The sequence below is a fragment of the Polaribacter sp. HA6-7 genome (genome assembly GCF_055693625.1).
In genome coordinates, this window is record NZ_CM146338.1 from 519,042 (window position 1) to 576,712 (window position 57,671).

At 29.8% G+C, this 57,671-nt stretch carries 55 protein-coding genes, 1 tRNA gene and 10 pseudogenes (2 of these 66 cut by a window edge); 40 read left to right on the top strand and 26 right to left on the bottom strand.

The window, feature by feature from the left end; all coding sequences use genetic code 11:
* Positions 1–1,070 (bottom strand): annotated as a pseudogene (locus ACZ1HD_RS02900) (sensor histidine kinase); it reaches 80 nt to the left of the window's first position.
* Positions 1,071–1,216: 146 nt separating this feature from the next.
* Between ACZ1HD_RS02900 and ACZ1HD_RS02905 the strand changes: the two are divergent.
* Entirely contained in the window at positions 1,217–2,077 is an 861-nt protein-coding gene (locus ACZ1HD_RS02905) for a flavin reductase family protein (RefSeq protein WP_340935116.1), read from the top strand.
* Between the two features lie 15 nt (positions 2,078–2,092).
* Positions 2,093–2,464 (top strand): DUF3127 domain-containing protein, encoded by a 372-nt coding sequence (locus ACZ1HD_RS02910; protein WP_077811116.1) that lies wholly within the window; start codon positions 2,093–2,095, stop codon positions 2,462–2,464.
* 60 nt (positions 2,465–2,524) lie between these two features.
* Here ACZ1HD_RS02910 and ACZ1HD_RS02915 read toward each other — a convergent pair whose 3' ends face one another.
* Together ACZ1HD_RS02915 and ACZ1HD_RS02920 are read right to left on the bottom strand one after the other, a co-directional pair.
* Positions 2,525–2,776, bottom strand: a complete 252-nt coding sequence (locus tag ACZ1HD_RS02915) for a DUF1456 family protein (protein ID WP_077811117.1) — start codon at positions 2,774–2,776, stop codon at positions 2,525–2,527.
* An 18-nt stretch (positions 2,777–2,794) separates the two neighbouring features.
* Positions 2,795–3,337 carry a short-chain dehydrogenase gene (locus tag ACZ1HD_RS02920; RefSeq protein ID WP_472688602.1) on the bottom strand — a complete coding sequence of 181 codons (543 nt, stop codon included), beginning with the start codon at positions 3,335–3,337 and terminating at the stop codon, positions 2,795–2,797.
* Positions 3,338–3,547: 210 nt separating this feature from the next.
* Here ACZ1HD_RS02920 and aat point away from each other — a divergent pair, with 210 nt between their 5' ends.
* Complete coding sequence (gene aat, locus ACZ1HD_RS02925; RefSeq protein ID WP_375240233.1) at positions 3,548–4,177, top strand: leucyl/phenylalanyl-tRNA--protein transferase; 630 nt, start codon at positions 3,548–3,550, stop codon at positions 4,175–4,177.
* Positions 4,178–4,236: 59 nt separating this feature from the next.
* Here the strand turns inward: aat and mscL are convergent, their stop codons facing one another.
* The 3 genes and pseudogenes from mscL to ACZ1HD_RS02940 all read right to left on the bottom strand — a co-directional run bounded on the left by mscL (position 4,237) and on the right by ACZ1HD_RS02940 (position 6,449).
* Positions 4,237–4,644 carry a large conductance mechanosensitive channel protein MscL gene (gene mscL, locus ACZ1HD_RS02930; protein WP_340935242.1) on the bottom strand — a complete coding sequence of 136 codons (408 nt, stop codon included), beginning with the start codon at positions 4,642–4,644 and terminating at the stop codon, positions 4,237–4,239.
* A 53-nt stretch (positions 4,645–4,697) separates the two neighbouring features.
* Positions 4,698–5,797: pseudogene (alr, locus tag ACZ1HD_RS02935) on the bottom strand (alanine racemase).
* Positions 5,798–5,812: 15 nt separating this feature from the next.
* Positions 5,813–6,449: pseudogene (locus tag ACZ1HD_RS02940) on the bottom strand (thymidine kinase).
* 100 nt (positions 6,450–6,549) lie between these two features.
* On the opposite strand from ACZ1HD_RS02940, the gene ACZ1HD_RS02945 reads away from it, so the two are divergent.
* The 3 genes from ACZ1HD_RS02945 to ACZ1HD_RS02955 all read left to right on the top strand — a co-directional run bounded on the left by ACZ1HD_RS02945 (position 6,550) and on the right by ACZ1HD_RS02955 (position 8,931).
* Positions 6,550–7,401, top strand: coding sequence for a hypothetical protein (locus ACZ1HD_RS02945; protein WP_472688603.1), 852 nt, complete (start codon positions 6,550–6,552; stop codon positions 7,399–7,401).
* A 355-nt stretch (positions 7,402–7,756) separates the two neighbouring features.
* Positions 7,757–8,389 (top strand): glycosyltransferase family 4 protein, encoded by a 633-nt coding sequence (locus ACZ1HD_RS02950; RefSeq protein WP_472688604.1) that lies wholly within the window; start codon positions 7,757–7,759, stop codon positions 8,387–8,389.
* Between the two features lie 65 nt (positions 8,390–8,454).
* A complete protein-coding gene (locus tag ACZ1HD_RS02955; RefSeq protein ID WP_340935103.1) occupies positions 8,455–8,931 on the top strand; it encodes a DUF4252 domain-containing protein in 477 nt (158 codons plus the stop codon).
* A gap of 17 nt (positions 8,932–8,948) precedes the next feature.
* On the opposite strand, the gene ACZ1HD_RS02960 is transcribed toward ACZ1HD_RS02955, so the two are convergent.
* Complete coding sequence (locus ACZ1HD_RS02960) at positions 8,949–9,296, bottom strand: arsenate reductase family protein (RefSeq protein ID WP_472688605.1); 348 nt, start codon at positions 9,294–9,296, stop codon at positions 8,949–8,951.
* A 41-nt stretch (positions 9,297–9,337) separates the two neighbouring features.
* On the opposite strand from ACZ1HD_RS02960, the gene ACZ1HD_RS02965 reads away from it, so the two are divergent.
* Both ACZ1HD_RS02965 and ACZ1HD_RS02970 read left to right on the top strand, forming a co-directional pair.
* A complete protein-coding gene (locus ACZ1HD_RS02965; RefSeq protein ID WP_472688606.1) occupies positions 9,338–9,793 on the top strand; it encodes a DinB family protein in 456 nt (151 codons plus the stop codon).
* 151 nt (positions 9,794–9,944) lie between these two features.
* Complete coding sequence (locus ACZ1HD_RS02970) at positions 9,945–11,087, top strand: trans-sulfuration enzyme family protein (protein ID WP_472688607.1); 1,143 nt, start codon at positions 9,945–9,947, stop codon at positions 11,085–11,087.
* Between the two features lie 66 nt (positions 11,088–11,153).
* Here ACZ1HD_RS02970 and ACZ1HD_RS02975 read toward each other — a convergent pair whose 3' ends face one another.
* From ACZ1HD_RS02975 to ACZ1HD_RS02990, 4 genes and pseudogenes are all read right to left on the bottom strand, one after another.
* Positions 11,154–11,768 (bottom strand): deoxynucleoside kinase, encoded by a 615-nt coding sequence (locus ACZ1HD_RS02975; protein WP_077811129.1) that lies wholly within the window; start codon positions 11,766–11,768, stop codon positions 11,154–11,156.
* A 53-nt stretch (positions 11,769–11,821) separates the two neighbouring features.
* Positions 11,822–12,500, bottom strand: a pseudogene (locus tag ACZ1HD_RS02980) (response regulator transcription factor).
* Entirely contained in the window at positions 12,493–13,254 is a 762-nt protein-coding gene (locus tag ACZ1HD_RS02985) for a sensor histidine kinase (RefSeq protein ID WP_472688608.1), read from the bottom strand. Before ACZ1HD_RS02985 ends, ACZ1HD_RS02980 begins: the two are co-directional and overlap by 8 nt.
* Before the next feature lie 382 nt (positions 13,255–13,636).
* Complete coding sequence (locus ACZ1HD_RS02990; RefSeq protein ID WP_472688609.1) at positions 13,637–14,089, bottom strand: hypothetical protein; 453 nt, start codon at positions 14,087–14,089, stop codon at positions 13,637–13,639.
* Positions 14,090–14,209: 120 nt separating this feature from the next.
* Here ACZ1HD_RS02990 and ACZ1HD_RS02995 point away from each other — a divergent pair, with 120 nt between their 5' ends.
* The 8 genes and pseudogenes from ACZ1HD_RS02995 (at position 14,210) to gldA (ending at position 20,994) form a co-directional block, all read left to right on the top strand.
* The gene (locus tag ACZ1HD_RS02995) at positions 14,210–14,566 is read left to right on the top strand and encodes a hypothetical protein (RefSeq protein WP_340935091.1); all 357 of its coding nucleotides are present in this window, start codon (positions 14,210–14,212) and stop codon (positions 14,564–14,566) included.
* Positions 14,567–14,611: 45 nt separating this feature from the next.
* Positions 14,612–15,147: pseudogene (locus ACZ1HD_RS03000) on the top strand (GLPGLI family protein); the annotation flags it as partial.
* A gap of 60 nt (positions 15,148–15,207) precedes the next feature.
* Complete coding sequence (locus ACZ1HD_RS03005; RefSeq protein ID WP_472689260.1) at positions 15,208–15,420, top strand: hypothetical protein; 213 nt, start codon at positions 15,208–15,210, stop codon at positions 15,418–15,420.
* A gap of 110 nt (positions 15,421–15,530) precedes the next feature.
* Entirely contained in the window at positions 15,531–16,400 is an 870-nt protein-coding gene (locus ACZ1HD_RS03010; protein WP_077811134.1) for a GLPGLI family protein, read from the top strand.
* Between the two features lie 22 nt (positions 16,401–16,422).
* The gene (locus ACZ1HD_RS03015; protein ID WP_472688610.1) at positions 16,423–17,598 is read left to right on the top strand and encodes a carboxypeptidase-like regulatory domain-containing protein; all 1,176 of its coding nucleotides are present in this window, start codon (positions 16,423–16,425) and stop codon (positions 17,596–17,598) included.
* A gap of 86 nt (positions 17,599–17,684) precedes the next feature.
* Positions 17,685–19,214 (top strand): outer membrane beta-barrel protein, encoded by a 1,530-nt coding sequence (locus ACZ1HD_RS03020; protein ID WP_472688611.1) that lies wholly within the window; start codon positions 17,685–17,687, stop codon positions 19,212–19,214.
* Between the two features lie 73 nt (positions 19,215–19,287).
* Positions 19,288–20,058 carry a hypothetical protein gene (locus tag ACZ1HD_RS03025; RefSeq protein ID WP_472688612.1) on the top strand — a complete coding sequence of 257 codons (771 nt, stop codon included), beginning with the start codon at positions 19,288–19,290 and terminating at the stop codon, positions 20,056–20,058.
* Between the two features lie 39 nt (positions 20,059–20,097).
* Positions 20,098–20,994: pseudogene (gene gldA, locus ACZ1HD_RS03030) on the top strand (gliding motility-associated ABC transporter ATP-binding subunit GldA).
* Here the strand turns inward: gldA and ACZ1HD_RS03035 are convergent.
* The 3 genes and pseudogenes from ACZ1HD_RS03035 to dnaE form a co-directional block, all read right to left on the bottom strand.
* Positions 20,991–21,116 (bottom strand): hypothetical protein, encoded by a 126-nt coding sequence (locus ACZ1HD_RS03035; RefSeq protein ID WP_472688613.1) that lies wholly within the window; start codon positions 21,114–21,116, stop codon positions 20,991–20,993. The pseudogene gldA and the gene ACZ1HD_RS03035 overlap by 4 nt on opposite strands.
* An 80-nt stretch (positions 21,117–21,196) precedes the next feature.
* The gene (locus tag ACZ1HD_RS03040) at positions 21,197–22,972 is read right to left on the bottom strand and encodes a D-arabinono-1,4-lactone oxidase (RefSeq protein ID WP_472688614.1); all 1,776 of its coding nucleotides are present in this window, start codon (positions 22,970–22,972) and stop codon (positions 21,197–21,199) included.
* Between the two features lie 132 nt (positions 22,973–23,104).
* A pseudogene (dnaE, locus tag ACZ1HD_RS03045) lies at positions 23,105–27,444 on the bottom strand (DNA polymerase III subunit alpha).
* Between the two features lie 286 nt (positions 27,445–27,730).
* Here dnaE and ACZ1HD_RS03050 point away from each other — a divergent pair.
* The 4 genes from ACZ1HD_RS03050 to ACZ1HD_RS03065 all read left to right on the top strand — a co-directional run bounded on the left by ACZ1HD_RS03050 (position 27,731) and on the right by ACZ1HD_RS03065 (position 33,017).
* A complete protein-coding gene (locus ACZ1HD_RS03050; protein WP_472688615.1) occupies positions 27,731–28,570 on the top strand; it encodes a carboxypeptidase-like regulatory domain-containing protein in 840 nt (279 codons plus the stop codon).
* A gap of 254 nt (positions 28,571–28,824) precedes the next feature.
* Positions 28,825–30,891 (top strand): outer membrane beta-barrel protein, encoded by a 2,067-nt coding sequence (locus tag ACZ1HD_RS03055; protein WP_472689261.1) that lies wholly within the window; start codon positions 28,825–28,827, stop codon positions 30,889–30,891.
* Positions 30,892–30,960: 69 nt separating this feature from the next.
* A complete protein-coding gene (locus ACZ1HD_RS03060; RefSeq protein WP_472688616.1) occupies positions 30,961–31,965 on the top strand; it encodes an endonuclease/exonuclease/phosphatase family protein in 1,005 nt (334 codons plus the stop codon).
* An 11-nt stretch (positions 31,966–31,976) separates the two neighbouring features.
* Entirely contained in the window at positions 31,977–33,017 is a 1,041-nt protein-coding gene (locus tag ACZ1HD_RS03065; protein WP_472688617.1) for an alkaline phosphatase D family protein, read from the top strand.
* Positions 33,018–33,056: 39 nt separating this feature from the next.
* Here the strand turns inward: ACZ1HD_RS03065 and ACZ1HD_RS03070 are convergent, their stop codons facing one another.
* The 3 genes from ACZ1HD_RS03070 to ACZ1HD_RS03080 form a co-directional block, all read right to left on the bottom strand.
* The gene (locus ACZ1HD_RS03070; RefSeq protein WP_472688618.1) at positions 33,057–33,263 is read right to left on the bottom strand and encodes a hypothetical protein; all 207 of its coding nucleotides are present in this window, start codon (positions 33,261–33,263) and stop codon (positions 33,057–33,059) included.
* A gap of 68 nt (positions 33,264–33,331) precedes the next feature.
* Positions 33,332–33,682 carry a cyclic nucleotide-binding domain-containing protein gene (locus tag ACZ1HD_RS03075; protein WP_472688619.1) on the bottom strand — a complete coding sequence of 117 codons (351 nt, stop codon included), beginning with the start codon at positions 33,680–33,682 and terminating at the stop codon, positions 33,332–33,334.
* A 162-nt stretch (positions 33,683–33,844) separates the two neighbouring features.
* Positions 33,845–34,291, bottom strand: a complete 447-nt coding sequence (locus ACZ1HD_RS03080) for a ferritin-like domain-containing protein (protein WP_077811144.1) — start codon at positions 34,289–34,291, stop codon at positions 33,845–33,847.
* A 305-nt stretch (positions 34,292–34,596) separates the two neighbouring features.
* Here ACZ1HD_RS03080 and ACZ1HD_RS03085 point away from each other — a divergent pair, with 305 nt between their 5' ends.
* From ACZ1HD_RS03085 to ACZ1HD_RS03100, 4 genes and pseudogenes are all read left to right on the top strand, one after another.
* Positions 34,597–35,130 carry a 30S ribosomal protein S16 gene (locus ACZ1HD_RS03085; RefSeq protein ID WP_077811145.1) on the top strand — a complete coding sequence of 178 codons (534 nt, stop codon included), beginning with the start codon at positions 34,597–34,599 and terminating at the stop codon, positions 35,128–35,130.
* Positions 35,131–35,149: 19 nt separating this feature from the next.
* Positions 35,150–35,674, top strand: coding sequence for a ribosome maturation factor RimM (gene rimM / locus ACZ1HD_RS03090; protein ID WP_340935067.1), 525 nt, complete (start codon positions 35,150–35,152; stop codon positions 35,672–35,674).
* A 2-nt stretch (positions 35,675–35,676) separates the two neighbouring features.
* A tRNA-Ser gene (locus ACZ1HD_RS03095) sits at positions 35,677–35,763 on the top strand.
* Between the two features lie 139 nt (positions 35,764–35,902).
* Positions 35,903–36,569 (top strand): annotated as a pseudogene (locus ACZ1HD_RS03100) (tRNA1(Val) (adenine(37)-N6)-methyltransferase).
* A 9-nt stretch (positions 36,570–36,578) separates the two neighbouring features.
* Here the strand turns inward: ACZ1HD_RS03100 and ACZ1HD_RS03105 are convergent.
* Complete coding sequence (locus tag ACZ1HD_RS03105) at positions 36,579–37,949, bottom strand: saccharopine dehydrogenase family protein (RefSeq protein WP_340935064.1); 1,371 nt, start codon at positions 37,947–37,949, stop codon at positions 36,579–36,581.
* 72 nt (positions 37,950–38,021) lie between these two features.
* Here ACZ1HD_RS03105 and ACZ1HD_RS03110 point away from each other — a divergent pair, with 72 nt between their 5' ends.
* The 5 genes from ACZ1HD_RS03110 (at position 38,022) to ACZ1HD_RS03130 (ending at position 41,213) form a co-directional block, all read left to right on the top strand.
* Positions 38,022–38,423, top strand: coding sequence for a DUF423 domain-containing protein (locus ACZ1HD_RS03110; RefSeq protein WP_472688620.1), 402 nt, complete (start codon positions 38,022–38,024; stop codon positions 38,421–38,423).
* Between the two features lie 71 nt (positions 38,424–38,494).
* The gene (gene pckA / locus ACZ1HD_RS03115; protein WP_077811147.1) at positions 38,495–40,105 is read left to right on the top strand and encodes a phosphoenolpyruvate carboxykinase (ATP); all 1,611 of its coding nucleotides are present in this window, start codon (positions 38,495–38,497) and stop codon (positions 40,103–40,105) included.
* Between the two features lie 211 nt (positions 40,106–40,316).
* The gene (locus ACZ1HD_RS03120; protein WP_079738169.1) at positions 40,317–40,649 is read left to right on the top strand and encodes a YtxH domain-containing protein; all 333 of its coding nucleotides are present in this window, start codon (positions 40,317–40,319) and stop codon (positions 40,647–40,649) included.
* A 4-nt stretch (positions 40,650–40,653) separates the two neighbouring features.
* A complete protein-coding gene (locus tag ACZ1HD_RS03125; RefSeq protein WP_472688621.1) occupies positions 40,654–41,001 on the top strand; it encodes a hypothetical protein in 348 nt (115 codons plus the stop codon).
* 11 nt (positions 41,002–41,012) lie between these two features.
* Positions 41,013–41,213: a hypothetical protein gene (locus ACZ1HD_RS03130; protein WP_472688622.1), complete on the top strand. Its 201-nt coding sequence runs from the start codon at positions 41,013–41,015 to the stop codon at positions 41,211–41,213.
* A 93-nt stretch (positions 41,214–41,306) separates the two neighbouring features.
* Here ACZ1HD_RS03130 and ACZ1HD_RS03135 read toward each other — a convergent pair whose 3' ends face one another.
* Both ACZ1HD_RS03135 and ACZ1HD_RS03140 read right to left on the bottom strand, forming a co-directional pair.
* Positions 41,307–41,621: a helix-turn-helix transcriptional regulator gene (locus tag ACZ1HD_RS03135; protein WP_472689262.1), complete on the bottom strand. Its 315-nt coding sequence runs from the start codon at positions 41,619–41,621 to the stop codon at positions 41,307–41,309.
* On the bottom strand, positions 41,576–42,337 hold the full coding sequence (locus tag ACZ1HD_RS03140; RefSeq protein WP_472688623.1) for an AraC family transcriptional regulator: 762 nt from the start codon (positions 42,335–42,337) through the stop codon (positions 41,576–41,578). Before ACZ1HD_RS03140 ends, ACZ1HD_RS03135 begins: the two co-directional genes overlap by 46 nt.
* Positions 42,338–42,614: 277 nt before the next feature.
* On the opposite strand from ACZ1HD_RS03140, the gene ACZ1HD_RS03145 reads away from it, so the two are divergent.
* The 3 genes from ACZ1HD_RS03145 (at position 42,615) to ACZ1HD_RS03155 (ending at position 43,886) form a co-directional block, all read left to right on the top strand.
* Positions 42,615–42,926 carry a hemerythrin domain-containing protein gene (locus tag ACZ1HD_RS03145; RefSeq protein WP_472688624.1) on the top strand — a complete coding sequence of 104 codons (312 nt, stop codon included), beginning with the start codon at positions 42,615–42,617 and terminating at the stop codon, positions 42,924–42,926.
* Between the two features lie 154 nt (positions 42,927–43,080).
* Complete coding sequence (locus ACZ1HD_RS03150) at positions 43,081–43,530, top strand: ferritin-like domain-containing protein (RefSeq protein ID WP_077811152.1); 450 nt, start codon at positions 43,081–43,083, stop codon at positions 43,528–43,530.
* Between the two features lie 194 nt (positions 43,531–43,724).
* A complete protein-coding gene (locus tag ACZ1HD_RS03155; RefSeq protein ID WP_077811153.1) occupies positions 43,725–43,886 on the top strand; it encodes a DUF1328 domain-containing protein in 162 nt (53 codons plus the stop codon).
* A gap of 52 nt (positions 43,887–43,938) precedes the next feature.
* Here the strand turns inward: ACZ1HD_RS03155 and ACZ1HD_RS03160 are convergent, their stop codons facing one another.
* A complete protein-coding gene (locus tag ACZ1HD_RS03160; RefSeq protein WP_472688625.1) occupies positions 43,939–44,358 on the bottom strand; it encodes a phosphatase domain-containing protein in 420 nt (139 codons plus the stop codon).
* Entirely contained in the window at positions 44,345–44,941 is a 597-nt protein-coding gene (locus ACZ1HD_RS03165; RefSeq protein WP_472688626.1) for a hypothetical protein, read from the bottom strand. The genes ACZ1HD_RS03160 and ACZ1HD_RS03165 overlap by 14 nt, the downstream gene beginning before the upstream one ends.
* Positions 44,942–45,131: 190 nt before the next feature.
* Between ACZ1HD_RS03165 and ACZ1HD_RS03170 the strand changes: the two genes are divergently transcribed.
* Positions 45,132–45,719 carry a hypothetical protein gene (locus ACZ1HD_RS03170; protein ID WP_079738176.1) on the top strand — a complete coding sequence of 196 codons (588 nt, stop codon included), beginning with the start codon at positions 45,132–45,134 and terminating at the stop codon, positions 45,717–45,719.
* Positions 45,720–45,789: 70 nt separating this feature from the next.
* Here the strand turns inward: ACZ1HD_RS03170 and ACZ1HD_RS03175 are convergent.
* From ACZ1HD_RS03175 to ACZ1HD_RS03185, 3 genes and pseudogenes are all read right to left on the bottom strand, one after another.
* Positions 45,790–48,075: pseudogene (locus tag ACZ1HD_RS03175) on the bottom strand (sodium-translocating pyrophosphatase).
* A gap of 242 nt (positions 48,076–48,317) precedes the next feature.
* The gene (locus tag ACZ1HD_RS03180) at positions 48,318–48,845 is read right to left on the bottom strand and encodes an inorganic diphosphatase (protein WP_472688627.1); all 528 of its coding nucleotides are present in this window, start codon (positions 48,843–48,845) and stop codon (positions 48,318–48,320) included.
* Between the two features lie 169 nt (positions 48,846–49,014).
* Complete coding sequence (locus ACZ1HD_RS03185) at positions 49,015–49,992, bottom strand: pyruvate dehydrogenase complex E1 component subunit beta (protein ID WP_077811158.1); 978 nt, start codon at positions 49,990–49,992, stop codon at positions 49,015–49,017.
* 301 nt (positions 49,993–50,293) lie between these two features.
* Between ACZ1HD_RS03185 and ACZ1HD_RS03190 the strand changes: the two genes are divergently transcribed.
* The 6 genes and pseudogenes from ACZ1HD_RS03190 to ACZ1HD_RS03215 all read left to right on the top strand — a co-directional run bounded on the left by ACZ1HD_RS03190 (position 50,294) and on the right by ACZ1HD_RS03215 (position 56,832).
* Entirely contained in the window at positions 50,294–51,040 is a 747-nt protein-coding gene (locus ACZ1HD_RS03190; protein ID WP_472688628.1) for a hypothetical protein, read from the top strand.
* A 306-nt stretch (positions 51,041–51,346) separates the two neighbouring features.
* Positions 51,347–52,093, top strand: a complete 747-nt coding sequence (locus ACZ1HD_RS03195) for an electron transfer flavoprotein subunit beta/FixA family protein (RefSeq protein ID WP_077811159.1) — start codon at positions 51,347–51,349, stop codon at positions 52,091–52,093.
* Between the two features lie 103 nt (positions 52,094–52,196).
* Positions 52,197–53,151, top strand: a pseudogene (locus tag ACZ1HD_RS03200) (electron transfer flavoprotein subunit alpha/FixB family protein).
* Between the two features lie 332 nt (positions 53,152–53,483).
* Complete coding sequence (locus ACZ1HD_RS03205) at positions 53,484–54,095, top strand: bifunctional nuclease family protein (protein ID WP_079738180.1); 612 nt, start codon at positions 53,484–53,486, stop codon at positions 54,093–54,095.
* Between the two features lie 15 nt (positions 54,096–54,110).
* Positions 54,111–55,868, top strand: coding sequence for a NupC/NupG family nucleoside CNT transporter (locus ACZ1HD_RS03210; RefSeq protein ID WP_472688629.1), 1,758 nt, complete (start codon positions 54,111–54,113; stop codon positions 55,866–55,868).
* Positions 55,869–56,007: 139 nt separating this feature from the next.
* Positions 56,008–56,832, top strand: a complete 825-nt coding sequence (locus tag ACZ1HD_RS03215; protein WP_472688630.1) for a thymidylate synthase — start codon at positions 56,008–56,010, stop codon at positions 56,830–56,832.
* Between the two features lie 39 nt (positions 56,833–56,871).
* Here ACZ1HD_RS03215 and ACZ1HD_RS03220 read toward each other — a convergent pair whose 3' ends face one another.
* Positions 56,872–57,168, bottom strand: a complete 297-nt coding sequence (locus ACZ1HD_RS03220; RefSeq protein WP_472688631.1) for an isoamylase early set domain-containing protein — start codon at positions 57,166–57,168, stop codon at positions 56,872–56,874.
* A 298-nt stretch (positions 57,169–57,466) separates the two neighbouring features.
* Here ACZ1HD_RS03220 and ACZ1HD_RS03225 point away from each other — a divergent pair, with 298 nt between their 5' ends.
* A protein-coding gene (locus ACZ1HD_RS03225; RefSeq protein ID WP_472688632.1) for a hypothetical protein crosses the window boundary here: on the top strand, positions 57,467–57,671 show its start. 224 nt of this gene lie beyond the right edge of the window; the window shows 205 of its 429 coding nt (coding positions 1–205); it begins with the start codon at positions 57,467–57,469; its stop codon lies beyond the right edge, outside the window.

The window sequence follows — 57,671 nt, forward strand, 5'->3', positions numbered from 1 at the left end:
AGTCTTCTACAATTCTTTTAGATAATGATAGGCCCAAACCCCAACCACGCTTTTTCGTCGTAAAACCGGGTTTAAAGATTTGTTTAAATAATTTTTTTGGCATCCCTTTACCGGTATCAGAAACAATAATTTTAACTTTTTTAGTTGTATTTTCTATTCGGATTTTTAAAGAACCTTCTCTTTGCATCGCATCGATTGCATTTTTTATGAGGTTTTCTATTACCCAACCATACAATTCGGCATTAATTTTAGTGTTTATTTCGGTATCTGAAGTGATAAACGAAAAGCTAATTTGTTTAGAGCTTCTAGATTTTAAATAGTCGAATGCATTTTTTGTAATGGTAACAATATTATCTGATTTCAACTCAGGTATAGAGCCAATTTTAGAAAACCTGTTGGCAATTATATTCAATCGATTTACGTCTTTTTCTATTTCTTCTACATATTTATCGTCTACATTTTCCATTTTTAAAATGGCAATCCAACCTAATAAAGAAGATAATGGTGTGCCAATTTGGTGCGCAGTTTCCTTGGCCATACCTGTCCATAATTTGTTAGTTTCTGCTGCTTTATTAGAGTTATAAAACAGGTAAATAACACTTAAAAATAAGATTAGAATTAAGATTAATGCTATTGGGTAATAGGTTAGTTTGTTTAGTAAATCTGAATTTCGATAATAAATATATTGCTTGTTTTTACCATTGTAACTAATTTCTATAGGCGCATTTTCTTCTTTCATTTTTAGCAGTTGCTCTTCTAGATATTTAGGGTTTAAAGATTTTAAAGAGTCTAAATTTTGAAAAGATTCGATGTTACCTTTTTCATCAACCAAAATTAACGGAATAGTCGTATTAGCAACAATAATTTTATCTCGGTAAAGTTATATCTGCGTTTAGATCTGAATTTGCCAACTGCTTTTGAGCAATCCCTAAAATTTCCATTTTTACTCTTTCATCATTTTTAAATTTCTGAAAAAATATGTAGGTATTCCATAGAATTAAAGAAACGATTATCAAAGAGATTAAAACGGCAATTCTTTTAAATAAAAGTGTATTGGTTAGAAAATTCATATAAACAAATATAAAGCTTTCAGTATATAACTCATTTCCTATTTTGATAGTATCTTTACAGTCTAAAATTTTCTTTTTTATTAAAATTGAATTGTTTTAAAGTTTTTAATAAATAAGATTTTTTTGAATTTTTAAATACTTAAGATATGCTTACAATAGACCCAAAAGAAGTTTCTACAGCAAAATTACATGGTTATTTACTAGGTGCCGTTGCCCCAAGACCAATTGCTTTTGCGAGTACAATAGATAAAGATGGAAATCCGAATTTATCTCCGTTTAGTTTTTTTAATGTCTTTGGTGCAAATCCGCCGATAATGATTTTTTCTCCTGCAAGACGAGTAAGAGATAATACTACAAAACATACTTTAGAAAATGCTTTAGAAACTAAAGAAGTAGTAATTAATATGGTTAATTACGATATTGTACAGCAGATGTCTTTAAGTTCTACTGAGTACCCAGAAGGTGTAAATGAGTTTGATAAAGCGGGCTTTACAATGCTAAAATCGGATATTGTAAAACCATTTAGAGTTGCAGAATCACCTGTGCAATTTGAATGTAAAGTTAACGACGTAATTTTTACAGGAGAAAATGGTGGGGCAGGTAATTTGGTTGTTTGTGAAGTAGTTAAAATTCATATTTCTGATGATGTTTTAGATGAAAACGGTGCAATAGATCAACATAAAATAGACTTGGTTGCAAGAGCCGGCGGAAGTTATTATTCGAGAGCAAGAGATGGTTTTTTCGAAATACCGAAACCAATTTCTACATTAGGTATTGGTGTTGATGCAATAAGTGCAGACATTAGAAATAGTACAGTTTTAACAGGTAATAATTTGGGTATGTTAGGCAACATAGAACAATTGCCTACCGAAGAAAGTGTTAATAACTTTGCGAAAGAACATCCTAAATTTATTGGGTTAGAAACCGCAAAAAAACATACATTTGCACAAGATTTTTTAAAAAAGAATGATGTAGAAAGTGCTTGGAAAGTGCTTTTAATTAAATAGTTAAGATTATATATTATGGAAGTTATTGGTAAAGTTAAGTTAATCGGAGATGTACAAACTTTTGGTGCAAATGGTTTTAGAAAAAGAGAATTAGTTGTTACAACAGATGATCAATATCCTCAAATGATTATGATTGAATTTGTACAAGATAAAGTAGATTTATTAAACAATTACGCTGTTGGGCAAGATGTAAAAGTATCTATCAATTTAAGAGGTAGAGAATGGATTAACCCACAAGGTGAAGCAAAATATTTTAACTCTATACAAGGTTGGAGAATAGAAAACTTATCTCAGTCTAACACACAAGGGCAAAACTTACCTCCAGTAGATCAGTTTCAGCCAGCATCTAACGTTTCTAACGAAGAGCCAGACGATTTACCTTTCTAGAATCTAGAAATTTAAATTAGATATAAAAAAAGAGTGCAATTATTAAATTGCACTCTTTTTTTATGTTGTTTTTGGTTTTTCTTTCTTTGGCATTGGGCCTCTAAGATGAATAACCAAACCATTTAAGAAGTTTCTTAATATTTGGTCTCCGCATTCTACATACTTCGGATGATCTTCACTTCTAAATAAAGCACCTAATTCTCCTTTAGAAACTTTAAAATCTACCAAAGCGCAGATTTCTATAATATCTGTATCACGCAATTTATGCGCAACACGTAATTTTTTTAAAATATCGTTATTTGTTAATCCCATATTGCAAAGGTACTATTTTTATGTAACTACTTTAAATATAGCCCAAGCATAAATTGCGAACCTTAAAAAACGGAATAATCCAAAAAAGACAACATTTCTAAAAGGATATTTAATCATACCTGCAGCTAAACACGCAATAGAAAAAGGCAAAGGTAAAAGTGCACCAACTAAAATTAAAAAGCCACCCCATTTTTTTGTGTTTTTAAGATTTGCTGCCATTTTAACTTCTAAATAATTCTTTACAGATTCTATTTTTAAAGTGGTTTTACCAATAAAATAAGATAACAAACCACCAAAATATGATAATGCAGCTAAAATTGATAAATTTAAAATAGGTTCGTCTGTTTTCTTTGTCCAAGCAATAAATATTTCTGGCGGAATTAAACCTAAAACAGTTTCAGAAATAAAAAATGTTATTAAAATACCAACTCTAGAAAAAGTTTCTGTAATTGTTTCTAAACCATTATTAATATCGTAAACGTATTTATTAAATAAAAATAGCCCTAAAACTACAAGTACAATTGGTAAGAAAGCTTTTTTTACACTTTCCCAAACAAACATATAAAAGCCTGTTCTACCATAATAGTTATGTAGCCTTTTACCTATAAATGCGGTTTTTTTCTTTCTCTTTTTTTCTTTTTTTCCAAGAAGACAATTGTTTAATTAATTTGCAAAAATAGTAACAAATTCTAAATAAATAAGAATAGAATTTTAGATTAACTGTTTTTTAAGAAATATGTAAGTTTGTTTCTAATTCTTAATTCTATTTTCATGATTTGGCTTACAGATAAAATTGATTTTCCTGATTATAAATATACCACAAAAGAGGGCATAATTGCTTTGGGAGGAGATTTATCTGAAAAAAGATTAATTTTCGCTTATCAAAACGGAATTTTCCCTTGGTTTTCTGATGATGATCCAATTGTTTGGTATTGTCCTTATGATAGAATGGTGCTTTTTCCGGAAGATTTAAAAGTATCCAAATCCATGAGAAAAATACTCAATAAAAATAAATTTACAATTACCGAGAATAAAGCTTTTGCAGAGGTAATTTATAATTGTAAAAATATTGATAGAAAAGATGATCTTGGTACTTGGATTACTAATGATATGGAACAAGCTTACATAAATTTGCATAAAACAGGTTTTGCAAAATCGATAGAAGTTTGGTTAGATAACGAATTAGTAGGTGGTTTATATGGCGTAGAGGTTAACGGCGTATTTTGTGGTGAAAGTATGTTTAGTAAAGTGTCTAATGCATCTAAATTGGCTTTTATTTACTTGGTTCAAACTAAAAAATACAAGCTAATCGATTGCCAAGTTTATAACAATCATTTAGCAAGTTTAGGTGCTAAAGAAATTGATAGGGCTTTATTTTTATCAATATTAAAAGAAAAATAAAAAAATCCTTGAGTAATTAAACTCAAGGATTTTTTTATATTATATGTAAGAATTACTGCTTATTTCTTAGCTAATAAATCTCTAATTTGCTCTAATAATTCTTCTTGAGAAGGTCCTGCTGGTGCCGGAGCTGGAGCTGGTTCTTCTTTTTTCTTTAAGTTATTTAAACCTTTTACAATTAAGAACATTACAAAAGCAACAATAATAAAGTCAATTACGTTTGTTAAAAAGTCTCCGTATAATACAGCAACTTCACCAACAACTTTACCAGTTTCATCTGCAACACCGTCTTTAACTATATATTTTAAGTCTTTTAAATCGGCATTGAAAATTAGACCAATTAAAGGTGAAACAATTCCACCAGTAAAAGAAGTAACAACTTGTTTAAAAGCTGCACCCATAACAAAACCTACTGCAATGTCAACAAGGTTTCCCTTCATTGCAAAGTCTTTAAATTCTTTAAGCATTCCCATTTTATAAGTATTTAATTGATTAATGAATGGCTAAAATACTAAAAAAATTATTTCTTTAACACTTTTTTAACACGTTGAGAGATTGCAGTCAAAGTTTCATAAACAATTGTTTCAGAAACGTTGGCAATATGTTGTATCATTTGTTGATTATTAAATATTATAACTGCATCACCTTCATTACAATTAATTTTAGTTACATCAACCATTATCATATCCATACAGACGTTACCTATAATAGGTGCTTTTTGGTTGTTAATTAAAACATATCCTTTTTTATTGCCAATTTTTCTAGACAAACCATCTGCGTGCCCAATAGGTACAGTTGCAGTTTTAGTTGGTCTTTTTGCCACAAATGCTCTATTGTAACCTACTGTTTCTCCTGGATTAATTGTGTGTATTTGAGATATTATAGATGTTAAATTGTGAGTGTTTTTTAATGCTGCAGTTTCTTTATCATCATTACCAAAACCGTACAAACCAATACCAACTCTAACCATATCAAATTGTGCTTTAGCATAATTTACAACGCCGAAGTATTTAATATATGTAATAAGGGTTCGTAGCCTAAATGCTTGTAAAATTGTTGGGCAATATATGCAAAGTTGTTTATTTGGTTAATGCTAAACTCTTGTTCTTCTGGATCTTCACTTGCTGCTAAATGAGAAAATAAAGATTGTACTTTAATGTGATTTGTTTTCTTTAAATCAGAAATTATAGCAGGAATATCTGTGTGCCAAAAACCCAACCTATTTAAACCTGTGTTAAATTTAATATGAATAGGATAATTCATTAAAGGAGCTTCGTCTGCTAACTTAAAAAATGCATTAAATATTTTAAAATTATATAAGTTTGGTTCTAATCGATAAGAAACAACCTCTTTTAAATTTGGTATCTGCGGATGTAAAACTAAAATAGGTTTAGAAATATTGGCTTCTCTTAAAGCAATACCTTCGTGCGTGTAAGCCACAGCAAAATAATCTACTTTATCCTCTAAATGTTTTGCAACTTGCACGCCATCGCTACCGTAACCAAAAGCTTTAACTACTGCTAAGATTTTTGTTTCTGGATTAATTTTTTGTTTAAAATAATTAAGATTATGGTCTAAAGCAGCACCATCAATCTCTAAAACGGTTACGTGGTTATTCATATTTAATGCAGTATTTTAGTCAGAATCTTTTGTAGCAGAATCTTTTTCTGTAGAAGATAAAACTTCTTGTTGTTGCTTTTGTAATGCTTTGTAATAAGCCGCTCTACTTAACGGTTCATATTCTTGCGTTTCACCTAACATTACAATGTTGTCGTTTTTAGCCTTTCTAAAACTGTAATGCGCTAAATTACCTGTATGCGTGCAGACTGCATGCACTTTAGTTACGTATTCTGCAGTTGCCATTAAAGCAGGCATTGGCCCGAAAGGATTTCCTTTAAAATCCATATCTAAACCAGCAACAATTACACGAATTCCTCTATTTGCTAAATCGTTACAAACCGCAACAATTTCATCATCAAAAAACTGTGCTTCATCTATACCAACAACATCTACATTGTTGGCTAAAAGTCTAATATTTGCAGATGCAGGTACGGGTGTAGATCTAATTCTATTATCGTTATGCGATACAACTTCTTCATCGTCATAACGAGTATCTACAGCTGGTTTAAAAATTTCTACACGCTGTTTTGCAAACTGTGCACGTTTTAAACGTCTAATAAGTTCTTCTGTTTTACCGAGAAAACATAGAGCCGCATATTACTTCTATCCAACCAAATTGTTCTGTATGATTTACTGTATTTTCAAGAAACATTTTGTAATTTTAGGCTTTAGAAATTTAAATTTTGCTTTACTTTCGTAATCAACAAATTTATTAAAAATTACGAGTAAATTATAACTTCAACTTACAACTTATGCACAAAAAATTGGAAAACGATTTAATGAGTTTAGCTCATAGCATTTTACAGATGAAAAATAAACAAGATGTAAAAGCTTTAAAAGACAAATCGCAGCAAATTTATGAGAAATTATCACTTTTGGCATTTGTAGAAGATTATGTAAACACCAATCCTAACTTATACGAAACAAAAGAAGAACTTGTAGAAAAGGTAACTTCTGCATTCGATAAAAAGCACACTATTATTGCTACTGATGATAAAGAAGATGTAGAAGAAGATTTTATAGATGTAAATGAAAAGCTTGTTGCAGAAATAGGAGACGATTTCTTAAAGCAAGAAATTGAAACATCAGAAATTTTGAAACCGCTTGAAGAAGAAGTTATCATTGAAACTTTAAAAGAAGAAGTTGTTAACGAGAAAATAGAAGTTGAAAAAGAAGAACCGATAGAACAACCTTTTGATGATTTAGAAGAACTAATTTTTGGGGATACAAAACCCACAAACTTTAAAGACGACCCCAAAGATGTTGGCGAAAAAAATGCAATTACTTTAGAGGAAGAATTGGAAGACACAATTCCGGTTGATGTTATTGCTAACTTGTTTGAACCTGTGCAACCAAAATCTTTAAACGATAAATTACAGACTAATATTCAAATTGGTTTAAATGATAGAATTGTTTTTGTGAAAAATTTGTTTGAAGGTAGCCAAGAAGATTTTAATCGTGTCGTTTCTCAATTAAATACATTTAAGACAGAAAAAGAAGCAAAAAAGTTTATCATTAAAATGGTAAAGCCAGATTATGATTGGTCTAATCAAGAAGAATTAGAAAATAGATTGTTAGAGATTATAGAAAGAAGATTCGCATAAAACCATTTATTTGAAACCAATTTTAATACATACACATTTTCATAAACGTAGAACTGGTGTTACAAGAAGTATAGAAAATGTTTTACCTTTTTTTCTGATACATACGAAACGTATCTATACGGATATGGTGCAAAAGGCACACATATTAAGACCAAAGAGCTAAGAAAGTTATTGTTTTCTGATAGAGAAGTTGTTGTGCATTGTCATCGTAATAACGAAATTATGCGTATGCTTTTTTTAGGTTTTTTGGCGCAAAATTTAAATTAGTAGCAACAAGACATGCAGAAACTGTTCCTTCCGGTTTAACAATGAAACTGCTAAAAAAGCAGATAAAGTTGTTACTTTGATAAATAGTATGAGTCAAAAATTGGGTATTAAAAATACAGTTGTTGGTCACGGAGTAGATGTAGATTATTTTAAGCCTAAAGAAAATGTTACTTTAAAAAATATAAAACAAGATCATATTATTTTATGTGCAGGTAGAGTTAGAAAAGCCAAAGGACAAGTAACATTGCTAAAAGCTGCTAAAATTTTAAATAATCATAAAAACTGGGCTTTGGTAATAGTGGGTAAAGTAGATAAACCTGCATTTTTAGAAGAATTACAACAAATTGCAAAAGAGCAAAAGGTTAACGAACAAGTTTATTTTGTTAACGAAACTCCAGATATATTATCATATTATCAAGCATCAAAAATAGCAGTTGTACCAAGTTTTTCTGAAGGATTTTCTTTGGTAACCGCAGAGGCAATGTCTTGCGGATGTTCTGTTATTGCAACAAAAGAAGTAGGCGTACATTCATCATTAATAGAAAACACAAAAAATGGTTATTTGTTTGCCCCAGGTAATAGCAGCGAATTAGAAAAACTACTTGAAAGTTCTATAAACGGAGAATTATCACTTTTAGGTAAACAAGCAAGAGAAGAAATTTTAAAAAACTGGAGTGCCTTAAAAGAAGCAGAAAACCTTATAAAAGTATATCAGAATTAGTAATTAAGGTAAAACTCTGTAACAAAATTAATTTGTAGTCGTCTTAAATTTAAAACCTACTAATTATGAAAAATATAGCGACAATTCTTTTCGCTTTTATTATTACAGCAACTTCGGCACAAGATGCCGCTTTCGAAAAATTTTATAAATCAAATAAAGAGAAATCTACTTTTTCTATAAATTTATCTGCATCCTTGGCAGGTTCATTTTTAGATGATGAAGATGATAGCGATTTAATGAATGTTATTAAAAAATCGAGCGATTTTAAACTTATGGTTTTTAATAATGATGATTATACTGTTGCAAAAGGCTTTAAAAAGTTTAAAAGAAGAAATAATTTAAAAACCTATGTTCGAGTTAAAGACAATGGTAGTAAAGCAGAATTGTATTTTGTAGAAAAAAACAATCTAATAAGAGAAATTATAATTAGAGCAAACAGTAATAACGATAAATTAGTGTTATTCGGTTTAAAAACTAAAATTACTAAAGAAGAATTAGCTGCAATGATATCATCTTCAAACATAGAAGTAACATCTAGATAAAAAACAAAAGAGAAGATTTAACCAATCTTCTCTTTTAATTCTGCAACCACTTTTTTACTATTTCCAATAAAAATTTCGTTATCAACAATAAAAACAGGTCGTTTTAAAAAAGTATATTCATCTAAAATATATTGCTTGTAATCTGCCTCAGAAATTTCCTGATTTTTTAAATCCATAGCTTTATATAATTTCGCACGTTTATTAAACAACGCCTCATAACTACCCGCAAGCTTGTGCATTTCTTCTAATTGCGCAACATTTACAGGATTTCCTTTTATTTCTTGTCGCTCAAAACCATCTGTATTTACCTCTTTTAAAATACGTTTACAAGTATCACAAGTTTGTAAAAAATAAACTTTTCTCATAGGAATCGATTATATTTGTTTACTCAAAAATAACATAAAAAATGAAGACACAATTCGATGTTTTAAGAAAATCTCGCGATTTAGTAATAAAAGAATTAGAAGGTTTAACATTAGAGCAAATTCATGTAATTCCTGCAGGATTTAAAAACAATATTGCTTGGAATGTTGCTCATTTAGTAGTCACACAACAATTATTACATTACAAAATGTCGGGTTTAAACTGTCTGTGTCCAGATGATTTAATTACAGATTTTAAAAAAGGAACTGTACCAACAAAACAATTTACAGAAGAAGAATTCGATGAAGTAAAAGAACTTTTAATAGGTTTGCCGGATACTTTAGAAGAAGATTTCGAAGCAGGTATTTTTAAAGAATTTACAGAATACCCAACAAGCACAGGTTTTGTGTTAAGCTCTATAGAAAATGCAATTGCTTTTAACAATTTTCACGAAGGAATTCACTACGGAATTATAAGATCTATAAAGAAATTTTTATAATTTTTTAGAAGCTATTTCCAGCTTTCACTACTCGCTTTTTTAGCTGTAAATTTTTTAAAATTTACAGCTAAAAAGAGCTCAAACAAACCGTTCAATCTGGGCTAAACTATTTGCTGGTTATTAGCAATTAGAAGTTAAAAGCTATCAAACAATGAAATTTAATACGAAAACTATTCACGGAGGCCAAAAACCAGAAAAATCAACAGGCGCAATTATGCCGCCAATTTTTCAAACATCAACATACGCACAAACAAACCCAGATCAAGAATTTCATTATTCAAGAGGAGAAAATCCGACAAGAAAGGCTTTAGAAGATAGTTTTACTGCGATAGAAAATGGTACAAAAGGTTTTGCTTTTTCATCTGGTTTAGCTGCAATAGATGCAGTTTTAAGACTTTTAAAACCCGGAGACGAAATAATTGCAGGAGACGATTTGTATGGCGGAACGTATAGAATGTTCACAAAATTATTTCAAAAATATGGCCTAGAATTTTCTTTTGTAGATACAGATAGTTTAAAAAATATTACAAATAAAATTACTAAGAACACCAAATTAATCAGGTTAGAAACACCAACAAATCCGTTAATGAAAATTGCAGATATAAATGCAATTTCTAATGCTGTAAAAGAAATTAATAACGAAATTTTAATAGCAGTAGACAATACATTTGCAACGCCTTATTTACAGCAACCTTTAAATTTAGGTGCAGATATTGTAATGCATTCTGCCACAAAATATCTTGGTGGGCATTCAGACATTATTATGGGTGCATTAATGGTTAAAGATGCTAAATTAGCAGAAGAAATTCATTTTATTCAATTTGTTGCAGGCGCAATTGCAGGTCCAATGGATTCTTTTTTGGCTCTAAGAGGCATAAAAACCTTACATATTAGAATGCAACGTCATTGCGAAAATGGTAAAGCAATTGCTAATTTCCTTAAAAATCATCCAAAAGTTGGTAAAGTTTATTATCCTGGTTTAGCAGAACATCCAAATTTTGAATTAGCAAAAAAACAAATGAAAGGCTTCGGCGGTATGGTTTCTTTCTCTTTAAAAGAAGAAACTAAAGAAGCTGCTTTTAAATTTCTAGAAAACACAAAGTTATTTACTTTGGCAGAATCTTTAGGAGGTGTAGAAAGTTTAGCAAACCATTCTGCAACAATGTCGCATGCATCAATACCGGAAGAAGAACGTTTAAAAATTGGTATTACAGATTCTTTAATACGTTTAAGTGTTGGTATAGAAGATGTAGAAGATTTAATACAAGATTTAGAAAATGCTTTACAAGCATAATGTTTAAAACACAAAAAAGGGAGAAATTTTAAAATTTCTCCCTTTTTTGTGTCTAGTAATTCTCAATTAAAATAAACCATTAATTTGAGAGTCTATTCGATCTATAATATATCCTAAATCTTCTTGATTTTTAACAAAATCTAAATTATCAACATCTATAACTAATAACTTTCCTTTGGTATATTTAGAAATAAAAGCTTCGTAACGTTCGTTTAGTCTGCTTAAATAATCAATAGAAATGGAGTTTTCATATTCTCTACCTCGTTTGTGTATTTGGCCAACCAAAGTAGAAATATCTGCACGTAAATAAATTAATAAATCCGGTGGTTGTACTAAATTTTCCATCAATTCAAATAAAGAAGAATAATTGCTAAAATCTCTATTTGTCATTAAGCCCATTGCGTGTAAGTTTGGTGCAAAAATATGAGCATCTTCATAAATAGTTCTGTCTTGAATAATGTTTTGTCCAGATTCTCTTAGTTCTAAGATCTGTCTAAATCTACTATTTAAAAAATATACTTGTAAATTAAAAGACCAGCGCTCCATCTCTGTGTAAAAATCATCTAAATAAGGATTTTCATCAACAGCTTCAAAATGAGGTTTCCAATTGTAATGTTTCGCTAAAAGTTTGGTTAGCGTAGTTTTACCAGCGCCAATATTTCCTGCAATTGCAACGTGCATATATAAAAAGGTATAAAATTAAAACGGTGGATAAAGGTACATAAATTTTATAATTAACAAATTAATTTATAACCAAAACCACGCACATTAATTATTTGAATATTTTCATCCTGGTTTAATTTCTTTCTTAATTTAGAAATAAAAACATCCATACTTCTTGCATTAAAAAAATCATCGTTTCCCCATAATTTATTCAAAATAAAAGTTCTGTCTAAAACTTCATTTTTCTTTTCGAAAAGATAGAATAATAATTGCGCTTCTCTGTGTGTAAGTTTTTGCTCTTCCTCAGAAAAAGTAAGAGTTTGTTTCGTTAAATTAAATAAGTAATTTCCAATTTTTATATTTTCTGTATTGGTTTTTAGTTGAATTTTATTCAGTAAAGATTTAATTCTTACAATTAATTCTTCCATAGAAAATGGCTTTTTTAAATAATCGTTGCCACCATTGTTAAATCCTTCTAAAACATCAGACGTTTGCGATTTTGCGGTAAGAAATATAATAGGAATATGTTTGTTTTCTGCTCTAATTTCTTTGGCAAGTGTAAAACCATCTTTAATTGGCATCATTACATCTAAAACTAAAATATCTCGGTTTTTCTTTCTGATATTTTTCGAGTGCAATTTTACCGTTTTCTGCATGAAATACTGTAAAATTTCTAGTTTCTAAACTTTCTTTTACAATCATACCTAAACTAGCTTCGTCTTCTGCAAGTAAAACTTTTATATTATTCATTTGGCAAGTTTATTTTAAATATTGTGTTGTTTTTTGTTGAAGATAAAGTTAGTGAACCAGCATGTTTTTCAATAATTTTTTTACTGTAATATAGTCCTATTCCAAAACCTTTTACATTGTGTGTGTTTCCTTTTGGAACTCTGTAAAATTTATCAAAAATTTTATCTTGTAGATTTTTGTCGATTCCGTTACCATTGTCTGCAACAGATATTTCTGTGGTATTTAAAATAGAATTGATATTAATTTCTATGGCATTGCCGCCATATTTAACAGCATTATCTATTAAGTTAGAAACAGCATTTTCAAAATGAAAATTATCTACATTTAAATAGATTGGTTTTAGGTTTGTAGAAAAGTTAATTTCTTTATCAGTATTTAAAAATTGATGTTTATTTGCCAATTTTTCTATGGTATTTGTAATATCTATAGATTCTTTTTTTAAGATTAATTGTTCGCTATCTAAGGTTGCGGTTTCTAGTAGTTTTTCTACCATTTGATGCAATTTTTTTAGTTGAAAAGAAGACATCGAAAGGTATTTTTTAGTTTTTTCTTTATCATCTAAAACATTAAAATTTTCTAAGGCTTCTATGGCTGTAGCAACTGTGGCTATTGGTGTTTTAAATTCGTGTGTTATATTACTAATTAAATCGTTTTTTATGATTGCCAATTCTTTTTGTTGATTGATTACTTTTAGCATATAAAATAGACTGTAAATTACTGCTAATGATAGTAAAAAAGATAAAAATATACCCAAAGTACTTCGTTTTAAAGTTTCAATATTGGGGTTGTTGTAGATCAGTTTAAACTCTTCGTTGTCTTTAACGTAGGTAGACTTAGAACTAACGGAAAAAACTCTTCATCTAAAATAGAATCTTTTGTTTTATGAAATAAAGTATCATTTTTAAAATGATGAAAACTTGTTTTTAGAATTATCTTTTTTTGTGATAACTGTTTTTCAACTAAAGAATCTATCTTATCATATTCTATACTTTCATCTATAAAAGAAATAAAAATTGGTTTTATGTTTTTTAAAAACTTTAAACTATCTGCTGCTTTTTTACCCTTAAAATATTTTACATTAGTTTTAGAGCCATCATTATTTATTGTAATACCTTGTTTAGAATCTAAAAGTTGCGTTAAAACTTTACTTTTTTCTGTTTTTTTACGACTACACTGTCTATTTTAGTGTTAAAATTAGTAACAAATTCCTTGGTAGAATTCATCATAGAATCTATTTTTTCTTTAGAAAGGTTATCATTAGAAGTTATTTTTATATTATTGATAGTAACTTTTGGTTTTACTTTTTCAGAGTTGTTTTCTTTTAAATTTTGTAAAATTTTACCGATAGAATTTTCTTCAATCGTTTTACTGTTATTTGGCTTGTTCTCTATAATAGTTAAGAAGTTACTTTTTGCCAAAGAAGAGTAATATTCTTCTACAGCATTGTCTAAACTTAACTGAATTTCGTTTGTTACCTGTCTTTTATTTTCTTCGTAGTTTTTATAATTCCAATAAAATTGGATGGCAATAGTTGCTACTATGGTTGTAGTAATTAAGTATATAATCCATTGCTGTTTATTTGCTTTCATGTTACAAATATAGGTTCTAAATATTATAAAATGAGTCGGTTAACACTCGTTAACACTCGTTAACTATAAATTGTTTTGTTGTGTTGCACCTTTGTAGTGTTCAATTTAAAAAACAATATTATGAAAAAACTAACTACTTTATTTTTACTTTTTATTTCGCTACTTATAAATGCACAAGAAAGCAATACAAAAGCAGCTTATTCTAAAGATGAAATTTCTAAAATAACTTCTTTGGCTTTTACTTCAACTTCTGTAAAAGATTTAGAAAAGATTAATTGGAAAGACATTGAAAGCATTTTTGAACACAATAAACCTAATGAAAAAATTGCATTGAGTTTTGAGTTGGATTTGAAAGATTCTAAAAATAAATTTAAAGGTAAAATGGAAGTTTCAGGAGAAACAAAAAACATTGATTCTTTAATATATAAATCAAAAAAAATAATAAAGACATTAATTAAAATTTCTAAAAAATACTAAAACCGTTAAATTATGAAAACACTATTAACAACATTTGCATTTTTGATGGTAGTATCATTCAATGCTCAAAATTTTCAAGGAAAAGCTATTTATAAAACTAGTAGAAAATCGAACGTTAAATTTGGCAACGATAAAAAATCTACAATGTCAGATGAAATGAAGTTAAAACTACAAGCTAGATTGCAAAAAATGAATCAGAAAACCTATAATTTAGATTTTAATAAATATGAATCTGTTTATAAACAAGATGTTGCATTAGGTGCACCAAGAACTCAAGTTGGTGGTGCTCAGATAAAAATGATTTCTTTTGGTGGTGGAAGTAGTGCTTTTTTGTATAAAAATATAAAAGAAAAGCGATACGCAAAACAAACAGAAATACAAGGCAAACGCTTTTTAATAAAAGATCAAATAAATAAAAAGGATTGGGTAATGTCTTCAGAAACAAAAAATATTGGAAAGTATACCTGTTATAAAGCAACTTATACAAAAGAAGTTGAAAATAAAAAAATGACGATTGTTGATGGTAAATCAGAAATAAAAACAACAAAAGAAAAGGTAACTACAACAGCTTGGTATACGCCGAAATACCTTTAAGTCATGGTCCTGATAACTATCAAGGTTTACCTGGTTTAATTTTAGAAATTAATGATGGTAAAACCACAATTGTTTGCACAGAGATCATTATAAATCCTTCTGAAAAAATAGCTATTACAGAGCCAAAAAAAGGGAAGGTAGTTAGTCAGAAAAAATTTAATAAAATTCAGGAAGAAAAGTCTAACGAATTAATGGAAAAATTTAAAAGTAGAAATGGTATGGACTTAGGAAATGGCATAAATATTAAAATGGGAGGATAATCTTTTTTTAGTTTTAGTAAAAAATTAAACGAGCAAATTAAACTTTTAAGTTTTTTTAAGTCTTATTAGAAATTACTAATACTATTTTAGTGAAAAAAGATAAAAAAATCATGAAACAATTAATTACATTATTCTTAGCCTTTGTTACAATTGGTGTATTTGCTCAGAAAAATTTTCAAGGAAAAGCAACCTATATGTCTAAAACTACTTTAGATATGAGTAGTTGGGGAGGCAGAATGAATAGCATGTCTGAAGCACAAAAGAAACAAATTGCAGATAGGATGAAATCGATGTTAGAAAAAACATTTATTTTAAGTTTTGATAAAACAGCATCTATTTATAAAGAGGATGAAAAATTAGAAGCGCCTGGTGCAGGTGGTGGTTTTAGAATGGGAGGTTTAACTGATGGAGGTACTAAGTATAAAAATACAAAAGAACTTGTAGCATTAGAGTCTAAAGAGTTTTTTGGTAAAAACTTTTTGATTTCTGATACTATGGAAATGCCACAATGGGAGTTAGGTAGCGAAACAAAAAAAATAGGAAACTATATTTGTTATAAAGCAACACTTACCAAAGATGTAGATGCTACAGATTGGAGAAACATGAGAAGAAGAAACAGAGATGATGATAAGAAGAAAAAGGATGCTAACAAAGACACTACAGAGACAGTAAAAGTTACAGAAGATATAGAAATACCAAAAAAAATAACGGTTACAGCGTGGTATACACCACAAATACCGGTAAGTAATGGTCCTGGAGAATATTGGGGATTGCCAGGTTTAATTTTAGAAATTAATGAAGGAAGAACTACTATTTTATGTACAGAAATTGTACTAAATCCCTCAGAAAAATTAGAAATTGAGAAGCCAACAAAAGGAGATAAAGTTACAAGAAAAGAATACACAGATGCAATTACTAAAAAAATGGAAGAGTTTAGAAATAGCAGAGGTAGAGGTAGAGGTGGAAGAGGTAGATTTTAATTATTAAAACATAAAATACACAATGAAAAAATTACTACTATTAACCATTTTTATGGTTTCATTTATTTCTAGTGCGCAAGTTACTCTTACAGGAGTTGTAAAAGATAGTATTGGCTCACCTCTAGAAATGGCAAACATTTTAGCTGTAAACAAGGCAACAAAAAAAATGTCATCATATGGTTTTACAGATGCAAAAGGAAATTATAAATTAGATTTAGATAAAAATCAAACTTTCGAAATTAAAATAAGTTACATTGGTTTTAAAACTGTAGATTTTGTTGTAGAAACTAAATCAGAGGATATTGTAAAAAATATTACACTTAAAGAAGATAATTCTTTAGATGAAATTACAATTGTATCTAAAATGCCGGTTACCATAAAAGGAGATACGATAGTGTATAATGCAGATTCTTTTAAAAATGGTTCTGAACGAAAACTAGAAGATGTATTAAAAAAATTACCCGGAGTAGAAATTAATGATGATGGACAAATTGAGGTAGAAGGTAAAGTCGTAGAAAAAATTACAGTAGATGGTAAAGAGTTTTTTAGTGGAGATACAAAATTAGCATCTAAAAATATCCCTTCTAATGCAGTAGATAAAATACAAGTACTAAGAAATTTTTCTGATGTAAATCAGTTAAGCGGTGTTCAAAATAATCAAGATAGAGTAGCTATTAATATAAAATTAAAGGAAGGGAAAAAGAATTTTTGGTTTGGAGATGTCTATGCAGGTGCTGGGTTTACACCAAGTGATGATTTATACTTGTTTCAGCCCAAACTATTTTATTACAACCCAAAATATACATTAAATGTAATTGGAGATATCAATAATTTAGGTGAAGCAGTATTAAATAGAAGAGATTTAAGAGGTTTTAGCGGAGGTTTTAGAAGTCAAAGTCCGTCAAATGGAACAAATATAAACTTAGCAAGTGCTGGCATTGGTTTTTTAACACCAAATGCTAGAAATGCGAATAGAATAGAAACAAAACTAACCGCTTTAAACTTTAGCTACTCGCCAAACAAAAAATTAGATTTTAGTGGTTATTTAATTTGGTCTAGTAATAGTAACGGACAAAGAAATAGAAATATTATAGATTATAATGATCCATCTATACCAGATGATGTTACAGATAACACAACAGATCAAACTAGTAATTCGGTTTATTTAACTTTAAAACGATCTATAAGAAAAATATAAACAATCAATTAAATTATGATTTAAATGGTCGCTTTACAAACGAGTTTAGATTAGATAATGGTACATCTCAAATAATAGGTAATAATGTGCCAATTGTAGAAAACGAGAGCGCAACACCATTTACAATCAATCAGAACTTAAGTTACTTTTATACAGCAAACGAAAACAATATTTTTGCCCTAGAAGTGCAACATCAATTGCAAGACGAAGATCCTTTTTATGTATCTTCTATAGAGAATTTAGATCAAGATCCAAACAATAATGTAGATGGTTTTGATTCTGCAGCAGATGTTTTAGGTTTAGATAAATCACAACAGTTTTATACTTTAGAACAAGACAGACGAGTAAAATCTAATCAATTAGATGCAAAATTAGATTACTATTATATTATAAATAATAAAAGCAACTTTAATTTTGTAGGTGGTACTATTTTAAGTAAGCAAAACTTTGATTCTAGGTTTTTTCAACTTTTAGATAATGGCAGTTCATTAGATCCAACTTTAAATATTCCTAATTTAGCAAACCCAAGTACTACAAATGATGTAGAATACAATTTTACAGATATCTATGCAGGTATGCGTTATCGTGTTAAAGCAGGTATTTTTACTTTTAGGCCAGGTTTTACGGCACATTCTTACAATATTAATAATACCCAAGTTGGTGCAATAACAGATTTTAAAGATTCTTTCACTAAAATTTTACCAGAATTAAACATTATTGCTCAATTTAAAAAGAGTGAAAGTTTGCGTTTCAATTACAGGCAGCAAGTTAATTTTACAGATGTAAATCAACTAGCAGAAGGTATCGTTGCTAGAAGTTATAATTCATTTTTCTTTGGAAATAATGATATTATGAATGCTAGAGTAGAATCTATGAGTTTAAATTATAGTAGCTTTAATTTATTTAACAATATGTTTGTTTTTGGAGGATTAAACTATAACAAAACTATGGAGCAAATTGCTTCAATTGCAGATTTTGTTCCAGACGCAAATAACCCAAATGTAAGATCTAATGTTTCTACTAATACTAATTTAAACCTGCCTTATGATATAGAATCTATTAGTGCTTTCGGTCGATTTACAAAAACGTTTAGAAAAATTAGAACAAGTCTCGCAGCAAGCTTTTCAGATTCTCAAGCCTATCAATTATTTGGTACGGAAACTACAAAGTTAAATACCCAAAGTTATTCTATTACTCCAGGTATTAGAACTAACTATACAAAAGCGCCTAATGTTAGTTTAAACTATAGAGCTTCTTTTTCAGATCAAAACAGAACAGAATTAAGTACAAATAATGTTTCTAATTTTAAATCTGTTACGCATGCACCTTCTATAAATTTTGATGCTTATATTTGGAATTCTCTAACGTTAACTTCTGATTTTACTTACAATGAAGTTAGACAAAACGGTCAGCATCAAAATTCTTTTAAAATATGGGATTTATCATTATCATATAGAAAAGATAAAGATGCAAAGTGGGAGTATGAGTTTCAAGCAAGTAACATATTAGGAACAGAATCGAGAGTAAGTGTTAATAATGGAAACATTTCAAATTCGATTAACGAAACTTTTATTTTGCCTAGGTTAGTTACTTTTAGGGTAAGATATCAATTATAAAACATTTTAGTATAAAATTAAAAAGGCTCAAGAAATTGAGCCTTTTTTTATTTACTTTAATTATTTTAGCCGTATGAGTTTGTTAGCTACAAAGTCTCCTTTTATTGCAACTTTTAAAAGTTTAGGAGCACTATTTTTATTTATAGGTTTTGGTCTTTTTTTAGACAGTTTCTACATGGTAGAAATTACAGATAATGCACAGTTGTATGCAACTATTAGCATGATGATTGGTTTTTTAATTACTTTTTGGAGAGTAAATAAAAGAGTTAAAGAACAAATGATTTACGCTGTTTTAATTGGTATTATTGGCGAGTATTTGTTTTCTATTGTTATGGGTATGTATTCTTACAGATTGGGTAACGTGCCTCATTACGTGCCACCAGGTCATGCTTTGGTTTATGTAGCCGTTTTATACTTTTCTAAAGCATCATCAATTATTAAAAATAAAATTAAGCTAGAAAAATTTTTCACAATTTTTATATTGATTTATGCAACTGTTTTCTTAATTTTTAGAAATGATGTTTTTGGTTTTGTAATGACTATTGCAACAATTTTAATCTTAAGAAAGAAGCCAAGAGAAAGATTGTTTTATCTATCTATGTACATAACTGTAGCTTATTTAGAAATTGTAGGTACTAATTATTTATGTTGGCAATGGCCATCTACGGCTTGGGGTGTATTCGATTTTTCACCAAGTCACAATCCGCCAAGTGGTATAAGTTTTTTCTATTTTTTATTAGATTTAGGCACACTTTGGCTGTATAAAAAACGTCATAAAATAGCTTGGTCTCGAATGAAGAATGTTCGAAAAATTCGATTAAATTTATCAAAAACTACAAACTAAAATAAACGTAATACCGTTTTGTGTTAAAAGAGGTTTTAAATGTCTATAAATGTAAAATCAGTTTCAAAAATATATAAAACTCAAAAAGCCTTAAATAATGTTTCTTTTGCTGCAGAAAAAGGACAAATTGTTGGCTTTTTAGGTCCTAACGGAGCAGGGAAATCTACAATAATGAAGATTTTAACGGGTTTTATAAAACCTACTGATGGTGAAGTTTTTGTAAATGATATTGATGTGAAACAATTTCCTTTAGAAGTACAAAAAATCATCGGTTATTTACCGTAACACAATCCTTTATATACAGATATGTATGTAAAAGAATATCTGCAGTTTCAAGCATCAGTTCATAAAATCGATAAATCAGAAGTTAATATTTGTATAGAAAAAGTTGGTTTAACTGTAGAAGCACATAAAAAAATCAATCAACTATCTAAAGGTTATCAACAAAGAGTTGGTTTAGCAGCTGCAATTTTACACAATCCAGAAATTTTAATTTTAGATGAACCTACTACAGGTTTAGACCCTAATCAATTAGTAGAAATTAGAGCTTTAATTAAAGAGTTAGGAAAAAATAAAACTGTTTTGTTTTCATCACATATCATGCAAGAAGTAGAAGCTGTTTGCGATCGAGTAATTATCATAAAAAAAGGTGAGATTTTAATTGATAAAAAATTAGCAGAACTTACACAAACCAAAGAGCAAATTATAGAAGTTACTTTTGATTATAAGATTGAAGAACAATTTATAAGTAGACTACAAAATGTGGTTTCTTACAAAAACAATTACGACAATACTTGGTATATTACTTTTGAAAGTGAACAAGATATGAGACCCATAATTTTTGATTTTGCTCAAGAAAACGGTCTGAAAATTTTAAGTCTAAATAAGCAGAATAAAAATTTAGAAACTTTTTTTAGAGAAATAACTAATGATTAATCATTAGTTATTTCTTCTATTATATAGTTGTATGCTTCTAAAAGTGTTGGAAAAGTTATACTACTTCCCGCGCTTTTAAGTTCTGTATCTTTATATTGTGTTGTAATTCCTATCGGAATCATACCAGCAGCTTTTGCTGCATTTGTGCCTGTTAAACTGTCTTCAAAAACCCATAAATCTTTAAAATCTTCTTCATTAAAGTTTAATGCTCGGCTAAAGTTTTATATGCCTCTGGATCTGGTTTAGGTTTTTCATAATCCTGTACACCAAAAACAGTGGTAAAATTTAGATTTAAATGGGTTATACTATTTTTTAAAAACTGTTTAGTTGCATTGCTAGCAATACCATAAGGTATATTTTCTTTGGATAAAAAATCTGTAAATTCGTTAACTCCGGGTAATAAGTCCGGAATCGTAAAAAATTTATCAAGATGAATGTCCTTTAGTAAAAACAATTCTTCGGCTTTATTTTCTTGACCAATTGTGCTACAATAATAAGCTGCAATTACCATTGGAGATTTACCTGCATGACTTTTAGGAAAAGGAGGAATTTCTTTATTGAATAATTCTTTAAAAGCACTAGCCCAAGCATTTCCGTGGCTTTTAAAACTATGCACAATTACGCCATCAAAATCGAATAAAAAACCTTTAGGCAATACTTTTTTAACATTTGCTAACTTCTTTTCATTTACCAATTTAGATAAATAAGGATTCAAAAATTTATTTGTTGGATCTAATTCTCTTCTTAGTTCTTTGAAATCTTCCCATTTAGGATATATTTTAGATAATTGCGCATCTTTTGCTGCAAACCTTTTACCCCAATGTGGTCTACCACCGTGTTTAAGAAAAATTCTTTCTACACTTTTAAATGCCTCATAAGTATCTGCCGTAGCAGCATTTCTAGATACACAACCCATTGTAACAATATCTTCTTTGTAAGCGTAGCTTAACCAAGCGTTGTCTTTTTGTACAAAACGTACATCCATAGGTATGTGAATAAAAGATTTATTGTCCCATTTATTTACTTCTTCTTTTAGTTCTTTAAAAACTTGCGGAAATTTGTCTAAACCTATCGTCCATTCTGCTAATTCTAAAGTAGAACCTCTAGATTTTGTAACCGTCGCTTGATATAAAGAACCTTTGTGTTCTTTTTGAACTAAAAAAGCTTTAGCTAAAATATTGTTTGCAATTGCCGTAATCCAAGGAAATTTATGCGAATATTTATATAAAATTTTAGAAGCTGTTCTTCTATGTTTTAAATACTTTGGTCCGTTGTTTACATTAATTTCTTTGTCCTTATCAATTTTATCTCCAGTTATAACATAACCTTTACTGGTATGAGGTAACCATAGAACGCGTAAAAAATCGTGCTGTTTTAAACGATCTTTTATTTTTGGTAACCATTCTTTATCATTTTCTGGGCGTTCTTTAACATGTAAAGTATACTCTGTTTCACATTTAAAAGTTATTTCAGAAAGCACTCCTAACATTCCTAATGAAACTTTTACAGCATTCATAAACTCATCCGAACTCTTAATTTCTTTAACAGATCCATCTGCCAAAACCAATCTACAAGAGGTAATGTATTCTGATAAAAGTTTACCACTTGTACCATGCGTTCCTGTAGCCAAAGCACCACCAACTGTAACTGTATTAATGTCCGGCAAACAAGGTATGCACCAGCCAACTTTTTCGATAGCTTCTAACAAATCACCTAAAATTACGCCAGATTGCACAGTAATTGTTTTGTCGTTATAATTGTAAGAAACTATTTTGTTATAGGTTTTCATGTCTAACAAAGCATTGGTACCTGCTGCAATATCTGCAGAGGACTGTTTGTTTCCAAAAAAACGGATTTTATCATTGTTTGCAATTACATCCTGTAGTTCATTTTCTGTGGTGATTTTAAATAAAGACTTATAATTGTGTTTTAAGTTTTCATTCCAACTTACCCAAACTCCGTTTTCTTTTTGTTTCATGATATTCTATTTTTGTTAAACAAAAATAGTAATAAATAGTTTTATGTTACTATTATTTTGTTTTTTTTTGATTTGTAGTAGTTATAGTTTCATAGTTAAAACTTATTATATGGGTCAATTTTATAAGTTTAACTAATTCAATTTATACTTAATTTGCTGTTTTTCTAAAGTTGCTAATAACTCATTAGTAATGTGCAGTTTTGTATTTCTACTTGGCAAACTGATTTCTAATTTTTCTTTTTCGTCCCAAATTGTAAAGTTTAAGTTTTGTTTACCTGGTTTGTTTTTTAGAATAGATTCTAAATTTAAAATAGTATCCTCTTTAATGTCACTTAACGGTAATTGAATAGTTACTTTTTTACAAAGTTCATCCATAATGTCGTGAAGTAATTTCATTTCTGTAAACTTTAATCTTGGTTCGCCAGCAACACCTGTTTCCTTGTTCGTCCAACCAGGTTGTATGGTAGATCTTACAAATAAAAATGAATTTGGTACTAAGAAATGTTTCATTTTTAAGTAATCTTCACCAAAAATTCTAAATTCGTGACTATCACCATAATCTTCTATTGTAAAAGCTGCCCAACCTTTTCCTGCTTTAGAAACTCTGTGTTGTACATCGGTAATAATACCTGCAAAAGCCATGTTCATACCAACATATTTTGCAAGATCACCTTTAAAATGTTTTAAAGAAGCGTTACAAAATTTAAGTTCATTTTTAAAATCATCTAAAGGATGTGCAGAAATATAAATTCCGATAACTTCCTTTTCTTGTGAAAGTAATTCCATAGTTCCCCAAGTTTCACATTGCGGAATATCTGGTTCGGAAACTGAACCGTAGAAGCTTCACCAAACATAGAAACTTGTGCAGAATTTTCATTTTCTTGATATTTACTACCAAACTTCATGGCGCGTTCTAAAAACGTTTGTCCTTTTTCGTCAGTATCAAAATATTGCGCTCTGTGTGTATCTGTAAAAGAATCGAAAGCACCTGCTTTAATTAAACTATCAAAAGATTTTTTATTGGCAGCTCTTAAATCTACACGTTTTGCTAAATCGAATATAGAAGTATAGTTTCCGTTTTCTTCTCTTTCTTTAATAATTGCTCTTACAGCACTTGCACCAACTCCTTTAACAGCAGCCATACCAAAACGAACAGCTCCTTCTTTATTTACAGAAAATTTCAAGTAAGATTCATTTAAATCCGGCCCTAAAACTTCTAGTCCCATTCGTTTACATTCTTCCATAAAGAACGATACCGATTTAATATCGTTCATGTTGTTAGAAAGTACAGATGCCATATATTCTGCCGGATAATGCGCTTTTAAATATGCAGTTTGATACGCGATCCAAGCATAACAAGTAGAATGCGATTTGTTAAAAGCATAACTTGCAAATGCCTCCCAATCTTTCCGCATTTTTTCTAGTTTTTTAGGATCATGACCATTTGCAGCTGCTTGTTCTACAAATTTAGGTTTCATTTTATCTAGAACGGCAATTTGTTTTTTACCCATTGCTTTACGTAAAACATCGGCTTCACCTTTGGTGAAATCTGCCAATTTTTGCGATAAAAGCATTACTTGCTCTTGGTAAACTGTAATTCCATACGTTTCTGCCAAATATTCTTCCATGGCAGGTAAATCGTACTCAATATCTTCAGTTCCGTGTTTTCTATTAATAAAACTCGGAATGTATTCCATTGGTCCAGGACGATACAAAGCATTCATTGCAATTAAATCTGCAAAAACCGTTGGTTTTAAAGAACGCATGTGTTTTTGCATACCGGGAGATTCATATTGAAAAACACCAACAGTTTCTCCTCTTTGAAACAATTCATACGTTTTTACATCATCTAAAGAAAAGTTTTCTGGATCTAATTCTACGCCATGTCTAGCTTTTACAATTTTTACGGTGTCTTTAATTAAAGTAAGCGTTTTTAATCCTAAGAAATCCATTTTTAACAAACCTGCATTTTCTACTACAGAGTTGTCAAATTGGGTAACATACATGTCGGAATCTTTAGCCAAAGAAACCGGAACATAATTAGTAATATCACCAGGCGTAATAATTACACCACATGCATGTATACCAGTATTTCTAACAGAACCTTCTAATATTGTTGCTTTATTTACAGTTTCTGATGCTAAATCAGAACCATAAGAAATAGTTCTTAGTTCTTCTACAAGTTGTTTTTCTTCTGCACGTAAACCATCAACTTTTCCTTTACTTTTAGGATCGTCACCAAAAATATTTTTTAGTTTAATTCCTGGAATTAATTTTGCAATTCTATCGGCTTCAAACAACGGTAAATCTAAAACCCTGGCAGTATCTCTAATAGAAGATTTTGCAGCCATTGTACCGTAAGTAATAATTTGAGCAACTTGGTTTGCGCCGTATTTGTCAATTACATAATCCATAACTCGTCCACGACCTTCATCATCAAAATCAATATCAATATCGGGCATCGAAACACGTTCTGGATTTAAGAAACGCTCGAAAAGTAAATCATATTTAATGGGATCAATATTTGTAATCCAAAGACAATATGCAACTACAGAACCTGCGGCAGAACCACGACCAGGACCAACTGCAACATCCATGTTTCCGGCTTCTCTAATAAAATCTTCAACAATCAAGAAGTAACCAGGATATCCTGTTTTTTCAATAACTTCCAATTCAAAATCTAACCTTTCTTTGATAGATTCTGTAATTTCTCCGTAACGTTTTTTGGCACCTTCAAAAGTTAGGTGTTTTAAAAAAGCATTTTCTCCACGTTTTCCTCCGTCGATTTTATCTTCTTCGGATAAAAATTCTTCTCGAATATCAAAAGCAGGTAATAAAACGTCTCTAGCAAGCGTAAATATTTCTATTTTATCTACAATTTCTTGAATATTGATAATGGCTTCTGGTAAATCTGCAAAGAGTTTTTTCATTTCATCTGAAGATTTGAAATAATACTCTTGATTAGGCAAACCATATCTATAACCACGACCTTTACCAATTGGCGTAGCTTGTTTTTCACCATCTTTTACACACAATAAAATATCGTGTGCATTGGCATCTTTTTTATCTAGATAAAAAGTATTGTTTGTCGCAATAACTTTTATATCATGTTTTTTAGAAAATTTAAGTAAAGTTTCGTTAACAATTTTTTCATCTTGTTGATCATGACGCATTAATTCGATATAAAAATCGTCTTTAAATTGATCTTTCCACCAAAGTAAAGCTTCTTCTGCTTGTTTTTCACCTAAATTTAAAATCTTACTAGGAACTTCACCATATAAATTTCCGGTTAAAACAATAATATCTTCCTTATATTTTTCTACTAAAGCTTTGTCTATTCTTGGTACATAATAAAAACCATCTACAAAGGTTGCAGAAGACATTTTAGCCAAATTATGATATCCGTTTTTATTTTTTGCTAATAAAACTACTTGATATCCGTTGTCTTTTTGTGATTTGTTTTTATGGTCTTCACAAATATTAAACTCGCAACCAATAATTGGTTTCATAGGAGTTTCCGCATTTTTATTATGACTTAAAACTGCGTTTACAAAATGGAAAGCACCCATCATGTTTGCAGTATCTGTCATAGCAACTGCCGGCATGTTATATTTTGTTGCAGCTTTTACAATGTTACCCAATTGCATGGTACTTTGTAAAACAGAATATTGTGTGTGATTGTGTAAATGAGAAAACTGTACATCTTTTAATTCTGCTAAACCTTCTGATGTAGATTTAGTTTCTGAAACTCCTTTTAATTTTTCTAAACGCTTACGAATCTTATCGCTTTCTTGTTTTAGGTTGATGTGCTTTAAACCAATTACCTGAATTGGTTTCGGATTTGCTTCAGAGAAATTCTTAAAATAATCTGCATCTACATCTAATTCTTCTTGCGTAAATTCTCTTAAACGAATCAACTCTAAAAAACAACGTGTAGTTGCTTCAACATCGGCAGTTGCATTGTGAGCCTCACCAAAACCAACGCCAAATAAATGATTGTGCAATTCTGTTAATGTTGGTAATTTAAATTTACCACCTCGACCACCAGGAATTTGACACATGGTAGCTGTTTTTTCTGTACAAGTATCTAAAAGAGGTAAAGAAGTTAAGTTATTTTCTACACCTAATCTATGAAACTCACATCCCATAATATTAATATCGAAACCAACATTTTGACCTACAATAAATTTTGTTTTTTTTAAAGCTTCGTTAAAAAGTTCTAAACCTTTATCTAATTTGATACCTTGTTCTTCTGCCAATTCAGTAGAAATACCGTGAATTCTTTCTGCATCATACGGAATATTAAAACCATCTCGCTGAATAAGAAAATCGTTGTGTTCTAGCACATTTCCCATTTTGTCATGCAATTGCCATGCAATTTGAATACACCTTGGCCAATTGTCTGTATCGGTAATTGGTGCGTTCCAGCTTTTTGGTAAACCAGTAGTTTCTGTATCAAAAATTAAGTACATAAATTGCTTTTAGTTTGATGATTTTATTCTTTTGAAAAGGACTGTAAATTTAGAGTTTTGTTATTGATTTTTAGACTAACAATGCAATCTTTTATCAACATTAAAAACTACTTTTTTATTGCTTAAAAATAACAAATTTGGTTATTCTTTTTAATATTAAATCTATCTTAAGTTAATATTAAGTCTTTATCAATGTTAATATTTAACATCGGTTTTGCTGTTTTGGATTATAGTTTTGAGGTTAATTAAAAACCTAACTTTTATTTAAATTATGAAACTATCAATAATGAAAACACGAATAACCATTGTAGCATTGTTTGCTTTTGGTATGTTGTTTTTAAACAGTAATCAAACCTATGGTCAGGCTACAAATGCGACTGTTAAAGGTAAAATTATAGATGCAGAAGGCTTGCCTTTAATGGGTGCAACTGTTATTGTAAAAAACACGGCTACTGGTTTTACATCTGGTACAACAACTAATGAAACCGGTAATTATAAAATACAGCAATTGCCTTTGGGAGGTCCTTATAATGTAACTGCTAAATTTTTGGGCTTTCAAGATGCTGTAAAAAAAGGTTTTATGTTAAACCTTAACGATGCAATTTCTTTAGATTTTACTTTACAAGAATCTTCTACTTCTTTAAGTGAAATTGTAATTTCTACAAATAGTATTGTAAAAAGAATACAACAAGTAGGCGCATCAACAAAAATTGGCGCAGGTCAAATTAAAAATTTACCATCCGAAGGAAGAAATTTTACAAGATTAACAAGTCTGTCTCCTTTACAGGGTGGCGGAAGCATAAATCTTGGTGGGCAAAGAAGAACATCTACAAATGTTACTATTGATGGTGTAAATTTTAGAAATACACTAACAGCAGGTGAAATTGGTCGTGGACCTTATACAATTTCTCAAGAAGCAATTAGAGAATTTGAAGTGTCTACAAACGATTATGACGTTACGCAAGGTAGACAAGGTGGTGGCTCTATTACTTCGGTTACTAAATCTGGTACAAATAATTTTGAAGGAAGTGCATTTTTTATCACAGAGCAGATAATTTACAAAGTCAATATACAATACAAGGTCAAGAAAGAAGTGCAGATTTTTACAATTCGCAATCTGGTTTAAGTATTGGAGGACCAATAATTGAAGATAAATTACATTTTTTCTTAGTTTACGAAAGACAAGATGCCGGTGATCCTCAATTTATCGCAAATATAGAAAGTGACGACGATGCGAATAGATTAGGAATAACTGAAGGTAATTTAAATAGATTTTTACAGATTGGTAGAGATAAATATGGTGTAAGTAATTCACAGCAAATTGGTCAATTTGATAGAGTAACAGAGGCAAATAACCTGTTCTTTAGACTTGATTGGCAAATAAATGATAAGCATAGATTAACATTTAGAAATTTGTATAATAAATGGGACAATCCTTTTAGTGTAAGTGATAATTCTAGTATTGAGATTGCAGAATCTTTTTCTGATTTTGTATCAAAAGAAAATAGTATGTTTTTGTCTTTACGTTCTGTTTTTACGCCAAGTGTAACCAACGAATTTAAAGTACAATATCAGCGTGCAGAACGTATATTTAGTCCAAATTCTGAATTGCCTTCTCAAAACATACCAAGAGCAATTGTACAAGTAGAATCTGTTTTGCCAAACGGAAAAACAAGTAATAGAAGTGTGCAGTTAGGTGGACAGCGTTTTACACCAGAAACAAATTTAGAAAATCAAATACAAATTTCTAACACAACCTATTTAACTAAAGGAAAGTTTAATTTTACTTTTGGTACAGATAATATGATAACTGCATTAGAAACGCAGTTGTCAAATGAGCAAAATGGTCGTTTTTTCTTCGATTCTTTAGATGATTTCGATAATTTAAATCCGTCTAGATTTGCAAGAGAAGTTCCGTTACAAGGTTCTACTTTGGTAAAGCAAACTGTTTTAGATTTATCAGTTTTCGGACAAGTAGAATTTGATATCAATCCTAATTTAAATTTTTCTGCAGGCATTAGATATGACGCAACAGCATTTGTTAATTCGGCAGAATTTAATCCATTAGTTTTTCAAGAGTTAGGAATTCGTACAGATGTAAAGCCGGAAGATTTTGATAATATTCAACCAAGGTTTCAATTAATATGGAATATAAAAGGAAAAGACACAGATATTTTAAAACTTGGTGGAGGTATTTTTACTTCTCAGCCACATTATTATGCGCAAGTAAATAATATACAAAATAGCGGAACATTAATTGGTGCAGTTGATGTTACAGGTGCAGATGTTCCTTCTCCAGACTTTCCTGGTTACAGAAACGATCCAAGTACAGTTCCTGGTGTGCCAGCAGGTGTTACACCGTTTTCTACAATAAATGCTGTAAGCCCAGATTTCGAAATTCCAACAATATACAAGGCAAACGTAAATTATACACACTTTTTCGGAGATAAATATAGTTTAGGTGTAAACGCAATTTTTAGTCATACTAAGAACAATTATGTTTATCAAGAAGCTAATTTAGTTTCAGAGCCTTATTTTGTAACACCAGAAGGAAGAGAAGTTTTTGTGCCTGCAAATACAATTCCTTCAAACGGAAGAGCAGATTGGACAGCGTCAAGAGCATCCGATTTAGTTGGAAGAACGTTGGTTTTAAATTCTGATGGAATTCTAGATAATTTAGCTTTAGTTGTAGAAGGTTCTGCAAAAATTGGTGAAGACGGTTATTTAAACGCAAGTTTTACCGTAAATAGTTCTAAAGATAATTCTTCTTACAACTGTTGTGTTGCAAATACATCTACTTTTTTACCTGTTACAGGAGATCCTAGAGATTTAAATTATGGGTATTCTGATAATCATTTTGATACTAAACTTGTTGTAAACGGAGCAACACCAACTTGGAAAGGTTTTACCTTAGGTGCTACTGTTGTTGGTACTGGCGGATCTAGATATTCTTTACATACTTCAGGAAACAAAAGTGCAAACGGAGATTTTAACTTGAGCAATGATATTGCATATATCTACGATCCAGCAGATCCAAGTACACCACAAAATATTGTAGATGATTACAACGAAATTTTAAACGATCCAGAAACTACAGATGGTTTTAAAGAGTATTTAAGAGAAAGTTTTGGTGGTTTTGCAGAAAGAAATGGTGGTAAAAACCCATTTAGAGCAACTGTAGATCTTCGTCTTCAGAAAAAAATTGAATTTAATGGTTCTAAAAGTGCTTTAGAGTTTTCTGCAGATGTTTTCAATTTTATGAACTTACTTAACAAAGAATGGGGAAGAACAAATAACTTTAGTAGAAGAAGAAATTTTATGAATATCACTGGTTTCGATCAAAATACCAAAAGTTATACTTATAGCGTACAAACTGGTGCGGGTACAGAACCAATTAATGGAACTCCATGGAGATTACAATTAGGTGTTAGATATTCTTTTAATTAAAATAGTGTTGATTTAGTTTTTAAGGCTTGGTAAATTTTTATCAGGCCTTTTTTTAACAAAATGTAATTTATGAAATATAGCATATATATAGTTGTAACCTTATTAATGATTATTGGTTGTTCTCAATCTAAAAATCTTATCGATACAGATAATTCTTTTGCTAAAGAAAATTATCTAGCAAATAAAACCGGAGCCGTTTTACCTGTTGATTATAAGTTTGTAAATAAAAAAAGTTTTAAAGTTTTAACATGGAATGTAGAGCATTTTGTGGATGCTTTCGATAACCCCTACATAGATTCTAAAAGAGAGAATAACCCAGACTCTTTAATGAGTAATAAAGTAGCTTATCTAGCGGATGCTTTAACTAAGATAAATGCAGATATTGTTGTGCTTCAAGAGTTTGAAAGTGCTAGCTTTTTAAAAAATATTGCAGCAACTAAATTGAAAAACTTAGGATATAAATACTTTGCAGATATACCAAGTCATGGTTGGTATATGAATGTAGTTGTCATGAGCAAAGTGCCTTTGGGTATAATATATGGTTATGGTAATGTAACAACGCCTGTTTTAAATTATAAAGATGAAAACGGATTAGCGCAAACTCAAAATAATTTAAATACCGTAATGTGGTCTATAGAAGTTTATCCAAGTAAAAATTATAATTTTCTTCTTACGGGAGTTCATTTAAAAGCTGGTAGAGGAGAGAGAAATATAGCAATGAGAAAAGGACAGATTAACTTTTTAAAACAGCAGTTTAAACGTTTTTTAAAAGAGGATAAAAATAAAAACATTATGGTTCTTGGAGATTTTAATAGTGTACAAAAAAGTGAAGAAATAAATATGTTTTTAAATGAAAAAGTGAAGAAAGAAAGATTTATCGATCCTTTGCCAAAAAACATCATGACGCACAATTCTAAAGATCCTAAACGTAGATTAGATTATATCTTAATAAACACAAATATGTTTAAAGAATATATTCAAAAATCTGCAAGTGTACCTCAATTATACAATGCAAATAAAATGAGCATTATTAGTGATCATTTACCTGTTGTAGCAAAATTTAACATTAATTAGAAAAAATATCAATGAAAAAAATTATAATAATAGTATTTGTTGCTTTTACAGTATATTCATGTAAAACAACCTTTAAATCAACTGAAAACAATACAGCTTCAAAGCAATCTACAAACGATAAAACTGCAGACTTTACACTCGCTTTTGGATCTTGTAATAAACCGAATCAAAAGAATTTATTATGGGATGATGTTGCAGCTGTAAACCCAGATGTATGGCTTTGGGGAGGAGATATTATTTATGCAGATACAGAAGATATGGCTAAAATGGAAGCAGATTATAATCTTCAAAAAAAGCAAAAAGGTTATGATGCTCTTTTAAAACAAACAAAAATTTTAGGAGTTTGGGATGATCATGATTTTGGTGCAAATGATGCGGGTGTAGAATATCCGAAAAAAGAAAAAAGTCAGGAGTTATTGTTAAATTTCTTAGGAGTTGATAAAAACTCTGCTAGAAGAAATAGAGAAGGCGTTTATCATTCTGAAGTTATAAAAACGGCTAAAGGTTCCGTGAAAATTATGTTGTTAGATACTCGTTATTTTAGAACAGATATCAGTAAAAAAAGTGTAAACGGAGATCAAGAGAATCGTACGATTCTTGGGGAAAAACAATGGGCTTGGTTAGAAAATGAATTAGTTAATTCTAACGCACAGTTTAATATCATTTTAAGTAGTATACAAGTAATAGCAGAAAAGCATCCGTATGAAAAATGGGCAAATTTTCCGTTAGAACGTAAAAAAATGTTAGATTTAATTGTGTCTTCAAAAGCTAATAATGTAATTCTATTATCTGGAGATCGTCATATATCAGAGTTTTCTAAAGAAGAAGTAAGTGGTTTAGCATATCCGTTAATTGATTTTACTTCTAGTGGAATGACGCATGCAAGTAAGAATTTTACAAAAGAATACAATCCGGCAAGAATTGGTAAGGTTGTGTCGTCAATAAGTTTCGGAGTGTTAAAAATTAATTTTGACAAAAATAGTGTAGGAATGGAAATGCGAGGAGATGATACTTTACAGCAAAAAATAGAGCAAGTTTATCCTTTAAAATAATTAAAAGCGTTTACTCTAAATATTATTTTATTTCAGTATTTAAAAGACAAGCTGTTTTTCTTTTTGAAGTGTTGTAGCAATAGTTTGACGGGTGACTCCAATAAGGTCACCCATGTCTTTTTTAGAAAGTAGATTACTCAATAAAAAACGTTGTCCTTTTGTATTTGTAACTTCGATATTGTAATATTCTTGCAAAGACTTTACTTTATCTTCAATATTTTTTTCTTTAATAGTCTTTAATTTCACCTCTGCAGAACACCATCTTTTTACAATGTAAGAAATAAACCAATTTGTAACAGCGGGTTCTGTTGTGGTTAAGTTTTTAAAAAATCTAGGTCATATAATCTTATTTTGCAATCGATTAAAGCTTTTGCGTATTCATTAAAAATACCATTTAGATATTTTAAATTACCAAAAAACTCATTATGAGGTAAAACTTCATATACAAAACTATCACCGTCATCAGAATAGCCACCTAATTTTACTGCACCTGTTATTATTTCGTAAATAAAATTGTCTTTGTTTGGTGGTAAATAGATGTAATCGTTCTTTTTTACATCAATCTCAAATATTAATTGATCATTAATTGGTTTGTTTAAACTTTGTAAATAGGGTAAAAGCTTAAAATCTTCAAAACCTTTATTAATCGGTCTAATATCGTTCATTATGTTGTTTAATTGATTTAGCAGATAAATGTAAATTTTTACGCATGCTCTAATGTTAAGCAATTATTATTTAACATCATTTTATAAAAAAAAGCCAATCCAATTAAGGATTGACTTTTAATTAACTAACTATTATCAAATTCAAATTTCACTATTTATTAACTATGCTAATTCTTCTTCGACCATTAAAATATTAATAGCTGATTGAATTTTTTGCTGTTGTTGTTCTAACATTTTTCTTGTTGATGGTGCAAAAGCATCTTCCTTTAAAATCTCTTTATACTCTTCTAAACTTGCTTTTTCACCTCTTAAAGCTTCCTCTAAAATTGCCTCTTCATCATTTGTACTAAATAAAGACTTTAAAGACATCCAGTTTCTGTGCATTGCACCTTTAAAAGATCCGTCATCTTCCGGAATTTGGCCGTAAGACAATATTTCTGTTCTTAATTCTTTAGCAAATTGGCTTCTTTCTGAAGCTCTATTTTTAAAGAAAATTTTTAAATTAGAACTTTCTACGTTTTCTGCAGAGTTTAAATATCCTTTCTCTGCATCGTAATTTTTCTCTAGTAATTCGTTTAACTTATTCGAAATTTTTTCTGTGTACTTCATTGTGTCATTTTCATTTTAATTTCAATATCGTTTTTTATAGATGTGTATTGTTTCGCATCTGCAACTCAAAGATACAAGCTAAATTAGAAGATAAAAGATGTTTAACAAGGTTTGTGATTTCTTAACTATTTTTAACGGTCTTAATGTTAAAATAGTGGGTTAAGCTTTAACATTTTTATCAAAATCATTGTGAGCCAATATAATAGTTGATTAATAGAAAAAAAGTTGTATTTTTGCGCCCACTTACCACGAGATGGTAAGATTATTAATAATCAAGGTCGAGAACCTTAAAAAATTAACAAATTATGTCTGTAAAAATCAGATTACAAAGACACGGTAAAAAAGGGAAACCATTCTATTGGATCGTTGCCGCTGATGCTCGTGCAAAAAGAGATGGTAAATACTTAGAAAAAATTGGTACTTACAATCCTAACGTAAACCCTGCAGAAATCAACTTAAACGTAGATAAAGCTGTACAATGGTTACAAAATGGTGCACAACCAACACAAACTGCAAAAAACATTTTATCTTACAAAGGTGCAATGTTAAAAAATCATTTAGCTGGTGGTGTTAGAAAAGGTGCTTTAACTCAAGAGCAAGCAGATGCAAAATTTGCAGCTTGGTTAGAGGCAAAGTCTACAAAAATTGCTGATAAAGAAGCAGGTTTATCTAAAGCTCAATCTGATGCAAAAGCAGCAGCTTTAGCAGCAGAAAAAGCAGTTAACGAAGCAAGAATTGAAGCAGCTAAACCAGTTGTAGAAGAGGTTGCTGAAGAAGTAGCTACAGAAGAAGCAGCTCCAGAAACTATTGATGAAGCAGCAGAAAAAGCAGCAGAATAAATTATAAAGTTATACGAATATGCGTAAAGAAGATTGTTTTTATTTGGGCAGAATCGTAACAAAATATAGTTTTAAGGGCGAAGTTGTTATCAAGTTAGATACAGACGAACCCGAGTTGTACAAAAATATGGAATCAGTTTATGTCGAATTTGGCACAAACCTGGTTCCATTTTTTATTGATAAAAGCTCGCTACATAAAGGTAATCAACTACGTGTGCAGTTTGAAGATGTTTACTCTGAAGAAGAGGCAGATTCAATTTTAAAATGTGGTGTTTATTTACCCACAACAATGTTACCAAAACTAACCGGAGATAAGTTTTATTACCACGAAGTAATAGGTTTTAAAGTGGTTGATGCTAATTTTGGCGAAGTCGGTACAATTGTTCATATAAATGACAAAGCTGCTCAACCATTATTTGAAATCGATAGAGATGGTAACGAGGTATTTATACCAATGGTAGACGATTTTATTAAAAAAGTTGATAGAGAAAATAAAACTATAGAAGTAGAAACTCCTAACGGACTTATAGAACTTTATCTATAAAAAGAGAGGTGCTAGAGCGGTCGAATAGGCTACCCTGGAAAGGTAGTGTGCTGGTAACGGTACCAAGGGTTCGAATCCCTTTCTCTCTGCTAAAAAAATATATATTTAAAATTTAATTATTTAAAAAGTTCTGTGTAATTAAACACAGAATTTTTAGTTTAAAAAACTAATATTTTGTCAAAACCATTTAGATTTAAAGAGTTTACGGTGCATCAAGATAAAACTGCCATGAAAATTGGTACAGACGGTGTTTTATTAGGAGCTTGGTGTTCTTTAGGTGAGTATCCAGATACTGTTTTAGATGTTGGTTCTGGTACAGGTGTTATTTCTTTAATGATAGCACAACGTTGTGATGCAATGACTATTGATGCTGTAGAAATTGATGAAGGTGCTTACGAACAAAGTGTAGATAATTTTGAAAAATCTGATTGGGCAGACCGTTTGTATTGTTACAATGCAACTTTTAAAGAATTTGCAGACGAAATAGAGGAGGAGGAAGAAGAGTATGATGTTATAGTTTCTAACCCGCCATTTTATACAGATAATTTCGAAACCGACGACAATGCCGTAAATCAAGCTAGATTTACATCGGCTTTATCATTTGAAGATTTAATAAGTAATACAGCAAAAATTTTATCTAAATCGGGTGTTTTTTCTGTAATTATTCCTTTTAAAGAAGAAACAGGTTTTATTGATTTAGCAAAAAAATCATTTATTTCCTACTAGAATTTGCCGAGTTAAAGGCACAGAAACATCAGAAATTAAAAGAAGTTTATTAGAGTTTTCTTTTATTGAAAAAGAATTTTCGTTAGAAAATTTAACAATAGAAATCTCTCGACATGAATATACAGAAGCTTATAAAAATCTTACAAAAGATTTTTATTTAAATATGTAAATTTTTATGTTAGCCAATAACGTTATTTGGATTATAACCTAAATAAGGCACTTCTTTTTCTTTAAATTTTATTCCGTAATTTTCTAATTCTTTTAAAATTGGCTCGTACACTTCTTTAGAAATAGGTAGTTGTACTCCCGGAGTTTTAATTTCGCCTTTTAAAATCTTTAAAGCAGCAATTGCAACCGGTAAACCAACAGTTTTTGCCATAGCAGTATATTTTTGATTTTCGCCAATAACAACCAAGCTACTTTCTATTTGTTTTTTTTCTCCGTTTAATTCGTAACCAAATAAATGTTGCATAACAATCATGTCTTTATCATCTTCTTGTAATGTCCAAGAATCTTCGAGAATTTTTTGCAACATTTGTGCAGGGGTTGCGTTTTTTAAACCAATAATTTTCTTAGGATTAAAAAGATCAAGCTCAACTAATTTTTGCCACATAATATCATCTTGATCAATTTTTAAATACGAACGTAATTTTAGTTCAACAGAATCTGAAGGTGAATAGGCTAAAAATAGATTTACAAAATCTCTATAGCTCATTTTATCAGAATTTTCTATGATGTATGTATCATCTGTCATACCCAATTGCACAAAAATATTCCATGCTCTAGAAAAACCAACTTTTCTAATGGTGCCTCTGTACATTGTTGGTATGTTTTCTAAACCGTAAACATTTCTATATTTTAAAGAATCTCTGTTAGCATAGGCTTCAAAATTTCCGCTTCCATTAATTTTTAAAAACTCTGTACGTCTAAATAATTTATGATAAGGTATGTATTTGTAAGTTCCTTCTTGTATAAACATTGCGGCACCGCCTTGTCCTGCTAAAACTACATTTCTCGGATTCCAAGTAAATTTGTAATTCCATAAATTAGTGTCGCTTTCTGGTGCTACTAATCCGCCTGTAAAAGATTCAAATAAAAGTAATTTGGCATTTTTTTCTCTTAATTTATCAAGAACTTGCATTGCACTCATGTGATCAATTCCTGGGTCTACACCAATTTCATTCATAAATACCAAACCATTTTCTTTTGCTTTAGAATCTAAGGCTTTCATTTCTTCGGATATATAAGAAGCGGTTACCAAATGTTTTTTTAATTTGATACAATCTTTTGCTACTTCAATATGAAATCTTGCAGGTAACATAGAAATTACAATATTTGCATTTTCAATACACTTTAAGCGATTTTCTTGATCAAAAACATCCAATTGAATAGCTTTTGCATTCTTTTGTTTTCCAATTAATTTTTTTGCATTATCAACAGATACATCACCTATTGTAATGTAGATATTTTCTTGTTCAGATTTGTCTAAAAGATATTTTATAAGAGAAGAACTAGATTTACCTGCGCCAATAATTAGAATGTTTTTCATGGAATAAGATGTATTTTTGTATGTAATACGAATATACATTAATTGTTTAAAATTAAACAAAAACCATTAAAAATGTTTAAAAATTTAATTATTACTAGTGTGCTTGGTGCTTTGGCTATTGTTTTAGGTGCTTTCGGCGCGCATGCATTAAAAGAAAGTTTATCTGCAACAGAGTTGCTTAGTTTCGAAACAGCGGTTAGATATCAAATGTATCATGTAATAGTTTTACTTTTTGTAAATACTTATAACGGATTTACAATTTCTCAAAAAAATAAGATAAGTTTATTTTTCTTTTTAGGAATTTTATTCTTTTCAGGTTCTATTTATGCAATAAATTTAACTTCAATTACGGCAAAATCTATTTGGTTTGTAACACCATTGGGTGGTTTGTTTTTTATAATTGGTTGGATTTTAATGATTACACTATTCGTAAAAAAATATCAAATAAATAATATATTCATAAAAAAGAGGTAAATAACTTTTCTGTAAAAAAATATTGTTTAATTTTGTCGTGTAATAATAGAAACACAACTAAAATTATAGAAATGATAAATCTAAATACGAAATCGATTTCGTTAGAAAATTTAGGAATCAGAAATGCAACTGTTCGTTACCAATTAACTTCGGATGAACTGCATGCAGAAACTTTAGAAAAAGAACAAGGTGTAGAATCTTCTTTAGGCGCAATTGCGGTTAATACCGGAGAGTTTACAGGAAGATCACCAAAAGATAGGTTTATCGTAAAAGATGATATTACCAAAGACCAAGTTTGGTGGAGTGATATTAACTTACCATTTGACGCTGATAAATTTGATGCACTTTATAACAAAGTAACCGATTACCTTTCGGATAAAGAATTATTTGTAAGAGATTCTTATGCTTGTGCAGACGAAGATTATAAATTAAATATTCGCGTTGTAAACGAATATCCTTGGAGTAATATGTTTGCTCATAATATGTTTTTAAGACCTACAGAAGAAGAACTTAAAACATTTGATGCAGAATGGACGGTTGTTAATGCACCTGGTTTTATGGCAGATGCAGCGGTAGATGGTACACGTCAGCATAACTTTGCAATTTTAAACTTTACAAGAAAAATTGCTTTAATTGGTGGTACAGGATATACTGGTGAAATTAAAAAAGGAATTTTTTCTGCTTTGAATTTTATCTTACCAGTTTATAAAAACACTTTACCAATGCATTGTTCTGCAAACGTTGGTAAAGATGGTGATACGGCTATTTTCTTCGGATTATCTGGTACAGGTAAAACAACACTTTCTACAGATCCAGATAGAAGTTTAATTGGTGATGATGAGCACGGTTGGACTGCAGAAAACTCTGTTTTTAACTTTGAAGGAGGTTGTTATGCCAAAGTAATAAACCTTTCTAAAGAGCAAGAACCAGAAATTTTTGGAGCCATTAAAAAAGGAGCAATCTTAGAAAATGTTATTATGGACGATAAAGGTGAAATAGACTTTGCAGACATATCAATAACACAAAATACTAGAGTTAGTTATCCAATTTATCATATAGAAAATATTAAAAAACCATCAATTGGTAAAAATCCTAAAAATATTTTCTTTTTAACGGCAGATGCTTTTGGTGTGTTGCCTCCAATATCTAAATTAACACCTAACCAAGCTGCATATCACTTTATATCCGGTTATACAGCTAAAGTTGCAGGTACAGAAGCAGGTGTAACAGAACCAACACCAAGTTTTTCTGCGTGTTTTGGTGCGCCTTTTATGCCTTTACATCCAACTAAATATGCAGAAATGCTTAGTAAGAAGATGAAAGATGCAGGTGTAAACGTGTGGTTAATTAATACAGGTTGGTCCGGTGGACAATATGGTGTTGGTAGAAGAATGCCATTAAAATATACAAGAGCAATGATTTCTGCTGTTTTAAACGGCGATTTAGGAAGTTACACATACGAAGATTATCATATTCACTCTGTTTTTGGTGTGGCGCAACCTAGAAGTTGTCCTGGTGTACCAACGGAATTATTAAGTCCGAGAGCTACATGGAACAATGATGAAGCCTACTATAAAACAGCTTTTAAATTATCTAATGCATTTAGACACAACTTTAAACAATTTGAAGATGTAGCTAGTGAAGACATCCGAAGAGGAGGTCCACAACGTTATGCTTTTTAGATAAAAACATATTTTTTAATAAAAACACCTCTTTTTGAGGTGTTTTTTGCGTTTTAAGCATGTTTTTCATTAAAAATTGGTTTGAGTCAAGATTTGAAGTTATAGAGTTAATGTAAACTACTCTTTCAAATTATCTTTGCGGTGTACTTATAATGGTATAGAAATTGCAATAATTAGAACAACAGAGAAAGTTAACCATAAAAAAATAAATATGAGCAATAGTAGCAACACAGTAGTAGGTTTATTAGCAGGTACAGTAATAGGGGCAACCTTAGGTATTTTATTTGCACCGGATAAAGGAGAAAAAACAAGAAAGAGAATTTCTGAAGAAGCGATTGCAGCAAAAGACAAAATGACAGAAAGAGCTTCCGAATTGCAAAGTCAAGTTTCTTCTACTGTTTCAGACAAAAAAGAAACTTTAGATACGCAATTAGAAAATGTAGTTTCTAACGTTAGTCATAAAGCAGAAGATGTAATTACTACTTTAGAGAAAAAGCTGAAAGAGTTAAAAGAGAAAAATAAAAAATTACAAAAATCTGTCTAAATAGATGAGCATTTTTAAAAGTTTTAGTAATTCTGCAGACAAAGGTACAGATGCTGGTAAAGAGTTTGTTTCAAAATCTTACGAGCATGCAAAATTAAAAGCGTTTCAAATATCTGCCTTAACTATAGGTATGATTGCTAAAATACTTTTATTAGGAGGTTTGGCTTTTATTGGCTTTGTTTTCTTATCAATATCGGCAGCAATAGCATTAGGAGAACTTTTTAACAGTAGTGCTTTAGGGTATTTAGCTGTAGCAGGAATTATAATTGTTGTTGCATTGCTTTGTTATCTTTTTAGAAAAACTTTAGATAAAAAAGTTATTAGTAAAATGTCTGATGTATTTTTTAATTAAATATAAAAGTTATGAAAAACTATACTAGTTTCCAGGAAATTGACAGAGATTTAAAGCAATTAGCTTTAGAAAGAGACATCGCATTAGAAGAACTAAAAGTTGTGAAAAATGATTTTGAAGAAAGCTTAAAGCCATTAAATATTTTAAGTAGTTCTCTAAAGTTTTTAAGTAAATACAGTGCTTTAGTATTTATAAAAAAGATTTTTAAATAAAATATAACAGCAAAGTTATTCGATTGTTTTTATAATATTCGAATAAGTGGTTGGTTGATTGATGAACCTCAGCGTGAATGCGCTGAGGTTTTTTTATTGCTCTAATACTGCGGTTAATCTTTTCTTAAACTGATTAGGAGTGATATCATATTTTTCTCTAAATATTTTAGAAAAATAACTTCTGCTACTAAAACCGATTGAATATACTATTTGAGAAATATTTAAATCTGTAGTTCTAATTAAATCTCTAGCAGATTCTAATCGAACATGTCTTATATATTCTGTAACTGTTCTATTGTATAAAAATTTAAAACCATCTTGTAATTTCGATTGCGTTAAACCTGATTTTAAAGATAAATCTTCTAAAGAATAATCTTTTTCCGGTCTTTTAAAATAAGTACACTTAATTTTCTAATAATTTTTAATTCGCTTTTATCTAAAGAAGTTGGTAGTGGTACACCAGCTAAAAGTCTATTATGTTGTTGTATGTGTAAAGACAATATTTCGTACACTACAGCTTCAATTTTAAGAATTCTAAGCATCCCTTTGCCTTTTACTTTTTTGAGCTTCTTAATTAAATCGGCCATTTTTAAATTAAGTGTACCATAATTAGAAAAACGATTTTCATGATCTGTATCAGCAAAAACTTCATATAATTTTTTGTTTAGGCTAGAAACGTTAGAGGTTCTCTTTTGTAAAAATTGTTTTCTTACAATTTCTATTAAATTTAGATTTAAGTGTTCGTTTTTGATGAAATGTAGGTAATTATAACCGCCTGTTTTATTTGTGAAAATTAAAGATTGAAATTGTTCTACCTTTTTTTCTGTATTGTCTACACCAAATCGATGTTTAAAAGAACCAACTGAAGGATATAAAAACCGGATAGGATTAAACTCCGGTTGCGCTAAGATTTTAAAAACAAACTCTTTTCGAAGTGTAATGTCAAAATCTAGTAGATTCACGCCCCAATCAAAAGGGACAAATCGTAAAGTGCCTATAGCATTTTCATTGTCTATGGTTAGAATACTTTCGTTCCAATTATTTATAATAGAACCGCCAATTTTTTGCTGTATTTGTTCAAGTAAATCTTTCTGACTGTTCGCAATTATATCAATTGTTATCATAATTAAATACTTGAAGTTACTGTAAATGTTCTACTTATAAAGATAACTTAAAATTATTTAGAAAAATCATATCGATTAATACTTTTAGGAAAAGAGCTAAAAAATTTTCGATTTCGGCTGTAAATTTGAACAAATAAAAAAAATATATCATGAATATTTACGAGGAAATAAGAATAGACCACGACAAGCAAAGAGAACTTTTAGACAAATTAGTTGATACTTCGGAGACACAAACTTAAGAGATCAATTATTTAAAGAATTAAAAGAAGAGTTAGAAGTGCATGCAAACGCAGAAGAACGTCATTTTTACAAGCCTTTAATTACTAATGATATGATGCAAGAAAAAGCAAGACACGGTATTGCAGAACATCATGAAATAGATGAGTTGATAGAAAAATTAGAAGAAACCGACTACGATTCTTCTGCATGGTTAAAAACAGCAAAAGATTTAAAAGAAAAAGTGGAGCATCATCTAGAAGATGAAGAACATCAGTTTTTTCAATTATCAGGTAAAGTTTTTTCAGAAAAAGAAAAAATTACTTTGGCAACTAGCTATAGAAAGTACATGAAAGAGAACATAGCTGTATAAATATCAAAAAAAACTCTAAAAATTTATAGAGTTAATTATAAAAGTATTTGCACTAATAGTTCTTTTAGATAAGAGCTAATTTTGAAATATCAAATAGATGTAAAGCGTTTGGCATCTTAAAACGAAACGAGCGTTCATTAAAAAAAATAGAAAAATGAATACTTACACACAAGAAGTTGGACAGAAATTAAATGCTCTTTTAGAGAAAACATACGATGCAGAAAAAGGATTTAAAAAAGCTGCAGAAAATATAGAGAACAATTCTCTTAAAATATACTTTAATAGAAAGGCAGAAGAAAGATATACTTTTGGGCACGAATTAAAAAAAGAAATCAAATCTTTTAACCAAGATGTAGATAAAGGTGGTAGTTTAACAGGAACAGCTCACAGAGCTTGGATGGACGTTAAATCTTTATTTTCTTTAGATGACGAAGAGTCTATGTTAGAAGAAGCAATACGAGGAGAGAAAGCTTCTATTGAAGAATATAATGATGTTTTAAAAGAAACAAGTTTACCAAGTAGTACTAAAGATGTGTTAGAATCGCAAAAAGCTACTATAGAAACAGGTCTTTACAATATTAAATCTTTAGAAGAAATATCATAAGATTTAAACTTTAGTTAGAACTCTAAAAAGATGCTGCTAAGCATCTTTTTTTTTTTGTTAGAGTTGCTTTTTGTGTTCTATTAGAGTTAATAATCAATCTATTAGAGTTAAGTAAAGCACTATAAACCAGTTAAATTTGTAGTGTAAGAAATAGGAATATCTATTTATATATTAACCATTAAAACTTTAAAATTATGTTACGTTGGACAATCACATTTGTAGTAATTGCATTAATTGCTGCTGTATTAGGATTTGGAGGAATTGCAGGAGCTTCTGCAGGAATTGCTAAAATATTATTTTTTGTATTTTTAGTATTATTTGTGCTTTCTTTAATTAGAGGCGGAGTAAAAAGATAAAACTAAAACTTTATATATAAAAAAACTGTTTAATTAAATTTAAACAGTTTTTTTATGCAATAAAATGATGTTTTTTTGCGTGTTCTATAGCTTCTTTAGAAGAATCAACAATAAAAAATTCGGTGTCATTATAATTCTCTATCAATAACTTAATGCGTTCCATTTTTTTACTGTGTAGCACACTTCTTAAATAAATAGCTTTTATTTTATTGGGATAATTTTTAGTGATTTCCATATAAATATCAGCATCATGTTCACCCGCATCTCCTATTAAGATAAATTTTAAATCGTTATAAGTGTTAAGAATATTTCTAATTTCGTTTTGTTTTTGTGGTTTCTCTTCAATAGTTTTTTTCTTAAAAATACTACCCGCAGTTCTTAGCAAAACAGCTCCTTCCGTAAAATTATTTTTTTCAAGAAAAAAGTCTAAATATCGATATAAATTCCAAGGACTATGACTAACATAAAACAAAGGATTTGCGTTTTTGCCGATTTACCAAGATGTAACAAGTTGTAAAACTCTGCAGCACCAACAAGTGCTTTCCTTTTAAAGGAGAAACAAAAAATGTATTTATAAGTACACGCCATTTCATTCTAGAAATAACGCCAGTATGTAAAATGGTGTCGTCTATATCGCTTATAATTCCGTAGTCTACTGTTAATTTAGGTATCAACATTTTACCTAAAAATCTATTGTTTTTGGTAATTTTTCTGTTGATATTAGTATCGGTAAACGAAATTTCAAAGTTTAACCACCCTTCGGTATCAGTTAAACTAGTTAAATTATTTAAGGTCTCAGAAACTTCAAAATAACCTTTATTATCTGTTTTAGTTTCAATTTTATGGTTATTTGGTAATTGAATTGTTAAGGCTGTATTTCGAACCTCATCACTTTCAAAACGCTTCCAGGTATTTACAAACAAACTAAAAATATTGTTTTTTTCTAGGTTGATATTTTCATCTTGTAAAGCTCTACCTCTAATATAAAAATGTGTATCGCTACCATAACTATTAAAAACAATTATTTGTAAAGGATCTTTACTGAAAAGTGACATGTATTATTAGGGTTTATAAATTAATTAGGTTCAAACAAAAATACTAATTGTATAGAGGAAGTAATGAATTTTCTTACTATTATTTGAGTTAAGAAGATTTTTTTGAGCTAATAAGAACTGTTAAATACCTTTAGTTTTGCCACGTGCTTTTATAAAGAGCATGTTAAGTTTAACCAAAATTTTAAATATTATGAAAAAAATTATTATGACAATAATGGCAGCAACTGTATTGTATAGCTGTGATGTAGATCAAACGAAAAAAACTAAATTACCGGATGTAGATATTGATGTAGATACAGAAGCAGGACAATTACCATCTTTTGATGTAGATTGGGCAGATGTAAACGTAGGTACAACAACTAAAACTGTAAAAGTGCCTAAAGTAGTGGTGGTAATGGAAGAAACAGAGGTAGAAGTGCCTTATGTAGACGTAGATATGCCAAATGATGATGATACGTTAGAAAAGGAAGAGCAAACTTTAATGGTAGAAGTAGAAGTTACAGATAAAGAGCACAAGATTGACATTAAAGAGATTAGAGCCATGAACAATAATTTAGTTGTTATTTCTATGTTAGAAGAAATGGATCAATCTATAAATGATAAAAAGATGAGAATCTCAGATCAGATTACATTAAACGCGCCAGATTTAAATGTAAAATATTATATTGTTGGTGAAAAACCGGATAGAATTTTTAATACAAGATATAAGTATTTTAAAACAATAGAAGACTTAAACCAAAAAATTGGTGATGATTACAAAGTAATTTATAAGAAATAATTTATCTTATTATTGATAAAAAAAGCTGCAGTTAATGCAGCTTTTTTTATGCTCTTATTTTTAAAGTATTTTATTTCAAGTTATAACTTTTGTTTACAGTTTCAGTTTTAGAAACTTTTGCAAGTTTATTGTCTTTTTGCTTTATTATTATTTCTTTTTTAACCTCTTTACCTTGAACTTTATTTTCAGTATGTCCACCTAAAATAGGAGCTATAACCAAACCAATTAAACAAGTTAATTTAATTAAAATATTCATTGACGGACCGAAGTATCTTTAAAAGGATCTCCAACAGTATCACCGGTAACAGCTGCTTTGTGTGCATCAGAACCTTTATACGTCATTTCTCCATCAATTTCTACACCAGCTTCAAAAGATTTTTTTGCATTATCCCAAGCTCCACCAGCATTATTTTGAAAAATTGCCCATAAAACTCCGAAACTGTTACACCTGCCATATAACCACCTAACATTTCTGCGATAGCTAATTTATCCATACCAAAAGCCAAAGGAAGAAATGCTATTACTAAAGGGAAACCAATAGTTAATAAACCTGGTAACATCATTTCTTTTAAAGACGCTTGTGTAGATATTGCTACACATTTATCATATTCTGGTTTTCCTGTGCCTTCCATAATACCTGCAATATCTCTAAATTGTCTACGAACCTCTTGTACCATTTCCATAGCAGCTTTACCTACGGCATTCATTGCCAAAGCAGAAAAAACAACTGGTACCATACCGCCAACAAATAACATTGCTAAAACCGGAGCTTTGAAAATGTTAATTCCGTCTATTCCTGTAAATGTTACATACGCAGCAAAAAGCGCTAAAGAAGTTAAAGCGGCAGAAGCAATCGCAAAACCTTTTCCTGTTGCAGCTGTTGTATTACCTACAGAATCTAAAATATCTGTACGCTCTCTTACAATTGGTTCTTGCTCGCTCATTTCTGCAATACCACCTGCATTATCAGAAATTGGCCCGAATGCATCAATAGCTAATTGCATAGCTGTAGTTGCCATCATTGCAGAAGCAGCTAATGCGACTCCATAAAAACCAGCAAAAGCATAAGAAGCCCAAATTGCACCAGCAAATAATAATACTGAAGGAAAAGTTGAAATCATACCTGTTGCTAAACCTGCAATAATATTTGTACCTGCACCTGTAGAAGATTGTTGCACAATTTTAAGAATAGGAGATTTTCCTAGACCGGTATAATATTCGGTTACAGATGAGATTACTGCACCTACAATTAAACCTACTAAAGTTGCGTAAAACACTCTCATAGAAGAAATTTCTTGTAGACCTTCACCAAAAAACTCCATAGTCATAGTTTCGGTAGCATCCAAGTAACTAAACCAAAACAAGAAAGACCAACTAAAATAATAGAAGTCCAATTTCCTTTATTTAAAGCTCCCATAACTTGAGATTCTTTAGCGTTGTTATCACTAATTTTTACCAACATTGTACCGATAATAGAAATTATAATTCCAGCACCTGCAATTGCCATTGGTAATAAAATAGGGCCAATTCCTCCAAAAGCGTCGTTTATACTTCCGCCCATATCTTTAATAACATAATTACCTAAAACCATTGCTGCCAATACGGTAGCAACGTAAGAACCAAATAAATCGGCTCCCATACCTGCAACATCACCAACATTATCACCAACATTATCTGCAATAGTTGCTGGGTTTCTAGGATCATCTTCGGGTATTCCTGCTTCTACTTTACCTACTAAATCTGCACCAACATCTGCAGCTTTTGTGTAGATTCCGCCACCAACTCTAGCAAAAAGAGCAATCGATTCTGCACCTAAAGAAAAACCAGCTAAAGTTTCTAGAACAATTGTCATATCGGTGGTAGAAGTCCGGACTCCGCCCATAAATTTTTGATAAAAAACAATAAAGAAAGCAGTTAAGCCTAATACAGCCAAACCTGCAACACCAAGTCCCATAACAGTACCACCGCCAAAAGAAATTTTTAATGCATTTGGTAAACTTGTTCTGGCTGCTTGTGTAGTTCTAACATTTGTTTTTGTAGCTATTTTCATACCGATATTACCTGCAAAAGCAGAAAAAACAGCACCAAATATAAAAGCAACAACAATTAAGATGTGAGTGGTTGGTACAATAAAAGAAACTGCTGCTAGTGCAATACTAACAATAACTACAAAAATTGCTAATAGCTTATATTCTGCGCTTAGAAAAGCAAGCGCACCTTCATAAATGTAATCAGAAATTTCTTTCATTTTACCGTCTCCTGCATCTTGTTTCATTACCCAAGTTTGTTTAATCCACATGTAGATTAAACCTAATACTGCCATTGCAATCGGCATCCAAATCATTAGTGATTCCATATATTAAATTTATTTGATTAGTTAAAAAATGATTGTAAATGTAATAAATTCAATTTAAAGTGTATAAAAAAATAAATTTCACATAAAATAGGCTTAAAATAAAGGATTATGTAATTTTTTTGATAGTTATTCTGAATAATTGATTTGTGGTAATATGATAAAAATATGACTTGGAATAAAGTTTGAAACAAAAAAACTCTTTAAAATTATTTAAAGAGTTTTAAAATACTTATAACATGTATTTAGATTTTAAATTGATCTACTTTTTTGTAGTCGCTTTCTTCATATCTTTTTACAGATTCAGAGAATATTTGGTAAGCCTCTTTAGCATCTCCCCATCCACCAACATCTACTTTTTTCTTTTCTAAATCTTTATAAACTTTAAAGAAATGTTCTATTTCTTTTAATCTATGAGGATTTAAGTCAGAAATATCACTTTTATTGTTCCGGATAGGATCTGAAATTGGCACACAAATAATTTTTTCATCTGGTCCTTTTTCGTCAGTCATATGAAATACACCAATTGGTTTTACTTCGATAACACACATAGGAAAAGTTGGCTCGTGACCTAATACTAATACATCTAACGGATCATCATCTAAAGCTAAAGTTTCTGGTACAAAACCATAATCTGCAAGGTACATCATAGAAGAAAATAACATTCTATCAAAACGAATCTTATTTAAATCAAAATCATACTCATATTTATTTCTACTTCCTTTAGGTATCTCTATTAAAACATCAAAAGTCTTCTTATCTTCTGAACTCATAAATTTCTTATTTATCTTTTAAACTTATTGCAAAAGTAGTAAATCTTATAAGTTTTTCAATATATTTTATAGTGTATTTGCGCAATGGTTTTCGAACTTATTTAGAATGAAAAAATCCTTTTTTCAAACTAAGAAAAAAGGATTTTTAAAATTTATGTAAAATTATGTATTAAATATACATTACTTCTTTTACTGCTTTTATAACATCTTGTGCATTCGGAATCCATTTTTCGAATAAAACAGGAGAGTAAGGTGCTGGTGCATCTGCAGTAGTTATTCTTTTGATTGGAGCATCTAAATAATCGAATGCTTCGTTTTGAATTCTATATGTAATTTCTGACGCTACACTTGCAAATGGCCACGCTTCTTCTAACACTACTAATCTATTTGTTTTCTTTACAGAAGTTAAAATAGCTGCGTGATCCATAGGGCGCACAGTTCTTAAATCTATAATTTCTACAGAAATATTGTCTTTTGCTAATTCGTCTGCAGCTTTGTAAGCTTCTTTAATAATTTTACCAAAAGAAACAATAGTAACATCTGTACCTTCTCTTTTAATGTCTGCAACACCAATTGGTATAATGTACTCTCCTTCCGGAATTTCCATCTTATCACCATACATTTGTTCAGACTCCATAAAAATTACCGGATCATCATCTCTAATAGCTGCTTTTAATAATCCTTTAGCGTCGTATGGATTAGATGGTACAATAACTTTTAAACCAGGTGTGTTTGCAAACCAGTTTTCAAATGCTTGAGAGTGTGTTGCTCCTAATTGACCTGCAGATGCAGTTGGTCCTCTAAAAACAATAGGACAATTGAATTGCCCACCGGACATTTGTCTAATTTTTGCTGCGTTGTTAATAATTTGATCAATACCAACTAAAGAGAAGTTAAAAGTCATGTATTCTACAATAGGTCTGTTGCCATTCATAGCAGAACCAATTGCAATACCTGCAAAACCAAGTTCTGCAATAGGAGTATCTATAACTCTTTTTGCACCAAACTCGTCTAACATTCCTTTACTAGCTTTATAAGCTCCATTATATTCTGCAACTTCTTCACCCATTAAGTAAATGCTTTCATCTCTGCGCATTTCTTCGCTCATGGCTTCACAAATTGCCTCTCTAAATTGAACTGTCTTCATTGAATCTAAATTATTGTTTGTTTTTTGATAAGCAAAAGTAAGGAATTTATGAGTAAATAAAATGTACTTTTATATCAAAAATAGAAGAATTTTATATTTTGAACATGTTTATTGATTTTGTTAGTAAAAAAAGTTTTTTTTAATTGTATATATAATTATAAATTCACTTTTTGTTTTAAAGTATTCAAATAGAATAGAGGGGTTACCTAGTTTTATTTTTATGCTATTTTATATTGTTTTAATTATTTTTAGTCTATTACTGTATAATAAAGTAAAAGCAATTTTAAACAATGTTAAAAAAATGAATTTTATCTTGTTTGCTTTTTCTTTGTGCTTTTTTTGCTTGTTGATGTTTATTAATTTAAAAGTAGACGGATTAAGCTTAAATACGGATAGATGGTCTGCTTTAGAGGTTTTAATAAAAAGTATTTTAGAAGGAAAATATCCTTATGCTATTTTAGATCATTTGGGCAATACTACCTCTAACTTACCAGGTTTATTTTATGTTGGGTTGCCATTTTATTTGTTAGGAGATGTTGGTTTTTTACAACCATTTACTTTTTTGTTTTTGTCGATATTTATTATACTTTCTAAAATTAAAAATGATGAAAAGGTTTTTATTTTTTTACTATTTACGTTAGCACCTTCATATTTTTGGGAAGTTATTGGTAAAAGCGATTTGATGAGTAATTGTATTTTAGTCCTTCTTTTTATTTCAATTTGGCAGCAAAAATTCAAGAATAATATTTTTAAACAGTCCTATTTAATTGCATTCTTTTCTGCTTTTTTAGTATTAACAAGAGGTATTGTCGCAATACCCTTAACCATATTTATGTTTTCAGAATTTATAAAAGTAAAACCTTATAAGAAGTTGCTTTTTATTTTATGTTTTTTAATGTCATTAATTTTTATTTCATTACCTGTTTTTATAGACTTACCAAGTTTAACATTCATAAAAGAACACAATCCGTTTAATCATCAAACCGAGATATGCTCCAAAGATTTTAATCTTAATTTCTCTATTACTTCCATTCGTTTTTTCGTTTAAAGTTAAAAATAGTAGTGATGTGTTTTTGTTTTCAACCTATATTTTATCAGGATTAATGTTTGTTACTTTTATATTAAATGTAATTGAGGAAGGTTTTTATGCAAACATAAATGGTAATTTATTTGATATTTCGTATTTGTCTATGATACTTCCATTTATTCTCATGTATTTTTTAGAAAAGGCTAAAAATCTAAACAACAATTTATCTTAAATTGATAAATAAATAAAAAAATACTATGCACGCATAGTATTTTTTAAAAAAAGCCGTAATTTCGTCAACAAGAAAAGAATATAAAATTATAATTTATGAAAATATTAGTTTGTATTAGTCACGTACCTGATACCACTTCAAAAATTAATTTTACAAATAATGATGCTGAGTTTGATAAAAACGGTGTGCAGTTTGTAATTAATCCTTATGACGAATTTTGTTTAACAAGAGCAATGTGGTTTAAAGAAAAGCAAGGTGCTACAGTAACGGTTGTTAATGTTGGTGGTGCAGAAACAGAACCAACGCTAAGAAAAGCTTTGGCAATTGGTGCAGATGACGCTATTAGAATAAATGCAGAACCAACAGATGGGTTTTTAGTAGCTAAAGAATTAGCAGAAGTTGTAAAAAACGGTGGTTTCGATTTAGTTTTAGCAGGTAAAGAATCTGCAGATTATAATGGTCAAATGGTACCAGGAATGTTAGCATCATTAATAGATTTTAACTTTGTTAACGGTTGTGTAGAGATGGAAGTAGACGGTACAAGCGTAAATGCAAAAAGAGAAATTGATGGTGGTACAGAATCTTTAGCAACAACTTTACCATTAGTAGTTGGTGGACAAAAAGGTATTGTAGAAGAAAAAGACTTGCGTATTCCTAACATGAGAGGAATTATGATGGCACGTAAAAAACCATTACAAGTAGTAGAAGCTACTGGCGCAAATGCATCAACAAATATTCAAACTTACGAAAAACCAGCACCAAAAGGAGCTGTTAAATTAGTAGATGCAGATAATTTAGATGAGTTAATTAATTTATTACACAACGAAGCTAAAGTTATTTAAGTTTCGGTAAAAGTTTTTACATTCTAAATTTTATCAAAAAAATAATTAAAAATTCATTTTCTCTAAGCGCTTTAATGCTTTAGAAAATATAAAAATAAAAAATATGTCAGTTTTAGTATTTGCCGATTCAACAGACGGAAAATTTAAGAAAACTGCTTTTGAAGTAGTTTCTTACGGAAAAAAAGTTGCAGAACAGTTAGGTGAAAATGTTGTTGTTTTAACAATAAACGCTGCTGATTCTTCAGAATTACATAAATATGGTGCAGAAAAAGTTTTAGCGGTTTCTAACGATAGTTTAGCAACATTTAATGCAAAACAATATGCAGCAGTAGTACAACAAGCAGCAGCAAAAGAAAGTGCATCTGTTGTAGTTGTAGATTCTAGTATAGATGGTTTATATTTAGCACCTTTAGTAGCCGTTTCTTTAGAAGCAGGTTATGCATCTAATGTAGTTGCTGCACCATCTAGTACAAGTCCTTTTACAGTAAAAAGAAAAGCATTTTCTAACAAAGCATTTTCTAATACTGTAATTTCTACAGACAAAAAAGTTATTGGTTTAGCAAAAAATTCTTTTGGTATACATGAGAATGCAGTAGAAGGAACTGTAGAGGCTTTTGATGCAGAAGTTGCTGCATCGGGCGTAACATCAGAAAATATAGAAAGAGTAACCGGTAAAGTAACAATTGCAGATGCAGATACTGTAGTTTCTGCAGGTAGAGGTTTAAAAGGACCGAAAATTGGGGAATGGTAGAAGAGTTAGCAGAAGTCTTAGGCGCTGCAACAGCTTGTTCTAAACCAGTTTCAGATTTAGGTTGGAGACCTCACGGAGAGCATGTTGGGCAAACAGGTAAACCAGTTGCTTCTAATTTATATATTGCAATTGGTATTTCGGTGCAATACAGCATTTGGCAGGTATTAATGCATCTAAAGTAAAAGTAGTTATTAATACAGATCCGGAAGCACCATTTTTTAAGGCAGCAGATTACGGAGTTGTAGGAGATGCTTTTGAAGTTGTACCTAAATTAATAGAAAAATTAAAAGCGTTTAAAGCCGCTTAAATAGTTTGGGCGTGCCCAAATTATGAAGTAATAGCATTTCAAAAACCTATCAGAATTTATTGTTTTGATAGGTTTTTTTAAGTTAATCAATTTCTAAAATCATAATTTCGTCAGGCTTTCGCTACTCGCTTTTTGTTTTGTTCCATTTTATTTCACAAAACAAAAGAGCTCAAACAATAGCTCTATCCTTCACGCAGGCTTTATTATAACTAAAAAAGTAAAGTATAAAAAATAACTGTTTTCACTATCTAATTTTTTAGTAAATTGTGCCCTTAAAAATTAGCCTAAAATAATTTTAAAAAAAGCTAATTTTATTTCCCGCAGAAAGATATATGAGTTTAATAAAACTAACCATAAAAGGAATTTCTTACAGCCAAACACAAACTGGTGCATATGCATTAGTTTTAAGTGAAATGGAAGGAAGTAGAACTTTACCAATAATTATTGGAGCCTTTGAAGCACAATCTATAGCCATAGCTTTAGAAAAAGAAATAAGACCACCAAGACCATTAACACACGATTTGTTTAAAACCTTTTCAGATAGATTTCAAATAGAAATAAAAGAGGTAATTATTCATAAATTAGTAGACGGTGTTTTCTTTTCTAGTTTAATTTGCGAAAAAGACGGAGAACAAGAAGTTATAGATGCAAGAACATCAGATGCAATTGCAATTGCAGTACGTTTTCAAGCACCAATTTATACCTACGAAAACATTTTAGACAAAGCAGGTGTTTATTTAAAAATTGAAGAAGAATTAGGTTTAACAGATGATGCTGAAGATGAAATTACATCAGAAATTGATACAATTTTAGAAGTAGATAAATCAGATTCTTATGCAGAAAAATCTATAACAGAGCTAAATCAAGAGTTAGACAAAGCAGTTGCTAATGAAAATTATGAATTGGCAGCAAAAATTAGAGACGAAATTAGTAAACGGTCTTAACACGAAACTTACCTTATGAAAAATATATTTTTAATTGCCTTTTGTTTTATTTCAATTTCAATTTTTGGGCAAGATTTAGAACAAAATTGGACCTTTAATTCTGTAAAAAAATCAGACGGAACATCTTTACTTCAATCAGAAGAAACAAAAGTTTTTTCTTTATCCGATGGTAAATTTCAACTTCCTGCATACGCAGATAAACCAGCTTCTACAGGAACTTACTTAAGACAAAATAATCTTATAATTCTTAATGCTACAACACCAAAAGAAGAATTAAGATATTTTAATATTGTATCTTTTGATAATGCAAGCTTGGTTTTATCTGAAGGAGATGTAACATATACATTAGCATCGCCAGAATATACCAAAATAGTATTGGCAGAAACAGATAACGTAACACCAATTAAAAAGGTAGAAGAAGTAGAAGAAACAAAATCAGTTTTAGAAAATGAAGGTATTATAGAGAGTGGTAGCTTTACTTTTACTAGTTTTTGGCGTGGTGCATTAGGTATGTTTTCTTTAATTGTAATCGCTTTTTTATTTAGTTCTAAAAAGAAAGCTATCGATTGGAAAAAAGTAGGAATTGGTTTAGCGTTACAGTTAATTATTGCAATTGGCGTTTTAAAAGTATCTTTTATTCAGAAAGCATTTGAATTGGTTGGTAAGCTTTTTATTGAAATTTTAGAATATACAAAAGCCGGAAGTAAGTTTTTATTTGATGGTTTAATTGCAGATATGGACACGTTTGGATATATTTTTGCTTTTCAAGTTTTACCTACAATTATATTTTTCTCTGCATTAACTTCACTGTTATTTTATTTAGGAATTATACAATGGATGGTTAAAATCTTAGCAATTGTATTGTCTAAGTTTTTAGGTATTTCCGGTATGGAAAGTTTATCTGTTGCAGGTAATATTTTCTTAGGACAAACAGAAGCACCATTATTAATTAAAGCATATTTAGAAAAGATGAATAAATCTGAAATGCTTTTAGTAATGATTGGCGGAATGGCAACAGTTGCCGGAGCAGTATTGGCTGCTTATATAGGCTTTTTGGGTGGAGGAGACAAAGAATTAGAATTGGTTTTTGCAAAGCATTTATTAGCAGCGTCTGTTATGGCTGCACCTGGTGCAATTGTAATTTCTAAAATTCTATATCCGCAAACAGAAGAAGTAAATACAGATGTTACCGTTTCGCAAGAAAAAATAGGTTCTAATATTTTAGATGCAATTGCAAACGGAACAACAGAAGGTTTGCGATTGGCTGTAAATGTTGGTGCAATGTTATTGGTTTTTGTAGCTGTAATTGCAATGATAAACGGTGGTTTAGGTTTAATAGGAGATTTATCTTCTTTAAATGAAATTATAGCAAATAATACAGCATATGATCAGTTGTCTTTAGAGTTTATTTTAGGATATGTTTTTGCACCGTTAATGTGGTTAATAGGTGTGCCAACAGAAGATATGACACTTATGGGGCAATTATTAGGTATTAAACTAGCAGCAAGTGAATTTGTTGGTTATATACAGTTAGCAGAATTAAAAAATGTTGCAAATGCAACACATTTAGCATATAATAAATCGATAATTATGGCGACTTATATGTTATGTGGTTTTGCAAATTTTGCTTCAATTGGTATTCAAATTGGTGGTATTGGTTCTTTGGCTCCTGGTCAAAGAAAAGTATTGTCAGAATTCGGAATGAAAGCATTAATTGGTGGTACAATAGCCTCTTTAATGTCTGCAACTATTGCAGGTATGATTATTGGTTAAGACAAAAAAACTATTTTTTAAATAGTTAATAACTTTAAAATATTATTTAAAAAGCTTCATAAAACCATTTGAAGCTTTTTTTATTTTTACACTTATTTATTTTAGAAAAATAAATCTAATTAACACTTTACATCATAAAATGAAACAATATCACGATTTAGTAAAGCACGTTTTAGAAAACGGAAACGAAAAAGGAGATAGAACAGGTACAGGAACAAAAAGTGTTTTTGGTTATCAAATGAGATTTGACTTAAGTGAAGGTTTTCCGATGGTTACCACAAAGAAATTACACTTAAAATCTATAATTTATGAACTTTTATGGTTTATAAAAGGAGATACAAATATTAAATATTTGCAGGAAAATGGCGTAAGAATCTGGAATGAGTGGGCAGATGAAAACGGAGATTTAGGTCCTGTTTATGGGCATCAATGGCGTAATTGGAATAGTGATGAAATTGATCAATTAAAAGATGTAATTGCAACTTTAAAAGAAAATCCAAATTCTAGAAGAATGATGGTTTCTGCTTGGAATCCTTCTGTAATGCCGGATACGTCAGTTTCTTTTTCTGAAAATGTAGCGAACGGAAAAGCAGCTTTACCTCCTTGTCATGCATTTTTTCAGTTTTACGTAGCAGACGGAAAATTATCATGTCAATTATACCAAAGAAGTGCAGATATATTTTTAGGTGTACCTTTTAATATTGCTTCTTATGCTTTATTTACAATGATGGTTGCACAAGTTTGTGGTTATGAGGCAGGAGAATTTATTCACACATTTGGTGATGCTCATATTTATAATAATCATAAAGAACAATTAGAATTGCAATTGTCTAGAGATATAAGGCCTTTACCAAAAATGAAGATGAATTCGAATATAAAAAATATTGAAGATTTTACATTCGAAGACTTCGAATTGTTAGACTACAATCCGCATCCTCATATAAAAGGAAAAGTTGCCATTTAAATAAAAAAGACTCTCAATTAATTGAGAGTCTTTTTTATTTTATACAGTCAATACACTGTTTTCTGCACCTGCATAATCGTTCCAAGAGAAACTATCTGCTTCTGCATCATTAGTGTAAACGCCGTCTATTACATATCTAAATTCGTAAGAATTATTAGCTTCTAAATCTACAGTTGTTTTAAAAGTACCGTTCTTTAATTTCTTTAAAGGAGTAGAAGCAGCATTCCATTCGTTAAAACTTCCTACTACAGCTACATTACTAGCTTCTTCTCGTGAAATAGAGAAAGTTACTTTGCAAACAGGTTTGCTTTTTAAAAATTGTTTTTTAATTGCCATAGTCTTTTGTATTTAAAAATTGTCTCAAATTTTTAAGTAAAAGTATACAAGTATTAGAACATAACAAGCCTAAAATTAGTGTTTTAATAAAGAATTATCACTTTTGTAATTCTGATATAATTATATTGTAAAATCTATAAAATGATTCTTATAATTTAGTATTTATACAATAGTTTTTAATCTTTTTATCACTTGAAAATCAGTAGTTTTTAACGAAATCGATTTAAATTTTTTCTTGTATAATTGTAAAAAGGCATAAAAAAGTGTAACTAAGTAAAGTTTCTCTTATTTTTGTATAATGAAAAAGATATTTATAATAATTGCATTGATAGTTACCTGTTACAGTAATGCTCAAGAAATTAAGAGTTATAAATTAATTCAAGTAGATGAGTATCCATTATTTAAAGGAACAAAGGCTTTGTATTCAAAAAATAGAGCAAAGTTCAATTCCTTTTTACAAAAAAAGTTCCTATCTAAAGTAGATTATAAAATTTTAGGACTTG

Coding starts and splice junctions, on each gene's coding strand:
- ACZ1HD_RS02905 (WP_340935116.1), top strand. CDS start 1,217: ATGCTTACAATAGACCCAAAAGAAGTTTCTACAGCAAAATTACATGGT.
- ACZ1HD_RS02910 (WP_077811116.1), top strand. CDS start 2,093: ATGGAAGTTATTGGTAAAGTTAAGTTAATCGGAGATGTACAAACTTTT.
- ACZ1HD_RS02915 (WP_077811117.1), bottom strand. CDS start 2,776: ATGGGATTAACAAATAACGATATTTTAAAAAAATTACGTGTTGCGCAT.
- ACZ1HD_RS02920 (WP_472688602.1), bottom strand. CDS start 3,337: ATGTTTGTTTGGGAAAGTGTAAAAAAAGCTTTCTTACCAATTGTACTT.
- aat (WP_375240233.1), top strand. CDS start 3,548: ATGATTTGGCTTACAGATAAAATTGATTTTCCTGATTATAAATATACC.
- mscL (WP_340935242.1), bottom strand. CDS start 4,644: ATGCTTAAAGAATTTAAAGACTTTGCAATGAAGGGAAACCTTGTTGAC.
- ACZ1HD_RS02945 (WP_472688603.1), top strand. CDS start 6,550: ATGCACAAAAAATTGGAAAACGATTTAATGAGTTTAGCTCATAGCATT.
- ACZ1HD_RS02950 (WP_472688604.1), top strand. CDS start 7,757: ATGAGTCAAAAATTGGGTATTAAAAATACAGTTGTTGGTCACGGAGTA.
- ACZ1HD_RS02955 (WP_340935103.1), top strand. CDS start 8,455: ATGAAAAATATAGCGACAATTCTTTTCGCTTTTATTATTACAGCAACT.
- ACZ1HD_RS02960 (WP_472688605.1), bottom strand. CDS start 9,296: ATGAGAAAAGTTTATTTTTTACAAACTTGTGATACTTGTAAACGTATT.
- ACZ1HD_RS02965 (WP_472688606.1), top strand. CDS start 9,338: ATGAAGACACAATTCGATGTTTTAAGAAAATCTCGCGATTTAGTAATA.
- ACZ1HD_RS02970 (WP_472688607.1), top strand. CDS start 9,945: ATGAAATTTAATACGAAAACTATTCACGGAGGCCAAAAACCAGAAAAA.
- ACZ1HD_RS02975 (WP_077811129.1), bottom strand. CDS start 11,768: ATGCACGTTGCAATTGCAGGAAATATTGGCGCTGGTAAAACTACGCTA.
- ACZ1HD_RS02990 (WP_472688609.1), bottom strand. CDS start 14,089: ATGAAAGCAAATAAACAGCAATGGATTATATACTTAATTACTACAACC.
- ACZ1HD_RS02995 (WP_340935091.1), top strand. CDS start 14,210: ATGAAAAAACTAACTACTTTATTTTTACTTTTTATTTCGCTACTTATA.
- ACZ1HD_RS03010 (WP_077811134.1), top strand. CDS start 15,531: ATGAAACAATTAATTACATTATTCTTAGCCTTTGTTACAATTGGTGTA.
- ACZ1HD_RS03015 (WP_472688610.1), top strand. CDS start 16,423: ATGAAAAAATTACTACTATTAACCATTTTTATGGTTTCATTTATTTCT.
- ACZ1HD_RS03025 (WP_472688612.1), top strand. CDS start 19,288: ATGAGTTTGTTAGCTACAAAGTCTCCTTTTATTGCAACTTTTAAAAGT.
- ACZ1HD_RS03035 (WP_472688613.1), bottom strand. CDS start 21,116: ATGATTCCGATAGGAATTACAACACAATATAAAGATACAGAACTTAAA.
- ACZ1HD_RS03040 (WP_472688614.1), bottom strand. CDS start 22,972: ATGAAACAAAAAGAAAACGGAGTTTGGGTAAGTTGGAATGAAAACTTA.
- ACZ1HD_RS03050 (WP_472688615.1), top strand. CDS start 27,731: ATGAAAACACGAATAACCATTGTAGCATTGTTTGCTTTTGGTATGTTG.
- ACZ1HD_RS03060 (WP_472688616.1), top strand. CDS start 30,961: ATGAAATATAGCATATATATAGTTGTAACCTTATTAATGATTATTGGT.
- ACZ1HD_RS03065 (WP_472688617.1), top strand. CDS start 31,977: ATGAAAAAAATTATAATAATAGTATTTGTTGCTTTTACAGTATATTCA.
- ACZ1HD_RS03075 (WP_472688619.1), bottom strand. CDS start 33,682: ATGAACGATATTAGACCGATTAATAAAGGTTTTGAAGATTTTAAGCTT.
- ACZ1HD_RS03080 (WP_077811144.1), bottom strand. CDS start 34,291: ATGAAGTACACAGAAAAAATTTCGAATAAGTTAAACGAATTACTAGAG.
- ACZ1HD_RS03085 (WP_077811145.1), top strand. CDS start 34,597: ATGTCTGTAAAAATCAGATTACAAAGACACGGTAAAAAAGGGAAACCA.
- rimM (WP_340935067.1), top strand. CDS start 35,150: ATGCGTAAAGAAGATTGTTTTTATTTGGGCAGAATCGTAACAAAATAT.
- ACZ1HD_RS03105 (WP_340935064.1), bottom strand. CDS start 37,949: ATGAAAAACATTCTAATTATTGGCGCAGGTAAATCTAGTTCTTCTCTT.
- ACZ1HD_RS03110 (WP_472688620.1), top strand. CDS start 38,022: ATGTTTAAAAATTTAATTATTACTAGTGTGCTTGGTGCTTTGGCTATT.
- pckA (WP_077811147.1), top strand. CDS start 38,495: ATGATAAATCTAAATACGAAATCGATTTCGTTAGAAAATTTAGGAATC.
- ACZ1HD_RS03120 (WP_079738169.1), top strand. CDS start 40,317: ATGAGCAATAGTAGCAACACAGTAGTAGGTTTATTAGCAGGTACAGTA.
- ACZ1HD_RS03125 (WP_472688621.1), top strand. CDS start 40,654: ATGAGCATTTTTAAAAGTTTTAGTAATTCTGCAGACAAAGGTACAGAT.
- ACZ1HD_RS03130 (WP_472688622.1), top strand. CDS start 41,013: ATGAAAAACTATACTAGTTTCCAGGAAATTGACAGAGATTTAAAGCAA.
- ACZ1HD_RS03140 (WP_472688623.1), bottom strand. CDS start 42,337: ATGATAACAATTGATATAATTGCGAACAGTCAGAAAGATTTACTTGAA.
- ACZ1HD_RS03150 (WP_077811152.1), top strand. CDS start 43,081: ATGAATACTTACACACAAGAAGTTGGACAGAAATTAAATGCTCTTTTA.
- ACZ1HD_RS03155 (WP_077811153.1), top strand. CDS start 43,725: ATGTTACGTTGGACAATCACATTTGTAGTAATTGCATTAATTGCTGCT.
- ACZ1HD_RS03165 (WP_472688626.1), bottom strand. CDS start 44,941: ATGTCACTTTTCAGTAAAGATCCTTTACAAATAATTGTTTTTAATAGT.
- ACZ1HD_RS03170 (WP_079738176.1), top strand. CDS start 45,132: ATGAAAAAAATTATTATGACAATAATGGCAGCAACTGTATTGTATAGC.
- ACZ1HD_RS03180 (WP_472688627.1), bottom strand. CDS start 48,845: ATGAGTTCAGAAGATAAGAAGACTTTTGATGTTTTAATAGAGATACCT.
- ACZ1HD_RS03185 (WP_077811158.1), bottom strand. CDS start 49,992: ATGAAGACAGTTCAATTTAGAGAGGCAATTTGTGAAGCCATGAGCGAA.
- ACZ1HD_RS03190 (WP_472688628.1), top strand. CDS start 50,294: ATGAATTTTATCTTGTTTGCTTTTTCTTTGTGCTTTTTTTGCTTGTTG.
- ACZ1HD_RS03195 (WP_077811159.1), top strand. CDS start 51,347: ATGAAAATATTAGTTTGTATTAGTCACGTACCTGATACCACTTCAAAA.
- ACZ1HD_RS03205 (WP_079738180.1), top strand. CDS start 53,484: ATGAGTTTAATAAAACTAACCATAAAAGGAATTTCTTACAGCCAAACA.
- ACZ1HD_RS03210 (WP_472688629.1), top strand. CDS start 54,111: ATGAAAAATATATTTTTAATTGCCTTTTGTTTTATTTCAATTTCAATT.
- ACZ1HD_RS03215 (WP_472688630.1), top strand. CDS start 56,008: ATGAAACAATATCACGATTTAGTAAAGCACGTTTTAGAAAACGGAAAC.
- ACZ1HD_RS03220 (WP_472688631.1), bottom strand. CDS start 57,168: ATGGCAATTAAAAAACAATTTTTAAAAAGCAAACCTGTTTGCAAAGTA.